The sequence below is a fragment of the Gemmatimonadota bacterium genome (genome assembly GCA_040882465.1).
In the GTDB taxonomy this organism is placed as follows: Bacteria; Gemmatimonadota; Gemmatimonadetes; order Longimicrobiales; family Gaopeijiaceae; genus JBBEBG01.
The window spans coordinates 1-42,966 of sequence record JBBEBG010000004.1; the positions used below are offsets into that span (position 1 = coordinate 1).

Here is a 42,966-nt window from a genome sequence, read left to right on the forward strand (position 1 = left end):
GCATCGCACGGACCGTGACGAGGCGAAGGGTTACAGCGGAGGCGCTTCAGCGCCGCAGCCGGCACACGCGTTGTTATCGGAAGTGCCTCGTCGCTCGTTGAACGGTTGCGTGATCCATCTTAACGGACCGGACGGAGTCGACACTCAGCGCGCGTTTACGCCCGCGATCAACTCCCAATGCCGATACCGGCGGCCAAACTGACGGCTGTCAACGCGATAACGGGCCTCGAGACTGAGATCATGTGTAAGGAAGGCTTCCGGAAACCTCGTGCCGACGCCGACGCCAAGCATGGTCGACATACGAGCGAGATTCACTCCCGCCGTGCCGGCGACATATGGGCGCGCCCCCTGTTCGCCCATCTCAATCCTCATGAGTCCCGATATCGTGGGCCTCACTGCAAGGCCAAGTCCGTCTCCGCAATCGGCGCCCACGGCGGCCACACAGCTTTCCTCTTCGTGAACAAAGGAGGCGGTCGCATCCGCTCCGATCCACACGTGTTGCCAGGGCAAGCCTTCGAGGCGAAGCGCCACCTGCGGTGAGAAGGGGAAGCGTTCCTCAAACTCGTTGGTCCCACCACCAATCCATGCGGAGAAGGCGGTTTCGTCGAAGAGCTGGGCCTGCCCTGCCGTTGGTCCGGCGAGACTGAGCGCGCTAAGAATGAAGACAGCTCGGCGTGGTGCACTCATCGACCCTCCTCAATTGGGGCAGCCGCAGCCGCGAGGCCCCATAAGAACACGCAGAGACCGTGCCTGTTCTGCGACGGTACTGATACAGCGACTTCGGGCTCTTACCTTCCCGATCGTCGATGAAAAACCGTGACTCCTATGACGAAAACGCGAAACGTACGGGGTGTTGGAAAGGAAACGAGGCATTTCCGATAACGACCGAAATCGGCCGCAGGGTTCTGGTATTCTGGTCTCTGGGCGCCGGCGGCCAATGTTACATGGTACGCTTCGGCGCCTACGGGGTCCACAAACGCGTGGCTGGGTTCTGGTATTGGCGGGACTGCCGAAATAGGCCGGACCGGGGTTCGCGAGGGCGCATAGCGACGCTTGTAGCGCGAACGCGAAGACCTGCGGTGGGGTGATGTCCGCGGGCCGCCGAGGGCTGCGGCCGCGCGAACCCTTCAGGGAATGCGCAGCTCGTCCCCGATGTGGATGAGCTCGCCGAGAGCCCGTCCGTTCGCGGCCGCGAGCGCGGGCGTCGAGATGCCGTAGCGTCGCGCGATGGTCCAGAAGCTTTCTCCGGACGAGACCGTATGTACGCTTCCGCTGGCGCCCTGATTCGTGGCGATCTGCGTGGCGACCGGGGATGCCACACGCCCGCCACGGGATCCCACCGGAACCACGATGGTCATCCCGATCCGGAGGCGCCGCTCGTTCACGCTCGCGTTCATTCCCGTAAGCTCCGAGAGCGCCACCCCGTAACGCGCCGCGATATGCGAGAAAGTCTCGCCCGAAGCCACGACATGCTCGACGAATGTGAGCCGCTCTTCGGGTGGAATCAGGGCGAAGTTTCGTTCGAACTCGAAGGCCCGGCCGAAGGGGACACGCACGGTCCGGGTCTCCCCCGCGGGAGTGAAACCGCGCACGTAATGCGCGTTCAGCGCGAGGACCTCCTCCTCGTGGACCCCCGCCGCGAAGGCGACGACGTCAAGCGAGGTGGCGTCGGGGACCAGGACTTCGTCGAAGAGCCAGGGCGTCGAGCGGGAGGCGGGGAACCCGAAAGCTTCGGGATCGCCCGCGAGCGCGGCCGCCGCGAGAAACTTCGGGACGAAATCGCGCGTCTCGGCAGGAAGGTGAGGCCGGATCGCGAGGAATCGAGTTTCACCCTCCAGCGACAGACCTTCCGCATGTTGCTCCAGGAGCCTTCGGATTCTCCCGGGACCGGCGTTGTATGCCGCCAGCGTGAGGAGCCAGCACCCGAACTGGGCATGGAGCTCCTCCATGTAGTCGAGGGCCGCCAGCGTGGAGGCGACCGGATCGCGCCGGTCGTCTACGATCCCGCTGACGGAAAGCCCGAGGCCCCGCGCCGTCGGGGTCATGATCTGCCAGAGACCGGAGGCCCCCACCCGCGAAACCGCACTCGGGAGGTAGCCGCTCTCGACGATCGGGAGGTAACGAAGGCTCGCCGGAAGCCCGCGCCGCTCGAGCTCTTCGTCCACGAGCTCCACGTACCGCCCCATCCGGTCGAGATAACGGGTGAAGAGGTCGGGCTGGTCGTTCCCCCAGAGCTCGATCCAGAAGGCCACGCGGTCACGGATGAAGGGATCCGTGGACGCCGCGGTCGAGAGGATCGGGTCCGCCGGAGTGGCCGGCGCGCGGAGCTCCCCGAGAGAGGCCAGGCCGGCCGGGTCGGGGGCCGCCGTCACGAGCTCGGGATCGGCCAGCGCGCCAAGCGGAGCGGGCGCGCGAGGAAGGTCGGTCGTTCCGGCCCTCGCGCAGGACGATAGGGCCAGGGCGAGGACCGTCACGCCCCAGAAGCGCAAGCCGTCTACCACCCGTCCTCTCCTCATTGGCCCAGGAAAAGTTGGTCCACGGCGGCGAGAAGCCGGTCCACCGACTCGTCGCGGGCGCCGTGCCCCATGAGTCCGACGCGCCAGATCTTTCCCTTCGCCGGTCCGAGCCCACCGCCCACCTCGATTCCGTGCGTCTCGAGTAGCATGGCACGGAGGGGCGCTTCCTCGCGTGCGTCCGGAAGGTAGACCGCCGTGAGCTGGGGGAGCCGATGGCTCGGATCGGTGAATGGACGGAAGCCCCGAGCCCCGAGCTCGGCCTTCAGGCGGTCGCCCACTCGCTGGTGCCGCTCGACGCGGGCCAGCATCCCCTCCTCGTCCAGCTCGCGGAGCGCCTCGTGCAGAGCATAAAAGAGGTTGATGGGCGCTGTGTGGTGATAACGACGCTCGGCGCCGAGATAGTTCTGAATCAGGGAGACGTCGAAGTACCAACTCGTGGACGGGGTCTTCCGTGTGCGGACACGCTCCATCGCACGGGGCGAAAAGGTGATCGGCGCGAGCCCGGAGGGTCCGCCGAGGCACTTCTGCGTCCCCGAATAACAGACGTCCGCCCCGAGCGCGTCCACCTCCACCGGAATCCCGCCGAGCGAGGTGACCGCGTCCACGACGAGGAGAGTCTTCTCGCCCTGGAGGTATGCACCGAGCTCCGTCAGGGGTTGGCGTGCGCCCGTCGAAGTCTCGGCCTGCACGACGGCGAAGAGCCGCGCCTCCGGATGCGCGCGGTGCGTCTCGATCAGCTGCTCCTGATCGAGGACTTGCCCCCACTGCGCCTCGACGGTGACAACCCTGGCCCCCATCCGCTTCGCCATCTCCGCGAGCCGCGCCCCGAAGAAACCACAGATCCCGACGATCGCGGTGTCTCCAGGCTCCAGGAGATTCACGAGAGAAGTCTCCATCCCCGCGGAGCCCGTCCCTGAGATGGCGAAGGTCGTTTCGTTCTGCGTGCCGAAGACTCCCCGAAGCCGGTCGCTCACGTCATCGAGGAGAGCGAGAAACTGCGGGTCGAGGTGACCGAGAGCGGGCCGAGAGAGGGCGTCCGCGACGCGAGGCGAAACGGGGGACGGCCCCGGGCCCAGGAGGAGGCGCGGGGTGAGGGTCGCGACAGTCAGCTCGAGTTGTGAGACGTCCATTCCGGAAATCCAGGTCCAGTTTTGGGTGCGCGTCCGTCCCGCGAAGCGGAAAAGGTAGGCGGAGGAGGCGAGGCAGCAAGGGTGACCGGTTGCGCGGGTCGGGAGTTGCAAGGATCGATCCAGCCGATCGCCGCGCCGTCCGGAGAAACACACCGCCGGGACTACAGGTGGTAGTTGGGCGCCTCGCGGGTGATCGTGACGTCGTGCGGATGGGACTCGCGGAGCCCTACGGTGCTGATCCGGCAAAAACGGGCACGTTCGCGAAGTTCTCGAAGAGTGGCGGCCCCGCAGTACCCCATCCCGCTCTGGATCCCGCCCACGAGCTGAAAGACGGTGTCCGAGAGAGGACCCTTGTAGGGGACGCGCGCCTCGATCCCCTCGGGGACGAGCTTCCGCACGTCGTTCTGCCCTTCCTGGAAGTACCGGTCGGCCGAGCCCTCTTCCATGGCGGAGAGGGATCCCATCCCTCGCACCATCTTGAAGCGCCTTCCTTCGAGGAGGAAGCTCTCCCCCGGCGACTCGTCAGTGCCCGCGAACATCGAGCCCATCATCACGACCTCGGCGCCCGCCGCGAGCGCCTTGACGAGGTCTCCTGAATAACGAACACCGCCATCCGCGATCACGGGCACCTTTCCCTTCGTCCCTTCGACCGCCTCCATGATCGCGGTAAGCTGCGGGACGCCGACCCCGGTCACGATGCGAGTGGTGCAGATGGAACCCGGCCCCACCCCGACCTTCACCGCATCCACGCCGCGCTCCACGAGCGCCTCGGCACCCTCGCGGCTTCCCACGTTTCCCGCGATGAGCTGCACGCCGGGGAGGGCTTCGCGGGTCCGCGTCACGGCGGTCAGCACCCCTTCGGAGTGCCCGTGCGCGGTGTCGATCACGAGGACGTCCACGCCGGCGTCCACCAGGGCCCGCGCCCGGTCGAGGTCCACCTCGGAGGCCCCGATCGCCGCTCCCACGCGGAGACGGCCGCGCTCGTCCTTGCAGGCGTTGGGGTACTGCCGCCGTTTCACGATGTCCTTCACCGTAATGAGCCCGGCGAGCGAGCCCGCCTCATCCACGACGGGGAGCTTTTCGATCCGGTGGCGGTGCAGGACCACCTCGGCTTCCTCCAGCGTCGTCCCGACGGGGGTGGTGACGAGCCTCTCCGAGGTCATGACTTCACGGACTTTCCGATTCAGATCGCCTTCAAACTGGAGATCCCGATTCGTGATGATCCCGATGAGTCTTCCCTTCCCATCCACGACCGGAACCCCGGAGATGGAGAAGCGGGCCATGAGGGCGAGTGCCTCTCGAAGCGACGCGTCCGGGCCCACGGTGATCGGACTCAAGATCATCCCGCTCTCCGACCGCTTCACCCGGTCCACTTCGGCGGCCTGCCGCTCCGCGGGCATGTTCTTGTGGATGATCCCCATCCCCCCTTCCCGGGCCATGGCAATGGCCATCCGGGACTCGGTGACGGTGTCCATCGCGGCGCTGAGGAGCGGAATGGAGAGCCGGATCGCGCTCGTCAGCGCCGTTTCGACCTTCGTGTCCCGGGGATGAACCGTCGAGTGCCCCGGATAGAGGAGCACGTCGTCGAAGGTAAGGGCCTCGGAGATCGAATCGGCGGTGCGGCGGGGAGAGTCCGCCATGGGTCCTCCTCAGCGCGCCGGCGTGAAAACGAGAACGCGCCCGCCGAGAGTCCACCCGCCGAAGCGGGATTCCCTCGAAGGGCGCGCGAGCCGGCGATCTGGGCTGTCGGCTGATTCCATGGAAGAGTTTATCGGGCCCGGGACTTAGGTGTCAACCGGGCCGCCGGCGCTTCCCTCTTTTCCCTTGGTCTCCCGTACTTCCGCAGCTGGTTGGATCTCGGCGAGAAGCCCCTTCCCGGCCTCGGAAATCGAGTGTAGGACCTTGTCCGCGGCGGAGATGATCTGAAAGGCCTCCCGGAGCGTATTGGGGCTCAGCGTGCGCTTCCGAAGTCCGTCCTCCAGGCGTTCCGCGAGGGTCTGGAGCGTGGAGATGTCCTCGGTAACTCCTTTCCCGTAACGGGATTCGAGGAATTCGATGTAATCCAGGACCTGGTAGAGCTGGGGCTCGGGTAGGGTCTCCAGCCGACGTAGGATTCGCCTCCGCAATGTCTCGTGCATGGGTCTCTCTCGCCGCTCCTTCCGCGCACCGCGCGATTGCCTCAGTATAATGGGGCTGATTTTGCGGCCTGCCGCCATGAATCCTTCTGCGAACCCGATACGGTCAGGACCTCATGCCCTTTCTTCCCCTACGGTCCGTGCCCCTGCCGGATTCGACCCGGCGCGCCTACGACTCGTGGCTGAAGGCCCTCGACCGCGAGCTGGACCGTCCCGACTGCGACCGGAACGAATTGTGCCGGAAGGTCCTGACCGAAATCTATTACCCGGGATTGGCAGGCGCCGACCCGTCTTCGCTTCCCGAGGCGTCGCGGATCGCGCTCCTCCAGATGGATCCGAGGAATATCACTCTCGAGCCCGAGTACTACCAGGAAACGGACGCCGAAAAGTATGCGCGAACGAAGCCGTTGATCTGGCTCTGGGAGATGTTCGACAAGAGCGCGCTCGGAGAAAATGTGGACCTGGGCATCCGCTTTCGCCGGATCCTGGCCAAGAGGATTTTCCGAAAGTGCGGGAAGAACTTCAAGGCCTTCCACTTCGTGAAGTTCTCCTTCGGTTACAACATCGAGGTGGGAGACGGGTGCGTCGTGCACCGGCACGTGCTCCTGGACGACCGGGGCGGGATCCGGCTGGGGAACGGAGTGAGCGTCGCGGACTTTGCGAACATCTATTCGCACACGCACGACATCGTGGACCCGCACCTGATCGAGAACCCCACGACGATCATCGGGGACGGAGTGCGGATCACCTATCACGCGACAGTGCTGGCTGGCGTGCATGTGGCCGAACACTCGATGGTCGGCGCACTCGCGGTCGCGACGCGCGACACGGAGCCGTATACCCTCCACCTCGGGATCCCGGCGAAGCCGGTTCGGAAAAAGCCCGAGGGGAAAAGGCAGCCGAGCCCGCCTGACCCGCTCGCGACAGACTAAGCCAATCGGGGAAGGACAGACGGGGGACGGGCAGAGGGTGGGAGCTGGCCGACCGTCCGGGAGCGGGGGAAGAAGGAGGGAAGCCCTCGAAGCAGTACCGCGTACGGCAGGGAGGCCGGCTCCCACCTTCTGCCCGTCGCCCGGGAATGTCGGCCCAGTTCTTCGGTTAGGACGCTCGCCCCGACCGGCGGCCTCCGCCCTCACGAATCTCGGACACTCGATCGTTGCCCGCTTTCCCTTCTTCGGCGTATGTTTTGGATAGGGCCATCCCACACGACGGCGGCCCCCTTCCCCATCGGATCGAGAGCAACGTGATCCCTCGAGCGCTCACCGCGCCCCTCGCCCTCTCGGCGCTCCTCCTGTGCTTGGCTTCCCCGGGCGAGGCCCAGCGATTCCGCGGCAGCGGCGGTTATTCGACTGTTCGGGTCGGATCCGGTCTCCCCGACGTACCGGGCGGGTTCACCCTTTGCCGCCTCGCCTATGATTCGTACCGCAATGACCCGTCCGGCGGAGGCTGGGACACCGACTTTCCCAACGCGGACCGGAATCTCCCGACGCGCCTGGGCGAGTTGACCCCGACGCCGGTCGCGCGTTGGTCCGATGGGCAGCCCGGCCACGCGATCGTCCGCCCTTCGGATCCCGACCTCTTTCGGTGCCCCTTCCTTTACGCCACGGATGTGGGCGAGCTCGGATTCTCCCCCGACGAGGCCGACGCGATGAGGACGTTTTTCCTCAAGGGTGGCACCTTCTGGGCGGATGACTTCTGGGGTTCGCGAGCCTGGGTGGATTTCCAGCGGGAGATGCAGCGGGTCCTCCCCGAGTACGCCTTCGAGGAAATCCCGCGGGACCACCCGCTCTTCCGGATCGTGTACGACATCCTTCGCATTCCGCAGATCCCTTCGATTCAGCACTGGAATCAGTCTGGCGGCGGTACTTCGGAGCAAGGCGCGGACAGCGCGATTCCTTCGATGCGCGCGATTTTCGACGAAGATGGCCGCCTCCTCGTGATCGCCACGCACAATACGGACATCAGCGACGGGTGGGAGCGCGAAGCCGAAGACCCCCGCTTTTTCAGCCTCTTTTCACCGGACGCCTATGCCATCGGCATCAACATCGCCGTCTGGCAGATGACGCATTGAGGCGGGGCCCGAGCGCACTTCTTTCCGCGGCACCTTTTTTCCCCTCCGCCACGAGCCGGCACTTTTTCCGGCGTCCCCTCGAGGAGCGCGAACCCGCCGCTGACGCGGCCATTCAGGGCGAGCCCCCTACCTCGACCCGGGCCTCCGCTCGGATTCCTCCAGGACGGCGCGCGCCGCCGCGAGGCGCTCCGGCGTTCCGACCTCCATCCAGAGGGCGTCTCCGATCGAGGCGGGACGGATGGCGGACCCCATCCTCGCGAGCCGGAAGTACGGATCGAGGATCGAAAAGACCCCCTCCTCCGTGATCAGATCGAGAAGCGCGGGCGACGCGACGTGGATGCCGGTGAATGGCCAACGCTGGACTTCCCCCCTTGGCTCACGAATTCCCGCGCCCCTTCCGGTGGTTTCGTTCACCCATCCGTAAAGTCCGTCGTCGTCGAAGAGGAGCTTTCGTGGACTCGGCCGGCCGCTCACCGCGAGGGTGACGAGCGCACCGGACTCGTAGTGAGCCGCGAGAAGGGCTCGGTAGTCAGGGTCTGCGATCACGTCCACGTTTTGAATGAAAAAAGGTTCTTCGCGCCGGAAGAGATGGCGCGCGTGGACGAGGGCCCCGCCGGTTTCGAGCGGGCGCTCCCTCTCGAAAGAAACCAGAACCTCGACCCCGAGGTCGTGGGAGGCCACGAAACGCTCGATCTGGTCGGCGTGATGGTGCGCGTTCACGATGACGCGATCCACCCCCGCGGCGGCCAGGCGCCGCGCTGCGTGTTCGAGCATCGTGCGCCCCGCGACCTCGAGAAGGGCCTTGGGCGTCTCCTTTCCGATCTCCCCGAGCCGCGTCCCCAGTCCCGCTGCGAGGATCAGGGCTTCCACGGCTTCTCCGGCCAGCGGTCCGCTTCACGGTGCGCGACCTTCGCCGCCACGTCCGGGAAGCGCTCGCGCAGGTGGCGCGCCAGTCGCTCGGCGAAATACACGGAGCGGTGTTGTCCTCCCGTGCATCCGAAGGAGACGGCGAGGTCTGTGAAGCCCCGCCCTCGATAGTTCTCCACATGAGCTTCGACGAGCGGCACGACCCGGGTCCAGAAGTCCTCCACTTCCGGTGCCCGTTCGAAGAAGGCCGCGACCGACGGGTCCAGCCCGGTGACGCCGGCGTATTCGGGGCTTCGTCCCGGATTGGGTAGGGCCCGGCAGTCGAAGACGAATCCCCCGCCGTGCGGGCCTTCGTCGCGCCGCACTCCGGCGCGGTAGCTGAAGCTCGAAATCCGAACGGTGAGGCCGAGCGAATCCGGGGCTACCCCTGCCGGGAGAGGCCACCGCTCGACGATCTGGTGGAAGGCTGCGGTGAGCTCGGGGAGCGCCACGGGAAGCCCCGCGTCGAGGAGACCCTGGAGGTTTCGGGCCGCGTAAGGGATGCTCTCGAGGAAAAGGGGCTTTCGCTCGTAGAGCCCGCGCTGCCCGTACGCGCCCATGGCCTGCATGATCCGGATCAGGACGTACCCCCGAAAGTGCGCATCGAAGGGCTCGCGCTCGATTGGAAGGACGTCGCCCAGGGCCTGAAGGTAGTGATCGAGGAGGTGGCGACGAACCTTGTCGGGAATGGCGGCCTTTCCGTCGTAGAGGAGCGACGCCACGTCGTACTGGAGGGCACCCCGGCGTCCCCCCTGGTAGTCCACGAACCAGGGTGTCTCATCACGGAGGAGGATGTTGCGGGACTGAAAATCCCGGTAAAGGAAGTGTGCGCGATCCGCCTCGAGGAGAAACGCGGTCAGGCGGTCGAAGTCCTCCTCGAGCCGCCCTTCATGAAAGGCGACCCCCGAGAGTCGCAGGAACTGGTACTTGAAGTAGTTGAGGTCCCACCGCATGGCCCTCGCGTCGAACTCCCCCCGGGGGTGGGCCACCGAAAAGTCGATCGACCGCCCGCCTTCGATCTGAAATCGGACGAGCGCCTCCAGGGCCCGCTCGTAGGTGGGAAGGATCGCGGAGGGAAACAAGACACCCTCCGCACTCCGAGCCACCGACAGCGCACCGAGGAGGGTGAGGTTGCCGAGATCCTCGAGGAGCCAGGCCCCGGCGGATTCATCCACGGCATAAAGCTCGGGGACGGGAAGTCCGGTCTCGCGAAATGTCCGCGTATAGGAGAAGAAGGCCCGATTTTCGTCCGGGTCCGGGCCATAGGCGCCGATGACCGAACCGTGCGGACCGCCGCGGAGCCGGTGGTACTCCCGCCGGGACCCGTCGGCCGCGACGCGCTCGATGGATTCGGCCGGCGCCCCGAAGGTGCGCTCGAAGAGCCGGGAGATGGATTCACGCATCTCTCAAGATACCACCGAGATCCCGCGAAGGAGGCGACCCCTACATCCAGGGCTCGTCCCCCGACGGCCCGTAGATGGAGGGCACTTTCCCCTCCGCCATGCGGAGATAAATCGAGAACTGGCCGCGGTGGTGGATCTGATCGTGCAGGAGAAACCAACAGAAGTCGATGCGCGTCCAGTCGTCCATCTTCCCCGGGCCGCTGAAGAACTTGACGGTCTCCGTCATCTTTTCGTCGGGGATGGACTTCACGAGCTCCGCGAACTCGGTGTGAGCCTTTTCCAGCGCACCCAGGATCATATCCCAGGATTCGGGGGCCTCGGGCATCTCGCCGGAGGGCGGTCCGCTTGCGAAGGCGTCACTCATCACCATAGTGCCGAGCCCGCGCTCAAGCACGAAGACCCAGGCGAGCTCGCGGGCCGACTTGCACTTCGGATGGGGACGCAGATCGAGCTTGTTCGTGGGGTACGCGTGAAGCACCCGCATCGTCGTGGCGTGCTCACGCTCGTAGACGTCCAGGAACTGTTCCTTCGAAGTCGGTATTCGCTTGGTCATGACAACCCTCGCTCTCAGGGGATCGGCGGACGAATGGCGACCGGGCCAATGTTGGGAAGATCTGCGGGGGATGCCAGTGGATCTCGATTTCTGAGGCGTCCCGGTCGTGAAACGAGGGAATCGTAGACCCTGTCTCACCCTGTCCTCGATGCCCAGCGACTCACTACATTGGGAATCCCCTCGGAGTTTCCGTTGGGGCACTTCGCACACACCATCCCGCGGCTCCGCACGGAAGCCCGCGGAGGAGGAATGACGATGGCTGGACCTCTCGCGATCGGGAGTGAAGCTCCCGATTTCACCGCTGAAACCACCGAGGGCCCGATTCGCTTTCACGATTGGCTCGGCGGCTCCTGGGGTGTCCTCTTCTCCCACCCGAAGGATTTCACCCCGGTATGCACGACGGAGCTTGGCACCATGGCCCGCATCAAGCCCGAGTTCGACCGGCGTGGTGTGAAAATCATGGGGCTGAGCGTAGACCCGGTGGAGAGCCACAAGGGCTGGTCGAAGGACATCGAGGAGACGCAGGGGACGGCGCCGAACTACCCGATGATCGCGGATACGGACCTGAAGGTCTCGAAGTTGTACGGGATGCTTCCCTCGGAAGCAGGGGATAGTTGCGACGGACGGACCGCCGTGGACAACCAGACCGTCCGAAACGTCTACGTCATCGGGCCCGACAAGAAGATCAAGCTCCTCATCTCTTACCCGATGAGCACGGGGAGGAACTTCGACGAGGTGCTTCGCGTCATCGATTCGATGCAGCTCACCGCGAACCACAAGGTCGCGACCCCCGCGAATTGGAACAACGGCGACGAGGTGATCATTCTCCCCTCAGTGCAGGAAGCCGAGGCCAAGGAGCGCTTTCCCAACGGGTGGCGCGCCCCGAAGCCGTACCTCCGCTACGTCGAGCAACCGCGGTAGTTCTATTTCTCCCCCTGATGGGGGAAAGTGAAAAGTAGGGCGAAGGGTTCGGGGGGGAGGCGAGCTCGGACGACCGTCCAGGAGCGGGGGAAAGAGGAGGATTGCGCCGATCCCCCGCACCGCGGATGGCAGGGAGTCCGAGCTCGCCTTTCCTCCGAACCCTTCGCCCTATCCTTCCCCCTCCTCGTACTTCTCCTTCAGCTGCCGCACCACCTCCGGATCCGCGAGCGTCGTCGTATCCCCGAGCGCTTTCCCTTCAGCGATGTCCCGGAGTAGCCGCCGCATGATCTTCCCGGAGCGTGTCTTCGGAAGATCCGCCGTGAAAAGCACGTCATCCGGCCGCGCGATCGCCCCGATCTTCGTCGCGACGTGGGCGCGGAGCTCCTTGACGAGCTCCTCCGAAGGAGAGCGCCCGTCCTTGAGCGTCACGAAGGCCGCGATCGCCTGACCTTTCAGGTCGTGCGCCTTCCCGACCACGGCCGCCTCCGCAACCGCCGGGTGATCCACCAGCGCGCTCTCCACCTCCATCGTTCCGATGCGGTGCCCCGCGACGTTCAGGACATCGTCCACCCGCCCGAGGACCCAGAAAAACCCGTCCTCTTCGCGCTTCGCGCCGTCACCAGGGAAATAGATGCCGTCCCACTTGGACCAATAGGTGTCCCGGTATCGCTGGTCGTCCCCGTAGATCGTCCGGAGCATCGCGGGCCAGGGACGCGTGATCGCGAGGTAACCGGCGTTCACCTCCTGCCCGGCCTCGTTCAGGATCGAGGCTTCGATACCCGGGAAGGGGAGCGTGGCGCTCCCCGGCCTGGTCTCGGTTACCCCCGGAAGGGGGGTAATCATGATCGCCCCCGTCTCCGTCTGCCACCACGTGTCCACGATCGGGCACCGCTCCGCCCCGATGAACTTGTGGTACCAGATCCAGGCTTCCGGATTGATCGGCTCACCCACGGTGCCGAGAAGGCGGAGCTGCGAGAGGTCGGACCTCTGGGGCCAATCCTCGCCCCATTTCATGAAGGCACGGATGGCGGTCGGCGCCGTGTAGAAGACCGTCACCCCGAACTTCTCGCAGAGACGCCAGAAACGCCCCCGATCGGGGAAGTCGGGCGCGCCTTCGTACATGAGGACGGTCGCGCCATTCGAGAGGGGTCCGTACACGATGTAGGAGTGCCCGGTGACCCAACCGACGTCCGCGGTACACCAGTAGACGTCGTCCTCCTTGAGGTCGAAGACCCACTTCGTGGTCGCGTAGACCTGCGTCAGGTAGCCCCCGGTGGTATGCACGACCCCCTTCGGTTTCCCCGTCGTCCCGGAGGTATAGAGGATGAAGAGGAGATCCTCCGAGTCCATCGGCTCGGGGTCACACCCCCGTTCCACCTCTGCCAGGAGGTCGTGATACCAGAGATCCCGGCCCGGCTTCATCACAGTCTGCGTCGTGCGGGAGATGTCCCACCCGCGCGCGACGACAACCACGTGTTCGATCGAAGGACAGCTCTCGAGCGCCTGGTCGGCATTTCGTTTGAGCGCGACGACGCTCCCTCGCCGGTACCCGCCGTCGGCGGTGATCAGGAGCTTCGCCGTGGCGTCGTTGATCCGGTCCGAGAGCGACTCGGGGGAAAACCCGCCGAAGACCACCGAGTGAGGGGCCCCTATCCGCGCGCAGGCGAGCATCGCGATCGCCGCCTCCGGGATCATCGGCAGGTAGATCGCGACGCGGTCCCCTTTTTGGACGCCGAGGTCCTTCAGCGCCTGCGCGAAGCGCGACACTTCCCGGTGCAGGTCCCAATACGTGTAGGTGCGGACGTCCCCCGGCTCCCCCTCCCAGACGAGGGCGGCTTTGTTGCGACGCGCGCCCACGAGGTGACGGTCGAGGCAGTTGTAGGAGACGTTGAGCTGTCCGCCCTCGAACCAGCGGGCGTGAGGCGGATTCCACTCGAGGACCATATCCCACTTCCGGAACCAGTCGAGCTCTTCGGCCCACGACGCCCAATACGCCTCTGGGTCGGCCTCGGCCCTCTCCCTGACGCCGTCGTCGGAGACGTGAGCCCCCTCCCTGAAGTCGTCCGGGGGTGCAAAGCGGCGGTCTTCGCGAAGGAGGTCGTCCAGCGTGCTGGCCGCGCGGGTCATCCGAAGCTCCTGTCGGGCGGTTTGGTGCGGGGGTGCCGAGGGGGGGAGAGAGTAGGCAACCGAACCGCACGGGGGCAAGTCCGATCGGGTTCCGAGGGGCGGCTTGGCGGGCGGGTGGCCTCCTCCTTCAGGTGCGATTCAATCCACGACGGGTGGAAGGAGCTCCGCGAACTCAGGACGCTCCAGAAGCGATTCGAACGCTCCGACCGTGTACGCTGCGAGCGAAGAGACGGCGTCCGCGCCCGCTTCGACCGCGGCCGGCGGGATGATCAGCTTGATCCTCACTTCCACCCCCGCCTCTTCCAGGGGAGCGCCCCGCCGTTCGTGCGTCAGGCGAAGGGCGACGGGGGTGCGGTACGAGGCGGCGAGCGTCTCACCCGACGCCCGCACGAGTCGCTCGAGGACTGCGGCGGCGGACCCGACCCTTCCCAATGAGGGGCCGTCCAGCACGATCGAGAGGTTTCCCCTGAGCCCCTGGGAAGTCTCGTCGAGGAAGGCTTCAACGCCGACGCTTTCGGGAAGATCGTCGCGATGGAAGAAGAGGTAGGCGCTGCGAGTGGACTCTCCCGCCCAGGCCCCTGAGAATTCGTGGCTCGTCGTCTTCTGAAGGCCCGACAACGTCCACCCGGCCTGCTCCACCCCTTCCCTCACGGCGTCGAGAAGGGGCTCGAGGCTCAGGAGCGACGCACTCCCCTGGGGTGCGCTCACAACCCGGCTCCGTCGGGGCGGCATGGCCGTTGCCACGAAAGGGAAAAACCGTCACGACGTTGACACACTTTTTCGCGATCCCTTAGCTTTTTCAAAGATTCCACATCCTCGGCACGCCAATTTACCGCTGGGTGCGAACGCTTTTGCCGGGAGCTTTCGCACCTATGGCCAGAGCTATGCAGACACCGAGCCTCACCGCCGACGACATCCTCCGCCACGCCCTCGAGGCGAACGGTCAACGCTTCACGGACCAGCGCGCGGCCGTGTACCGATTCCTCGTGTCCACCGACAAGCACCCGACCGCGGACGAGGTGTTCCTCGCGGTACGGGCCGAGATCCCGGTGATCTCTCTCGCGACCGTGTATAAGAGTCTCGAAACGCTCGTGGGATGCGACCTCGCGGTGAAGCTCTCCTTCGGCGACGGATCGGCCCGCTACGACGGCCGCACCGATCCGCATCACCACGCGCGCTGCCTCCGCTGCTCGCGCATGTTCGACCTTCCCGGACGTCCCCCTTCCCAGGACCTCGCGGAGTTCGAAGACCGCCCCGAGGGATTCCGGGTAACGGGGTACCGCCTCGAGCTGACCGGGTATTGCAGCGCCTGTTCTCCGAAGCCCTCACGAGAGTCGCTGGAGCCGGTCTGAACCATCTCTCGCGGCCACTCACCTTTCCGGCCGCCTTCCAGGGAACCGTCTTTCAGGGAGAGGAGGCCGCGCGCCGGGCCTCCCTGGTCTCCGGCCCCTTCTCCGCGAGTCCCGCCGCGTACGTCATCCCGTCCGGAGTGGAGGGGCTCGCGACGCTCGTGCGCTGGAGTTGGAGCGAAGGAATTCCGCTGATCCCGCGCGGCGGCGGAACGGGGATGCCCGGGGGAAATCTCGGGCCCTTCATCGTCGTCGAGATGGACGGCATCGGACGCGCGGCCGCCATGCTTTCGCCGGAGGAAGGGCGGATTCAGGCGGACGCCGGGGCGATCGCCTCGGATGTGGAGCGCCTTGCTCGCACCCACGGGAGGTTTCTCCCCTTCCTCCCGTCGTCCGCGCGGTGGTGCCAGATGGGCGGGATCGTCGCGAACAACGGAGCGGGAGCCCGGAGCTTTCGCTACGGCTCCGTGGCCGCGTCGCTCCTTCGGATCGAAGGATTCTTCGCCTGGGGGGAGCCCTTCCAGGTCGGTGCCGACCTCCCCGTTCCCGACGAATTCCGGAGGATCGAAGACGGCCTGAGGGAAAACCCGGGAGCGGCGCTCCCCGGGTGGCCGAAGCTCCGCAAGAACTCTTCCGGATACGCCCTCGACCGCTACCTCGCGGCGGGGGACCCTGCCCAGCTCCTCGCGGGGAGCGAGGGGACGCTCGCCATCATCACCCGTGTCGAGCTCCGCGCGCTTCCCCTCCCTCCCGCGCGCGGCCTGGCCGTTCTCGCGGCCGGATCCTCCGAAGAGCTGACCCGGATCGCCCTCGGCGCTGAGGCGCTCGGGACGGTCACCTGCGAGTTCCTCGGACGGCGATTCCTGGAGATGGCCGACGTCGGAAGCGATCCCGAGGTCGGCGCTCTGGCGGAGGGAGCTTATGCACTCGTCCTCCTCGAGACCTGTGGGAGTGAAGAGGAGGTAGAAGCGGGACTGGCGGGCGCCCTGAGACTCGGCGAATCCGCCGGACGGGGAGCGGTTGTGGCGAGGGAGCCGGACACCGTCGCACGCCTCTGGGGCCTCCGGCACGCCGCGGGCCCGATGATCGCGCGGGAGGCCGGTCGCGGGCGGATCTCCACCCAATTCATCGAGGACAGCGTCGTCCCGCCCGAGCGGCTCGGCGCCTACCTCGACGGGCTCGACGAGATCCTGGCGGCGCACCGGTTCGACGCCCTGGTCTTCGGCCACGCGGGAGACGGGAACGTCCACGTGAATCCCCTCGTGGATGTTGGGAGCTCGGACTGGGAAGCCCGGGTGCGTGGAACGCTCGACGAGGTCGTGGAGCTCGTCGCGTCGCTCGGGGGGACTCTTTCGGGCGAGCATGGGGACGGCCGGCTCCGTGCGCCCTTCCTGTCCCAGATCTGGGCGCCCCCGCTTGTGGAGGCGTTTCGGCGCGTGAAGGATGCCCTCGACCCACGGGGGATTCTCAACCCGGGAGTCGTGATTCCTCGCGCGGGACAGGATCCGCTGGAGGGGTTGACGCCGAGGCCGCGCTCTTATCCAATTTGAGGGCGGGAATGAATGGCCGCCCCTCGGATCAGGTGCTTCAGTCTGGGGCCCGGATCTTGCAACGTCTTCGATCTCGTAGCTTGCCCAAAGGCCCAGGGTCTCCACATCTTCCGAGCGGCAACGTAGCCGGCAGCTTCCAGAGAACGGACTGAATCCTTGATCCGACTTCAACCCGGACTCGTGCTCGCGCTGGGAGCCGCGCTGACCCTCCAGATCCCGCTGGAGGCCCAGGATACCGCCACTTCTCCGAACCTTTTTCCACTCCAGAACGAGATCGCGCGGCTCGTCGGAAGCCCCGGATGGCGGGGCGCCGAATGGGGAGTCCTCGCGATCTCCCTCGAGCGCGGCGACACGCTCGTGGCGCTCTCCTCCGAGGCCCGGCTGGCCCCGGCCTCGAATCAGAAACTTTTTACGAGTGCGGCGGCCCTTTACCACCTCGGTCCGGAATTTCGTTTCCCTACGTACATGCTGACGGACGGGACGGTTCGGGACGGGATCCTGGACGGAAACCTGATCCTTTACGGCACCGGAGATCCGGCGATCTCGGACCGCATCCTGTCCGGGCCCACCGAGCCGTTCCGCGAGTTTGCGCGGGCCCTGGCCCGGTTGGGGATCCACACGGTAACCGGAGACGTGATCGGCGACGCCTCCTTTTTCGAAGGACCGTCGCGGCACCCCTCCTGGAACGCCCGCGACCTCGACGATTGGTACGCCGCTCCGGTCTCCGCCCTCACCTTCAGCGAAAACGTCGTGACGCTCCAGGTGCGCGGTGGCGAGCCGGGGACGACCCCTCAGCTCGCCACCGATCCGCCGGGTGCCGGCATCCTCGTCACGAACTCGGCAACCACCGTGAGCGGAAGGCCGAGTTCCCCCGTACTCCTGGTTCGCGACGGGCCCGAGGGGGCGATCGAGCTCCGCGGAGAGGTCCGCTCAGGCGCCGGGGAGCTCTGGCGGGTCCTCACGGTCGCGGACCCGGCTGCGTACGCCGCCTCCGTGCTCCGGCACGTTCTCGCCGAGGAAGGGATCCGCATGGAGGGATCGGCCCGCGCGCTTGGACCGGAGGAGACCTCCCCGGTCACCCGCGCCAACGTCGTCGCGCCCGCTTTCGATCGCGGCGGCGCGGCCCCGCTTCGGACCCTCGCGGTGCACTACTCGCCGCCGGTCCGCGAGCTCCTCCAGGTGATGAACAAGGTGAGCCACAACCTCTACTCCGAGCTCTTCCTTTTCGCCGTGGGCCGCATCACCACGGGGACCGGTTCGTTCGCTTCCGGCGCGCAGGCCCTCACGGACTATCTCATCAACGTCGTGGGAGTCGCACCCGGGGACATCTACATCGAAGATGGCTCGGGGCTCTCTAGGTTCAATCGCGCGACCGCGTCATCCTTCATCTCGCTTTTGACGCACGTCTCGGAGACCTCGTACGCCGACGACTTCTGGGCCTCGCTCCCCGAAGCGGGGAACCGGAGGGAGTTGGGGCGAATGTATCAGTCGCTGGCGGCTGGGAATCTTCGGGCGAAGACGGGGACGATCAGTCGCGTCTCCGCGCTCTCCGGTGTCGTCCGTGGCGTGGGGGGAGAGCCGATCCTCTTCAGCATCCTCTCGAACAACGTCCCCTCGACTTCGACGGCGAAGAGCGTGGAGGACCGGATCGGGATCGAGCTGGCTTCGTTTTCGCGAAGTTGGGGACCCTCCGAGGGCGAACTCGCCAGGGTCGAGTACGGGGATTACGGACCGCGTATGAACCCCGTTTCTGAAGTCTCCGAGGCCTTGGACGCCTCGGTGGACGCCGCCCGGCGCTGAGGGCGGGGCTTTCCTACGCCGGGGGGCTCGCCGCCCTGCCTCTGGCGGAGCGGAGCCGACGCCGAAGCTCCACTTCCGACATCGTCTGAAGAGTCCGCCGCGCGCTCAGTTCGCTGTTCCAGCGCACGTCGTGCAGCTCGATCTCTTCTTCGGACTTCGCGCCGACGGGGCGCGCCACGAAGCTGAAGCGCCCCTTGAAGTCGAGCCCCGGCCGCTCCAGGACGCCCGCCGTCCAGCTCCGCCCGTGCTCGTCCTTGAATTCTCGCATGCCTCGGTGCGTCTCCATCATCGAATGCGTTCGAGCTCGATCAGGTCGAGGATCGGGCTTCCGGTAAAGGCCGCCGCGCCGGCGCGCACCCGAGCCAGGACCCGGATGGACTCGAGGGGGGTCAAGCTTCCCACATCGTCCAGGTGCTCCGGAGGCACCGCCACATAGACGAAGCTCCGGTCCTCGTCGAGGGAGCGCGTGAGGAGGAAAGGTTCCCCCTCGCGAAAGTCGGTGCGGACCTGTTCGGCCCTCTCGAGAGAGATATACTGGAGCCGCATCTCGACGAGGCGGCCGCGGAACCGATCGTACTCTCGCGAGAGATCGCCGGCGCGCACGTCGGAGAGGATCGTGGGCTCGCCGCCGAGGGGTTCAGTGCCGGCCTCGACGGAGGGAACCCAAACCCATCCCTCGAGCTGGATGCGGGCCCAGTTCCCTTGTCGGGATACGATGCGGAACTCGGACCCGGGGTGCGCCTGTCCCAGCGTGTCGCCATCCGGAGCCGAGAGAATCGCGGCCCCCTGACTACCTCCCCGGAGCCAGTCGCCGCCGAGAGGTGCGGCGTTCGCCACCGGCGGGCTCGTCCCCGCGGCCGGCGCTGCCGCGACCGCCGGCTGGGCCGCGTCCAGGGAGGCGTTCCAGATCCAACCGGTTCGCCGGACCTCCACCCATCCCGGAATCCGCTCGAGCTCTTCGAGGACGGTGCCGGTGAGGAGCCGGCCGGCGATCCTACCGGCGGGGACATCGCGAAGGTTCTCTCCGTCAGCCACCGAAATGACCAGGCCGTGGGGCCCCGTCGTCTGGCGGTCCTGCACCGAGGGCATCCAGATGAACCCCTGGATCGTCGCGCGCGCCCAGTTTCCATCTCTTTCTTCGACGGAGACGCGCGTGCCTTGAGCGAGCTGTCCGAGGATTGCCCCATTGGGCTCCGCCCGGAAGTTCTCCTCCACACGAACGACGGTTTCCTGCGCGTAGAGGGGGGTAGCATGCGCGACCGTCCCGCCGATCCCGAAGAGGGATACCGCGACGCCGGCGAGGGGAATCGCTCGAAGCGTCGGCGGGCAAGGAACCATCAGCGGAAACGAACCGGGAGCGAACGGGTTAAAGGAACGGCGCCGGAGAACAAAATCTGACGGAGCCCCGGGAACCCGTCAAATTCCGCGGGGCGCGCGCATCGACGGGTTGCAGCCTCGCGGATCGCCTGGGTAGCTTCCCGCGGCCGAGCCGGAAGGGTGCCCCGATGCGGCCGCAACCACCCATTCGACCCCGAGCTGGAGCCGGACCCACTTCGATCGGAGCCCGATGCGCCCTGTCATTCCCTTCGCCCAGCCGGCTGTCTTTGTCTGCGTCCTCGCCGCCATCCTGTGCGGACCGGCCGGCGCCGCCGCCCAGACGGTGCCTTCTCCGTACGAGTTCATCGAAACCCGCCATGAAGTGAGCGTGTTCGGGGGAACGGCCACGGACGACCGGGGCACCCTCCGCCTGGGTCCCGGGGGCGGACCGATGTTCGGCGCGCGTTACGCATTCGATCTCACGGGAGTCTTCGCGATCGAGACGGGCTTCTCTTATCTCATGGCGGACCGGGAAGTCTACGATCCCGAGGTTCAGGCCGTCGAGCCGGAGCTCCTCGGAGTGGCCGACGCGCATGTGGGCATCCTCGACGCCCGCGCCCGCCTCAACGTCACCGGCCCCCGCACCTGGAACCGGCTCGCTCCCTTCCTCTTCACGGGTATCGGCATCGCCTTCGATCTCTCCGGAGAAACCGAGCTCGATGACGGTCTGGATCCGACTGCGCGTTTCGAGTTCGGTCCCTCGTTCGCCGGAACGTTCGGCGGAGGGGTCCGCTGGCTCGCCGGCGACCGATTCGGAGTCCGCCTCGAGAGCACGGTGCACTTCTGGCGCATCGCCCATCCGCTCGGCTTCCGAACGCGCCAGCAAGACCTGCAGGCGGTGCCGGCGGACGAATGGTCACAATCGATCGCAGTGACGATCGGAGCGACCTACCGCTTCTGAGGAGCGGGGCGATGCCAGAATTCGAGACACGAAAGGCGGACTGGGTCCCCTTCAGGGACGCCCTGAGACATGTCCTCGCGTCCGCCTCTCCCCTGCCGTCCCGCCCCATACCACTCAACCAGGCCGCGGGACTCGCCCTTGCGGAGACGATTCGAAGCCCGCTGACCCTCCCCCCCGGACCGACCTCGCATATGGACGGATACGCGGTGCGGGGAAGTGACCTTTCCGCGGAGCGGAGCTCCGGGGATCGTGGGGACTCGAAGGGGGAAGGACCGCGCCTGCGCGTCATCGGGCGGAGCCTCCCCGGGCGGCCCTGGGGTGACCCGTTGGAAGCGGACACGGCGATCCGGATCATGACGGGCGCACCCCTCCCCGAGGGAGGGGACACGGTCGTTCCCGTCGAGCACACGGACCGTGAGGCCGGTGAAGCGGGGTGGGTCCGGGTCGAGCTTCGGGGCGAAGGGGGTCGCCCCCGCATCGAAGTGGGACAACATGTGCGTGGCCCCGGGGAGGAGATGAAAGAGGGCGACGTCCTCGGGAGGCCGGGAGACACGCTCGGATTCGGGCTCCTCGCCCTCCTCGCCGCCGCAGGCGAAACCAGGGTGTCCGCCCATCCGGCGCCACGTGTGGCCCTTCTCGTGACGGGCGACGAGCTGGTCCCCCCAGGGGATCGCGCCGGCCTCGAGGGCGGAATCCGGCGCGCCGACATCCTCTCTCCCTCCCTCCCTCTCCTCCTCGCCCAAGCGGGCGCCGCTCCCCTCACGCCGGTGCGCGTTCGGGACGACATGGAGGCCCTTCTCGACGCGCTCGCTGCCGCATCCGCGGAATCGGACCTCGTCATTACGACGGGAGGCGCCTCGATGGGGGAAGCCGACCTGGTCAAACGGGCGCTCGAGGCTCTGGGAAGCGAGCCCATCTTCTGGCGCATTCGAATGCGCCCCGGGAGCCCCGTCAGCCTGAGTCGCCTCCCACGATCAGCTGGAGGCGGGATGGTCCCGGTGCTCGGCCTCCCCGGAAATCCAGTGTCGGCGATCGTCACCTGCCTGACTCTCGCCCTCCCCGCGATCCGCGCGATGGGTGGGCATCGCGCCCGCCTCCTCAGGCGCATCCGCGCCACGGCCCGCGATTCCTTCTCCGGCCCCGAGCATCTGACCCGGTTTTTCCGCGTGACCCTCTCGCCCGAGGAGGACGGGGGGCTCGGAGCGCGCTCCGCCGGGCCCCAGGGATCCGGAGCGATCCAGAGCATCGCGAACGCGGACGGTCTCGCGGTCCTTCCGGAGGGGGCCCCGTCTCCGGAGCGGGGCGCCCCCGTGGACGTCCTCCTCCTCCCCTCCTCCAGCTGGACGGAGGCCCCATGAGACGCGGAATCCTCCTTTCGATCGTCGCCGCGTCCGGGGCCCTCGCCCCGGGATGCACGATCCCCCGGATCCCGGTCGAGTCCGCCGTGACCTCTCCCTTCGGCGTGAGATGGAGCGGTGTTCTCCCGCGGGTGCATCGGGGCGTGGACCTCCGCGCCGCGCAGGGGACGCCGGTTCACCCGATGGCATCGGGTCGGGTGCGCTTCGCCGGGTGGATGGAGGGATACGGCAACGTCGTCTGGCTCGATCACCCCGGCGGGGTCCTCTCCGCTTATGCCCACCTCTCCGAGATCCACGTCACGCAGGGTGCGCCGGTCGAAGAGGGTGCGCTCCTCGGCCTCAGCGGAAGCACCGGAACCGTGAGCGGCCCGCATCTTCACTTCGAGGTTTGGAAGGGGGGGCGTCCGGTGGATCCGATCGCCTACCTCGGCGCGCGGCCCTGATCGCAGGTCACAGTCCGAGAGGGGGCAGTGGGGGATGTGCGGAGTGCTCCGCGCGGTCTCCGCCGCCGCTCAACTCTCCTTCCGCGCGCGTATCTCGGCCGCGAGTCGGGGTACAACCTCGAAGGCGTCCCCGACGATCCCGTAGTCGGCGACGCGGAAGATCGGGGCGTCCCGGTCGCGATTCACGGCGACGATCGTGCGCGCCGTGCGCATGCCGGCGAGGTGCTGAACCGCGCCGGAAATCCCGATAGCGAAGTAGAGGCGCGGTGCGACGGTTTTCCCCGTCTGTCCGACTTGCTCGGAATGCGACCGCCATCCGGCGTCCACAACGGCGCGGGAGGCGCCCAGGCCCGCCTCGGAGCCGAGCGCGGCCCGGAGCTCCTCGAGCATCGCCCAGTTCGCCGGGTCTCTGAGACCACGCCCCCCGGACACGACGATCGCCGCTTCGGAGACGTCCGGGATGTCACCGCCCTCCGGTTCGAAGGATAACCTTCGCGTCGGCCACCGCTCCGGATCGAGAGCGAGGGACAGGGGCTCGATCTCCGCGTGGGAGATCCCTTCCACGGCGGAAATGGCTCCGGGACGAATCGTCGCGAGGACCGGGGCCGCGTCGTGCTCGATCGTGGCGTTGGCCTTTCCCGCGTAGACCGGGCGGACCATGCGCACCCGCCCGCCCAGCCCCGAGATTCCCGTCACGTCCTGCGCGAGCGGAAGGTCGAGCAGGGCGGCGACGCGGGGCGCGAGGTCCTTCCCGGTCGCGGTCGCCGAAAAGAGCACCGCGGCGGCGGTACCTCCCTCCCGGATCATCCCGGCGAGCGCCTCCGCGTATCCCTCGGGCCGGTAGTGCGCGAGCGCTTCATGCGATCCGACCCGGATCCGGCGCGCACCGAATGCTTGAGCGGCATGCACCGTCTCTTCGATTCCTGGCCCACCGAGCACGATCCCCTCGGCCTCCCCCCCCAGATCGCGGGCCAGGGCGGCCGCGGCCGACACGACCTCCGCGCTCACGCCGCGAAGACGACCATCCCTTTGCTCCAACACGGCGAGAACACGGGTCATGCGCGAGCCTCCCTCACAACGCCCCCGCCTCGTCTCGGAGGAGGCGGACGAGCTCGGGCACGGCGTCGGGACCTTCGCCCACGATCCTTCCCTCCTTCCGCGCCGGCGGCAGCTCCAGAGCGACGACCCGCACGCGGGGGGACACGACTTCGGCTTCGCGCACCTCGAGCGGCTTTTTTTTCGCCGCCATGATCCCCGGTAACGACGGGCGCCGGAGCTCGAAGGGACCTTTCGTGAGCGTGACGACCGCCGGGAGTGTGAGCTGCACACGTTCGCGGCCCCCCTCCACCTCGCGGACCGCGATCAGGACGCCGTCGCCTCCCTCGATCTCCGATACGCAGGTCGCGCAGGCCCACCCGAGGAGGGTCCCGAGCATCGGCCCCACCTGTTCCTGGTCGCCGTCAACACTTCGGACACCGGCGAGAACGAGGTCCGGGCCCTGGGCCTCGACCGCGGAGCGGAGGATCTTGGCGGTCGCGAGGCCGTCCGGGCCCGACACTCCGCGGCACAAAACGCCGCGATCGGCGCCGACCGCAAGCGCCCCCCGAAGTGTCTCCTGGGCGGATTCGTCCCCAAGGGTGACTACGGTCACTTCCGACGCGCGCCCACTCTCCTTCAGCCGCAGGGCGGCTTCCAGGGCAAATTCATCGTACGGATTCATGACGAAGCGGACGCCGGCCGCATCGAAGGTCGTGCCGTCCGCGGAAATTTGGATCCGGGTATCCGTGTCCGGCACCCGTTTCACGCAGACGAGAATCTTCATGCGGCCCCTCCTCCCATCACATCGCCAACCCGGCGAGGGCGAAGCAAAGCGTCGCCACCGCCCCCGCAAGGAGAGCGTACGGAAGCTGGGTCCGCACGTGGTCTATGTGGTCCGTGGCCGCGGCCATCGAAGAGATGATGGTCGTGTCGGAGATTGGCGAGGAGTGGTCCCCGAAGACGCCTCCCGAAAGGGCCGCCGCCACGAAGGGCGAAGCGGGAAGGCCGAGCGTGATCGAAGCCGGCACGACGATGGGAAGCATGATGGCGAAGGTCCCCCAGCTCGTCCCCGTGGAGAAGGCGATTCCGGAAGAGACGAGGAAGATGACGGGGAGAAAGATCACCGGGGGCAGGACCCCGGCCGTCACGCTCGCCACGTAGACTCCGGTCCCGAGCGCGCTTGCGACCGACCCGAGGGCGAGGGCGAGGACCAGGATGAGCGCCAGGGGGAGGAGTCCTCCGCCCCCTTTGAGCCCGGTGCTCACCAATTCGTCCAGGGTCGCGCCCCGCTGGGCGAGGAGAAGGGCCCAGCTCACGGCCAAAGCGGCGAGAACGGCCCAGAGGACGGAGGTGGACCCCGAACCGGCCCGGAAGTCACCCTCGCCGGTGATCCAGAGCCCGAGAGGCATCATGAGGACCATCACTGCGATCGGAAGGAGCATGTTGACGGCTCTGGGCTCGATCCGCTCGTTCGGCGGCGGCGAGAGGATCTCCTCGTCAATCAACGGCCGCGCTTCCGGCCAGTGCAGGAGCCCCTCCTGCGTGCGCCGCTCCGCCGCCCTCATCGGCCCGAAGTCGAGCTTCCAGACGATCGTGGCTCCGGCGAGGAGGACCGCGGCGATCGCGTAAAAGTTCAGGGGGATCGCGCCGATGAAGACCCCGAGCGGATCCTCGACTCCCAGCCCGCTCAGGATCCCGAGATTGTACGCGCCCCAGGCGTTCAGGGGGATCAGGATGCAGATCGGGGCAGAGGTCGAGTCGATGAGGTAGGCCAGCTTCTCGCGCGAGACGCGAAAGCGGTCGAAGAGGGGACGCGAGACGGCCCCCGCCACGAGCACCGTGATGTTCGATTCGATGAAGATGACGAGCCCCGTGACCCAGGCGAGACCCTGCGCCCGCTTGGGCGTGGTCACCCACTCACGGTGTTCCAGGTATCGCACGAAGCCGCGTACCCCGCCCGAGCTTTCGACCGTCGCAATCAGCGCACCGATCACGAGAGTGAAGAGGATGACGTTCGCGTTTCCGGAGTCACCGAAGACACCCACGATCTCCGCGATGGCCCGGGCGAGCCCGGCGAGGGGATTCCACCCCTCCACGATCGTCCATCCGATCCAGACGCCGGCCGCGAGGGAGAGATAGACCTGGCGGGTCCAGATCGCGAGGACGATCGCGAGGACCGGGGGGAGGATCGAAATCCAGCCGGGCTCGATCATATGGCGGTTCGCTCGATCGAAGGTGCCGGCCGCCCCTGAGAGACGTCCGGGTGTCCGGAAAGGAAAAAGCGAAGCGGCCAATCTGCCGCCTCGCGGATCCCGATGCGAGGGGAGACCTTGACCACCTCCCCGGGTCCGGGCGCTCCGTCGAGGAGGAGGAGGGGGGGCGCCGTGAGGGAAAGGTCGTTGTGCTCGCCCTGTATGGCGAGTGCCTCACAGAGTCGTGCCGGACCGTTCGTCAGATCCCCGCGGCGCCCACGCCGCCGAGCCATCGTCTCCCGGCCGATTCCGGCTTCGATGGCGCGAACGAGAACGGCCTGTGGGTCCCCCGCCGCTCCGGTGACGACGTTGAAGCACCAGTGCATCCCGTAGACGAAGTAGACGTAGGATCGCCCTGGCGGGCCGAACATGGGAGCGTTCCGCGCCGTGCGCCCGATGCGGGCCGCCGCATGGCTCGCCGGATCGTCCGGACCGGTGTACGCCTCTACTTCGACGATCCTCCCGCCGGTCGCGACGCCTCCCACCAGAGAGAGAAGGGTGCAGCCGAGAAGGCGTGGGGCGACCTCCTCGGCGGGCCCTTCGAGGCGCCCCGTGGCCAGCGGCTCCAGCCCCAGAACGAGCGAACGCCATGCCCGATCGGACATGGCGTTCGCATGCGAGGGCGCGGGCCGTCGCGCGCGGCGGGGCGAGCTCGGCAACTTACCCGGTCGTCAACGTCCGCCGCGCGTCCGGCGAAGCCGAGGCTGGAGGAGGGAGGGAGGCTCGCCCCCGAAGTCGTCGCCTGGGGACGCGAGAGCCTCGGCGGCCTCAGCCGGGATTCCGGCCGCAACCGGCTCCTCCAGCTCCACTCGTGTGGAACCCTCCCCGGGCGCCCCGGTCTTCGGCGGTTCGAAGGGGGTGGGATGGGCGTGCTCGCCGCGCGGCGCCCCCTGTCCCTCCCCGAATCGCTCGCGCCGCCGCGCGAAATCCGCCGTCCATCCTTCGAACAGCTTCTCGGCCCGGGCGGGGGGAAGAAGCTGCGCGACGCGCGCGGGGTCGGTCTGGAGGACGACGAAGAGACGGTCGCCTAGCGCATCCACGAGCGTTTCAGCCGTTTTTTTGCCGACCCCGCCGTAGGAATTGGTGAGGTACTGAACCACACTGTCCGGCTCAGTCGGGAGACGGAGCGCAACCGGATCCAACGCTTCACCAGGGGGAACGCCCGTCCTCTCGGACGCGGTCACGGCTCCTTCCCTCCGGGGACGAGATACCACCTGGCCCTCGAGGAAGGGCGGGGGTTCGTCGCCGCCCGTTCGGCCGTGGGCCGTTCCTTCGCGTGGCCGGAGCCGGCTCGCGACCGGCACGTCCACTCCGGAGACGGCCAGTTTCGGGCCGGTCATTGCCGCCGCACCGTCGGTCCCCGCTCCCGTCAACTGGAGGCCAGGTCCTTCGGGCGGTGCGGTCTTCGGCCCGAGGGCGACCTCGTAGTTCCCGCCTTCGCCCTTGCGGAGGTCGATCACCTCGTGATCGTGCGCCTGCTTGAGGAAACGCGAAAACTTGGGGAACCCGAGGTCCGCCTCGTCGAATCCGGCCTGCAAGGCGAGCATCCGGCGCTTCACGTCCGAGTCACGGACCGCGTCGGAGTCCTCGTCCGCGAGGAGCTCGGTGATGGCCTGACGGAGAAGTGAGTACGCCGCCGCGAGGGAACCGCGATCGGGCGCCGGGAGCCCGGCTCCCGCCGGCGCCCGTCCTTCACCCTCCCCGGCGCTCGCAGGCGCTTCCCGCATCCCCTCTTCCCTCGCACGACTGGAGTCACTGGACCCGCGCGACTCGCCGGTCCCGCGCCCCCGGTCGCCCCGGCCGCGCTCGGGGCGGCGGCCACCTTCGCCACCTCTCCGATCTTCGCCCTTCTTCACCCCCTTTCCGGGAACGATCTCGTATTGACCGTTCTCCATCTTCTGGAGCTGCACCAGGCCTTTCTTCCCCGCCTCGGAGACGAAGCGCGAGAACTTGTTGAAGCCGATGCTCTTTTCGTCGAAGTTCGGATCGATCTCGAGCATGACCTGCTTCAGGCGATCCGAGCGCATGACGTCGCCGCGGCGTCCCATTTGCTCGACGGCACGCTCCACGAGCGCCCATGGATCCGACGGGCTCGCGCCCCCGATTTCATCCGTCTTCCGGAGACCGGAGAGGGAGGTGTAGGAGTAGTACTCGTCGCAGTTCTGGACGAGGATGTCCGAGGAAGACTCCTGGATCCCCACGCCGATGACGTATTTCCCGTACTCCTTCAGCTTGAGCACTAGGGAGGAAAAGTCGGAGTCCCCGGTGAGGAGGATGAAGGTCCCGATCTCCGGACGGGTGAAGACGAGCTCGATCCCGTCGATCGCCATCCGGATGTCGGTCGCGTTTTTTTTGCTGCTCCCGTACGCCGGGGCGAAGATCAGGTCGATCGAGGCCTCGGAGAGAGGGACGATGTACTGCGGATACCGACGCCAGTCGGCGTAGGCCCTCTGGACCGTGACCTTCCCCCGAATGACATCGGAGGAGAGGAGCGTCTTCAGCTCCTTCGAAAGGTCGCTCCGCATCCCCATCGTGACGTTGTCGAAATCGATGAGGAGGGCGGCGTTCGGCGCGTGGGGAGAATGAAGGGCGACGCCGGTCCCCTCGATGTGGGGGGCCCTCGAAAACGGAATGCTCATAGGATGTGCTCGAACTCTCGCAGCGGAGAGGGGGTTTGGAGTCCCCTCTCGTGAATTATTGCCGCGAAACCTCCCCACCTGCCCCCCCATCCGCCTCGCTCCACACCATGCGGAGAACGAGGTTCTGGATGACCGGGGGACGGGTCAGGGGAAGTCTCTCGGAGACTCATGGCGCCGGATCTTCCCGGTGCGCCTCGAATAGGCGTCCGAGTCCGACTCGACGTACTTCCCCGGTTCCCGTCTTGGGAAGCGACTCGACGAAACGCACGAGATCCGGAGCTTTGTAGCTCGCCAGCGTGCGGCGGCACCACTCCCGAACCTCGTCCGCGGTCACGATCGCACCCTCCACGGGAACTACCAGCGCGCAGACCGCCTCGCCGAGGAACTCGTCCTCGACCCCGATCACGGCCGCGTCTCGAATGGCCGGATGGGCGTGAAGGCGGTCCTCCACTTCCCGTGGATAGACATTGGAACCACTGCGAATGATAACCTCCTTGTGCCGCCCCACCAAATGAATGGAGCCCTCCTCGTCTACCATTCCGAGATCCCCCGTCCTGAAGAAACCCGCGCCGTTGAAGGACTTGGAGGTCTCCTGCGGCTGGCGGTAGTAGCCGCGCATGACCCCGGGACCACGCACGGCCAGCTCACCCAGGCTCTCCGGGGGAAGCTCGGTTCCGCCGGCGTCGAGGACCCGCACCTCGGTCCCGGCGACCGGCCGTCCCAGCGTCAGCCACCGGATCCCCGGGGGATCGTCAACGGAAGTCACGGCGAGGGTCGAAGAGGTCTCCGTCATCGAATAGGCCGCGAGCATATTGGGGCAAAGCTCTCCTTCCACCTGCCGAAAGAGGGCTTCCCCCATCGGCGCCCCCGCGACGAGCCCCGTGCGGAGGGCGGAGAGGTTTCGCGGGAGCCGCCGCTGCTCCCTGAGCTCGGCGGCGAAGACGGTCGGGACACCGTAGTGGACGGTGACCCGGTGCTTGGCGATCAGATCGAGGGCCTTCCCCGCATCGAACTCCAGCTGCATCACGAGCGGCGCCCCGGAAAGGGCGGATCCGAGGAGTCCGGGACCCAGCCCAAAGACATGAAAGAGGGCGGTGACTCCGAAGACGCGGTCCCCGGGGCCCAGGCCGACCGCCTCTGCGGTGACCGCGGCGGCATGCAGGAGGCCACGCGCCGACAGCTCCACACCCTTGGGTTTTCCCGTCGTCCCGGACGTGTAGACGATCGCAAAAGGTTCGTCGGGACTCCGCTCCTCGGCGCGGGCGAAGCTGCGCCCCCGGCCCGCGGATACGAGGTCCTCGAACTGGAAGATGCGGTCGTCGTACCAGAGGTCCTCTTGCCCGACCGTGACTACGTACTGGAGCTCGGGCAGAAGGGGAAAGAAAGTCTCGAAACGCTGGAGAAAGTCCACCCCGTGGAAGCTTTCCACGGTGATCGCGCAAACTGCTTCCGAGTGGCGAAGCATGTAACGCAGCTCCGGCTCCGTGAGTCCGGGATCGAGGGGCACGAGCACGGCGCCGAGCTTCGCGACGGCGAAGAGGGAAACGACGAACTCGGGACACCCCGGGAGGACGATCGCAACGCGATCTCCCACCTCGATCCCCAGGTTCGCCAGGGCCGCGGCGAGGGCCTCCGATTCCTCTTCGATCCGGCCGAAGCTGACCGCGCGGTCCTCGAAGATGAGGTAGGTCCCCAGTGGATCCGACTGCGCGCGTGCCGCAAGGGCGCCGGAGATCGTATGTCCTCGGGAGTGCTCCATCGGCGCCATCTCAGTTCCAGGAGGGGCTCGGAAAGTCGGGGAGCCGCGACGTCCGCGGGAGGCCGGAACCGCCACCCGCGCCGGAGTGGAGAATAGAAACGCCTCGGACCCGCGTCAAAGGGCCTCCGGGGCCGCCTCCAGGAGCACTTCCCGCACGAGCTCGGGGGCGGCCGCATGGCTCCACCCGATCCCCGGATCCACCGTCCCGAGGTCGCGAAGGAGAACGTATCGCGCCACTCCCTCCCGCACCTTCTTGTCTCGAGAGACGAGGGCGAGAAGGCGCTCCGTGTCCACGGCCTCCGCCGGATCTCCCGAGAGTCCGATCCGTCCCACCGCCGCCGCGATCTCATCCGCGACGCCGGCGCGCGTCACCCCCATCCGCTCCCCCAGCCTCGCTTCCAGGACCATCCCGATCGCGACAGCGTTTCCGTGGGGAAGCCGGTACTGCGATGCCGTTTCAAGCGCGTGGCCCAGGGTGTGTCCGAAATTCAGGATCTGGCGAAGCCCCACCTCCTTCTCGTCCCGGCTCACGACGCTCGCCTTGAGCTCCACCGATCGGGTCACGACAGCGGCCGTCGCCAGGGGCGCACCCCCGAGGAGCGCGTCGGCTTCCTCGACGATGCTCCGAAAATATTCCGCGTCCAGGATTGCCCCATGTTTGAGGGCCTCTGCGAGCCCCTGACTCCGTTCCGCGCGCGGCAGCGTCGAGGTGAGGTTGGTGTCCGCGAGGACGAAGCGCGGCGGATGAAAAGCGCCCACGAGATTTTTCCCGGAAGGGAGGTCCACGCCCGTCTTCCCGCCGACCGAGGCATCCGCCATCGCCACGAGCGAGGTGGGGATCTGCACAACCGGGATTCCCCGCATGTAGGTCGCCGCCACGAAGCCGGCGAGATCTCCGGCCACCCCGCCTCCGAGGGCGATCACACAACCGTCGCGCCCGACGCCGGCCGCCACGAGCTCGTCCGTGAGCCTCTCCCACTCGGCGCGCGTCTTCCGCTCTTCTCCCGCGGGAAAGGTGTGAACCGAGAGTGCGACGCCGTCCGCGGTGAGGAGGGAGACGACACGGTCCCCATGGATCGAATGGACGCGCGCATCCGCGATCAGGGCGTACCGGTGTACATGTGCGTGGCGACGGAGAAGGAGGGGGAGATCTTCGAGGACGCCAGGCCCGACCACGACCGGATATCCAGCCTCCTTACCCGCTTCCACGCCGACCTCCCAGCGGGGACCCATGCCGGTCACGCCCCCCACTCCTTCGCCGCGGCCGCCATCCCGGCGAGAGCTTTCCCCGTTCGGGGATCCCTGAGATCGCCCGCCACTTCAGCGAGAAGATCCCGGACGAAGGGACGCCCTTCCCAGCGGGGGTGCGGAAGGGTCAGGGAGGGGGTCTCCAGAACGAGTCCGCCGAAAAAGATGATGTCCACGTCCAGGGTGCGCGGCCCGAAGCGAACGCCCCGGACCCTCCCTGCGGACAGCTCGGCTTCCCGCGCCCAGGCGAGAAGCGCGAATGGATCCGGAGCGCCATGGCCGCGCAACGCGAGATTCAGGAAGTGCGGCTGGGTCACCGGACCCCAAGGTGCCGTCTCGATGGTCCGGGAGATGGCGTCCACGACGATCCGGTCGCCCAGGTAAGCCAGACCGAGTCGCAGGTACCCGGCGCGGTCGCCCTGATTGGATCCCAGGGAAAGGATGAACGGGACGGACTCCATCCCTCCGGCGCTGGGCTCGAGGATCACTCGCTCAGGACCGCCTCATGTGCTTTTTCGGCACGCCCTTTTTCGGCACGTCCTCGTCTGGCACGCCCTCGTCCGGTGCTCGTCCATATCGGTCCCGGACCCGGACTACGTCGTCGAGCTCCGGCGTGCTCACTTCCAAGATCGTGCAGTCGGAAATCGCCTCCATGCGATGTAGCGTTCCCGGAACGATGCGGAACGACTCCCCGACCATCCAGGCGACGGGCCCCAACGTGTTGATCCCGCTTCCAACCTGAAGCCGCACCTCTCCTTCCAAGAGGAAGAGAGTTTCGTCCTTTTCTTCGTGGAGCTGGAGCGAGAGGGCTTCACCGGCACGAACGTGAAGGAGTTTTCCCGCGTAGTCGTCGGTGTGCGCCCAGATGAGCTCGTACCCCCAGGGTTTCTCCACCCGCCGAGGGGCGCGGCTCACCGCATGCGTGTCTCCGCGCGCCGCATCCACGACAGACTCGGGTGTCCCGAGTTGCCCTCCATCCCTTCGCCCCGGTGTCATCGAGAACAAGCTACCCCCTCGCGTCTTTTGCCTCCAGCCCCCGCCGCGTCGAGTTCGGCCGACTCGAGGCGGGCGTCTCATCGAGTTTTCAGCTCCAACCGCCGGAGATCTGCCCGGCGGGACAGGCCTGCCCGGGGCTCAGATTCGGGTTGTTGTCGAGCTCGCGGAGGACGATGGGAAAGGCGATGTCGTCTCCACCCGCAATCCCAGCCCCCTTCACGGGGGGAAAGAGATTGATGGTGACGGCCGGATCGCGCCGGAGGCGGCGTGACGTCGCCTGACGGTCTCCGGTGAGCCAGAGCTCCCGGGCACGTTCGTCCGCGACCCGCTTCACGTCCGCCGTCAGATCGCCGGTAAGCACGAGGGGCTGAAGGGCACTTTGCGGCGAGGGCGGCGCGACTCCCCACCGGAGTGTCGCCCGGAGTGAATAGTCCGATCGCAGATCGTTCAGGAGTCCTTCCGCGGCCCCCGTATTTCCCTGCCGAACCAGAACCTCCGCGCGGATCAACTGGGCTTCGACGCCCGAGGCCATCAAGATCTCCGCTTCGGGCCGGCTGTACAGCGTCTGCAGAAGCACGGGAATGGACCCGTGGAGCGTGGTGAATCCGGGCGGACGATTTCGGATCAGATTGAGACCGATGAACTGCCCGAGGTGCTCCCACGCCTCGTTTCCGCGGATCGAAGAGCTCCCGTCTCCCACCGTCCAACGGAGCCCCTCCGTGTCCCCGTACGTGAGCGTATAGACCTGGTTGTACTGGTCCGGGTTGCGATTGGAATACTCGGAGAGAAAGGCGAACGAGCGGGGGACCAGCACGGCGAGTGCCGCAGCCTCCGCGTAGTTGCCGAGCCAGAGGTGCGCGCGCGCCTGCCCCACGATCGCCGCATGCCGGATGTCCGCGAGCCCGGCGGCCGCCGCGAGTGTCTGGGCCTCCGCGAGAAAGGTGATGGCCTCGTGAACGCGGGCATCCGGCATGACGGGAGCGGTCTCGGGAAAAACGCCGGTGAGAATGCTCCAGCAGAAGAGCTCGGCGAGCCAGAGCCGCGTGTATCCGCCATACAGCGTGCCGAGCGCGATTCCCTCCTCCATCTGGTCCAACACTTCCTCGAAAGCGGGATCGGCGAGGCGGGCCTCTAGAATGACGACTGTCGTGTCGGCCTGGAACCGCGCCGCGTGAAGGGGCGTGTAGAGCTCGTCCGTAACCGAGGCGTTGCTCGACAGAATTCGACGCCGGTCCACGTCGAAACGATCCGGGAAGGTTCCTCCGAGGATCATCTCGTCCGTCAGAAGGGCGGCGTACCGGGCCACGTTGTCCGCCGAGGCGTTGTAGCTCCCCACCATCCCGTTCACGAGCGTGGGAACCCCGGCGGGTCCCGCCGCGTCCAGGTCCCCCGGGACGATGACCCCGGACGTCTCCACATCCAGGATTCCCTCGCACCCGCAGATTCCCACCAACGAAGCCGCGAGCAGGACGAGCCCTCGCCGCGAACCGCACCCCCTCTCCCATACCCTGGTCATCTAGGCTGCTCCCCTGGTCCGGGAATTCGGCTCAAAAGGTGATGGAGACCCACCCGGAAACCCGTCGCGCCGGGGGAAGCGTCAAAAAATCCACGCGGAGGTCCTGCCTCCCCCCGGCTCCGTTGACCTCGGGATCCATCCCCGAATAGTCCGTAAAGAGGGCGAGATTTTCCCCGGCGAGAGTAAAGCTTCCCCGCGTGGCGCCAATGTGTGCCAACCATGCGCCCGGAATCTCGATTCGGGCCGAGACGGTCCGGAGCCGCGCGAAGCTCGCGTCTTCGATCCAGGGTCCGAACTCCACGTCGCTCGCCGCCTGGGCCTTGATCCGCGCCGCGTCCGTCCGCTCGCCCTCGGTGTCCTCCTCGAAGATGGCGTCACACGTCCCCCCGTACGTGCCGCCCCCGAGGAGCCCGCAGCGGAACTCCTCGGTGCTGTTGAGCTGTTGATGCCCGCCCGCAAAGCCCAGCTCCGCGAAGAGGGTCACCCAGTCGAACAGGGTGAGGGAAGTGGAAAGGGATCCGTCGTACTCCGGCGTGGGATGTCCCAAGAACACCGGCTCATCCGTGGAATGGACCTCCCCGTCTCCGCCGATGGAGTAGCTCCGGGAGAAGTAGGCGCCAAAGGGATACCCTTCGGTGTGCCGCTGCGACCGGCTATCCACACCGAAATGGATCGGTTCGTCGAGCCGCGTGATCTCGCCGTCGTTGGTGCCCAGAGTCAACTGCCAATCCCAGCGGGCTCCCGGCACGTCGAGGGCCGACGCGTATGCGCCAATCTCGACTCCACGATTGCGGATCTCTCCGATGTTGGTCGAGACCGGGGCTGGAAATCCCGAAGATGGGGGAACGTCCCGCTGCACGATCGCATCTTTTGTGATCTGGTGGTAAAAGGTGAAGTCCACGCCGAGCCGCCCTCCCAACACGGAAGCCTCCCAACCCAGCTCCACCTCGGTACCGGTCTCGGGTTCGAGATCGGGATTTCCCTGATCAACGAAGACGACGCCGGCCACGTCTTCGCCCCGAAAGGTCGTGCGCTGAAGCGCGAGGAGCTGAAGAGAGGCGAGTGTCCCGGGCTGCTTGGCCGACTGACCCCAGGCGCCCCGAAACCGGAAGGATTCGACGAGGTCGCGCGGAAACCAGTCCTCCTCGCTGATCACGTAAGAGGCCATGATTCGCGGATAGACCTTGCGCCCCAGATTCATCCCAAAGGCGCTGCTTTCATCCACGCGGACCGCCGGCGTCACGAAGAGTCGGTCGCGCCAGGCAATCTGCTCCTGGATGTAGAGGCCGAGGATCCGGTTCTCGGCCACGCCTTCCGTCCCTTCGGTCCGAAGAGCGTTCGCCACTGTCGTCGGCCCGGCCGGAAAGATGCGGCCGAGGGAGCCGGCGACCTCGGTTCGGGTCCGGAAGAACTGGGCCCCCACGGTGGTCGTGGAGCGGAGCTCCGGCGTCAGGTCGAAGGTTCCGGCGACGTACCCTTCGAGGCTGAAGTTCCGGTTGACCAGGTTGTTGATGCTCCGGGCCCCGAGGGAGAGGTCTCCGAAGACGAGACTCGGATCCACCGGATAAAAGGTTCCCGTCTGGTCCGAAAACTGGTCGTACCCGATGGTCCCGCTCGCGCGGAGGAACGATGCGGGGCGGTAGTCCACGGTCACGCTCCCGATGAAGCGCTCGATCTTCTGGTCGTTTTCGATCGAAGCGACATCCTCCCAGGCGTGTCCGGAGAAAAACGGGTTCTCCGCGCATGGCGGGAGGCCGAGAGCGGGACCGAGAAAAGCGATCGGAACCCCGGTGGCGCGGGACACCTCGTAATGGAGGGGACAGGTGGAGACGCCGGGCGCTCCCGTCACCGGATCGTCCCGCGTGATTGGCATTTCCCAGGGAAAGCCCACGAGCGCGGCCGCGATGAATCCGTCGGTCGTGTTGTCGTTCAGAGGAAGGGCGACACGGTTGCTGGAAAAGCTCGTGGACACCGCGATGTCCACATTCTCCGACGGATGCACGTTCAGGTTCCCGCGCACGTTTCGGCGGGCCGCCTCGTTGTTGATCAGCGTCCCCTCCTGGCGAGCCAATTCACCTGAAAAGTAGTAGGTCACTCCCTCGACTCCTCCGCGGAGCGAGGCCCCGTAGCTCTGCTCGAGCCCGGTCCGCCACGGTGTTCCGTACACGCCTTCTCCGGCGGTCCCATCGTTGAGGAGATTCATGCGATAGACCGTGTCCGGGACCGCAGGGCCCAGGAACCCGAGGAGCCCACGCGGATTGAACACGACATCGGGCCAGTCGGTGGCGTCCCAGACCCCCGAGAGCTGGGACCGGAAAGTCCACTCGGCGGCCCCCGAACGCCCCCGCTTCGTGGTGATTCGAATCACGCCGGCCGCGGCCTCGGTCCCATACAGGGTGGCCGCCGACGGGCCACGCACGATCTCGACGGATTCGATGTCGTCGAGCGTGAGGTCGTTCAGGCGGCTCGTGGTTTGACCCCCGATCGGCGGACCCGAGAGCGTCTCGTTCGAGATGCGCGCCCCGTCCACGTAGACGAGCGGCGTGTTGTCCAGGCCGAGTGAGCTGTTTCCGCGGATCTTCAGCATGGACGCGGCGCCGGTCGTGCCGGAATTCTGGAGGACCTGGACGCCGGCCGCGCGCCCCTGAAGGAGGGCGGTCAACGTCCTGGGCGCGGTCCGCTCCAGCTCGCGCCCGACTTGGAGAGTCGTCGTTGCGTTTCCGAGCTCGCGGCGCCGCTGGAGCCCGGTGGCGGTGATAACCAGGGCGTCGAGGGAAACCGGCGTGAGGAGAAGGGCGATGTCTTGGATCGCGGTCACCGCCGCCGCGACCGAGACGAATCGAGTGGCCGGAGAGTAGCCGAGCATGTTCGCCCGGAGCTCGACCTCGCCCGGAGAGATATTTGCGACTCTATACTCCCCTGCGGGGGAAGTGACCGCTCCGAGCGCCGTCCCGACGACCTGGATCAAGACCCCACTCAGCGGAAGCCCGGTGCCGGCATCCGTGACCCGACCGGCGACGGCGCCTTGCTGCGCGGTGAGGGCCCCGGCCGCGAGCGTAAGAAGAGCGAGTGCGAGAACCCAGGCACCCAAGACCCTTCCCAACGGGGTGCGAAACTGCAGATCCATACGGATGCTCCCGGTCGGAGTCGAGGACGAACACTGAGTAAGGGCGGGGAGATGTGCCGAAAGGACTCGGACCATCGAGGGCCCCGCGATGCGGCCGCCCCCGTGTCCCGTGCCTCGTCGGGCGCTCGCAATCACTCTCGCGATGGGAAATTCAAAATCAATAGGCGAGCCCTGAGTGGCTGTCAAGAAAAGCGCGGATCTGTAGGCTTGTGGAATTTATGGCGCCCGGGCGGGAAGGGACCCGGTACCGCAGCGCCGGGGTATCCCTGCCGATGACCCCGCGATTGAGTCGGCCTGGAGGGACGACGTGAACGAACGGTTCAATCGAATTCTCTCCAAGACCTGGGCTACGCTGCGCGGTGCGACCGAGTGGGTCGCCAGCCGCCCCTGGGTTTGGGCGACCCTTCTTTTCGTGTTCGCGGTCGGGGTGGGATTAACCACCGGGGCGTGGCGAAACCTGTGCGCCAATTGCCCATCCGTCGCCCAGATCCACACCTGGGAGCCGCAGGAGACCTCCAAGGTCTTCAGCCACGACGGACGTCTCATCGCCGAGCTCGGAATCGAACGCCGGACGGCGGTCACGATCGACGCCCTTCCCCCGCACCTCCCCCAGGCCTTCATCGCGATCGAGGACGGCCGGTTCTACACCCATGGCGGCTTCGATCCACGTGCGATTTTGCGTGCGGTGGTCTCCCGCGTGATCCCTACGGGGCTGGTCCGGTCGGTCACGGGGTTGTCGCTCCGGACCGGTGGCGCGAGTACGATCACGCAACAACTCGCCCGGAACATTTTCGTGGAGGAAGTCGGCTTCGATACGAGCCTCCAGCGCAAGCTGAGGGAATTGCAGGTCGCGCTCGAGATCGAACGGGCGTACACGAAAGATCAGATCCTAGAAGCCTACATGAACCAGATCTACCTGGGGCCGGGGTGGTACGGTGTTCAGACGGCATCACGGAACTACTTCGGGAAGGACGTAATCAACCTGAACCCCGCCGAAGGCGCCCTATTGGCCGCAGTCGGAAACAATCCGGGCAATTACTCTCCCTTCCGCTATCCCGAGGCAGCCCGCTCCCGGCGAAATCTGGTCCTCGATCGGATGGCCGGAGAGGGATTCCTGACCGAGGCGGAGGTCGACGAATGGAAGCGCTTCCCGCTTCCGACAGAGCGGGGCTACGCATCCGAGGGCTCGGCTCGGTACTTCGTCGAAACGGTCCGGCAGGCGATGCAGGATCTCTTCGGAAGTGACCTCTATACGGCCGGGTATCGGATCTTCACGACCCTCGATGTCGGGATGCAGCGCGCCGCCGAGATTGCCCTGGAACGTGCCCTTGTCGCGGTCGAGGCGCGCCCCGGGTATCCCCGCGCGGCTTACGCGGCATACATGGAGACGACGCCGGAGGGCGAGAAGCTCGCCTCCACGCCCTATCTCCAGGGCGCGATGATCGCCATCGAGCCCCAGACCGGGGCCATCCGCGCCTACGTGGGGGGACGGGATTTCGAGCACTCGGAGTTCGACCGCCTCCGCCTGGCGCGCAGGCAGCCGGGGTCGTCCTTCAAGATGTTCGTGTACGCCTCGGCATTCTCGATCGGGATCCCCGCATCGTTCATCATCGCGGATAACCCCTACTTCTGGGAGCAAGGGCCCGGTCTGGAACCGTGGGCGCCCAGCAACTTCGAGTCCAACGAGTTCCTGGGAGACATGACGTTGCGCGAGGCTTTCCGGCTGTCCATCAATACGATCGCCGCGAAGCTCGGAAACGACGAGGTGGGGCTCGAGACGATCGCACAGACCGCGCGGCGTCTGGGAATTCGGACCGATATTCCACGCTTTCCGGCGATGCCGATCGGATCCCCCGACGTGATTCCCCTCCAGCTCGCCGAGGCGTACGCCGCCATCGCGGCGCTCGGAGTCCGCACGCCCGCATTCACCGTCCTCCGGGTCGAAAACGCGGACGGTGAGGTGGTTTGGGAGCCGAGGATCGAACGTACGCAGGCGCTCGATCGGCTCAGCGCCCGGATGACATTGAGCCTCATGGAGACCGTCGTGGACCGCGGGACGGGTTCGAGCGGTGTGCGGGTGACCGCCGGGCTCCCGTACGAGGTCCCCACGGGTGGAAAGACGGGAACCACCAACGAAGGCACGAACGTCTGGTTCGTCGGTGCCACTCCGACCCTCCAGGCCCTGGTCTGGATCGGGATGGACCAACCCCAGACGATCCACCCCCTCGCGACCGGGGGCGGATTCGCGGCCCCGGCCTTCGGGGAGTTCATGCGCCAGGTCTATGTGGGGGACATCTTCCCGGACGAATCATCCGAGGGGGGGCCGAACCAGGGCCCGATCCTCCCGATTCCCGACCGCTGGCCCCTCGACGGGCTCATCACCCGCGAGGTTGACTCGAAGACCGGCCTCCTGGCGTCGCCCTGGTGCCCGCGCGACCGCGCCTACGTCGAGTACTTCATCCCGGGCACCGAGCCCACCGAAGAGTGCGACGACTCGGTCCGGAGCGCCCCCTCCTCCCTCCGTTGGCCTTGGCGATGAGGCGCCCGAGGGGTCAGGAAAACCGCTTCCGGGCCCCATCCAGGACTTCCTCGACGCGGTCCTTCACATCCTCAGCGACATCGTCCCAGCGGTCGGCGGCCGTTTCCCGAAGGTCCACTGCAGCCTTCTGAAGCCGTTTCCGCGTCTTTCTTCCGGAGTCCGGGGCCATGAGGATCGCGACTCCGGCTCCGATGGCGGCCCCGCAAATCAATCCTGCGACGAATCCGAGGATCTGTGGGTCTTCCTCGTGTGCCATAGGGGAAATCTCCTCTGAATACGTTAGTGCGGTCATCGGGACGAGGACCCTGGGAGCGGCACCAAACGAGGCACCATTCTCCGACCAGCCCTCTCCTCCGCATACCGCCTGGACCCGCCGAAGGTCCCCCGAGCCGGGACCGGAGGCCCGGCGCATCGGCCGCCTGGGCACCTCGTAGTATATTGTGTTCGAGACCCGGACGCCGGCGAAAGGGAGCCCCATGGAGGACGGCGTGACCCGACGTGTGACAATCGAACGGGACCTGACCCTTCCCGCGGCGACTCTTTTTCACCTGCGCCGGGCAATCCAGACAGAGGTCGGCGTGCGCGAAGCGACCCACGCGCTCCACGAAGCGGGATTCGCCGCGGGGGAAGACTTCTTCCAGGGGTTCGCGCGGGAAATCGGTGCCGATCCCGCGGCCCTCACGGAAGCTGTCTTTTGGCAAGAGCTGGATCGGTACTTCGACGCGCGTGGGTGGGGACGCCTGGAACAGGAGAGAATCCATCCGGCGTTCGGGTTTCTGCGAGCCCGCTCCTGGGGCGAAAGCAACCCTACGCTCAATGGTGACGAAGAGCTCGGGTGCGCTTTCTCCGCCGGAGTTTTTGCCTACATCCTCGGACGCGTCGGCGGCGGACCCATCGCGGTCCTGGAAGCGGGATGCCGAAGCCGGGGAGACGACGAGTGCTCCTTTCTCGTTGGCTCGGAAGGCGCGATCCAATCCGCCTATGGCCACCTCCTCAGCGGCGACGCGCTGGATGCGGCCCTCGCCCGGATCTGAGGAACCGGTGCAGGAAGGCGCGCCCTTCCCGCTCCTCCCCGTGCGAGCCCTGGGCGTGGACTTTGGCGAAGCGAGGATCGGACTCGCCCTCTCCGACGAGACGGGAACGCTGGCGACCCCCCTCGCGACCATTCGGCGGCGTCCCGGAAAGCGCCCACCCTTCAAGGCCATGGAAGAGGTGGCGCGCCGCTGCGGCGTCGAGGCGATCGTCTTTGGACTTCCGCTGGAGCTCTCCGGGGAGGATTCCGAATGGAGCCACGAAGTCCGAGCTGTCGCAGCGAAGTTCGGCGAGAGGCTCGGACTCCCCGTCCACCTCGTGGACGAGCGGATGAGCTCGGTCCGGGCCGAACGGATGGTCCGCTCGTCGGGGCTCCCCCTCCACAAGCGCGAAGAAAAGGGACGGGTGGACGGAGCGGCCGCGGCAATCCTTCTCCAGGAGTGGCTCGACCGGCGACGGAGAGTGCCATGACGCCGCGACGAGCGCCACCCGCGCTCCACCTTTTCGCGGTCGCCCTCGCTTCCACGCTCGCGGCCGGATGTTCCGACGGCGAAGCGACCAGTGAGTTAGTGGAGTTCACGATTCCGGCCGGGGCCACCTTCGCCGAGGTCACGGATACCCTCGTGGCCCGGAATCTCGTGGGAAGGCCGCTCATATTCCGCACCTATGCTCGCCTTCGGGGAGACGACCGGGAGGTGCGGGCTGGAAGTTACGAGGTCCCCGGCGACGCCGGATGGGGAGCTCTGCTCGATCAACTCGTGGCGGGACGGATGGTCACCTTCCCACTGACGATTCCCGAGGGCTTCACTCTCCGGCAAATCGCCGCGCGCATCACCGCCTTCGCGGAGCTCGATTCGATCCAGGTGGAAGCGGAGCTCCTGGAGACCGGAGTCGAGGAAGAGTGGGAAGTTCCGGGTCCCGGCCTCGAAGGATACCTCTTCCCCGACACCTATTTCTTCGCCCCGGGGGTGGGTCTCGAGTCCATCGTCGGAACCCTCGTCGAGGCGTACCGCTCCTTCTGGACCCCGGAGCGGAGAGTCGCCGCGGAGGCGCGCGGGCTCAGCGAGCGCGAGGTCGCGACCCTCGCCTCGATCGTGCAGGCGGAAGCTGTCCTCGACGCGGAGATGCCGATGATCTCGGGCGTGTTCCACAATCGCCTTCGTCTCGGAATCCCGCTCCAGGCGGACCCGACGGTTCAATACGCCCTCGGCGAGCGGCGAAGCCGGCTCCTTTACGCGGATATCGACTCCGTCGCCGATCACCCGTACAACACGTACGCGCAGGCCGGGCTCCCTCCGGGGCCGATCGGGGCACCCGGGCGGGCGGCCCTCGAGGCTGTCCTCAACCCGGCGGACGTCCCCTACCTCTATTTCGTCGCCCGTCCCGACGGGACCCACATCTTTTCGTCGACCCTCGACCAGCACAACAACGCGCGAATCCAGGCCCGGAGAGAGTGGGATGAGATCGAGCTGAGGGACGAGGAGGGAAGCTGACCCCCGGGGAAAGGGCGGATCGGGACGGGGTGGTTCCCCCGGGGTCGAGCCGTCGCGGGGGCGGCAGGGAAGGACTCGCCGAACGCCTTCGCCTCATCGTCGTCATGGATGAAGCGCAGGCCGCGCCACGAGGGGTCATCGAGGTCGTACGGCTCGCACTCTCCGCTGGAGCCCCCGCGATCCAGCTCCGCGCGAAGGAACAGAGTGCGCGGGAGCTCGCCGGCCTGGGACGCGAGCTGCGCCGCGAAACGACCGCACACGGCGCTCTTTTGTTCGTGAACGACCGCGTGGACGTGGCGCTCACCGTGAGCGCCGACGGCGTTCACCTCGGACCCGACGACCTTCCGCTGGCCGCAGTGCGCCGATCGACTCCTCCGGGCTTTCTCATCGGGTATTCCACCGACGATCCCGAGGAGGCGCGTGTAGCCGAGCGGGAAGGTGCCGACTACCTCGGAGTGGGAGCGGTTTGGGCAACGCCCTCGAAAGAGGATGCGGGCGAATCGATCGGCCCGGACGGGCTCGCACGCGTTGCGCGGGCCGTTTCGATTCCGGTGGTGGGGATCGGCGGGATCACCGTGGAGCGCGCTCGACTTCTCGCGGGCACCGGTGCGGCCGGGATCGCCGTCATCGGAGCGGTCATGGGAGCGGCGGATCCCCGAGCCGCGGTGAGGCTTCTGCTCGAGCCGTTCACGACTGGCCGTGGAAGGACTTAGTTCTTTCCGGTACGAACACGAACGAAGCGGCCCATCACCCCTGAGGGGGCGTGGGCCGCTAAGTAGACGAAGGC

The 42,966-nt window shown here is 67.0% G+C and carries 38 protein-coding genes; 14 read left to right on the forward strand and 24 right to left on the reverse strand.

Annotated features, from left to right (window positions below):
* Positions 1 to 144: 144 nt before the first annotated feature.
* The 5 genes from WEG36_01275 to WEG36_01295 all read right to left on the reverse strand — a co-directional run bounded on the left by WEG36_01275 (position 145) and on the right by WEG36_01295 (position 5,784).
* Positions 145 to 687: a hypothetical protein gene (locus WEG36_01275; protein MEX1256223.1), complete on the reverse strand. Its 543-nt coding sequence runs from the start codon at positions 685 to 687 to the stop codon at positions 145 to 147.
* A gap of 440 nt (positions 688 to 1,127) precedes the next feature.
* Positions 1,128 to 2,501, reverse strand: a complete 1,374-nt coding sequence (locus tag WEG36_01280) for a transglycosylase SLT domain-containing protein (protein MEX1256224.1) — start codon at positions 2,499 to 2,501, stop codon at positions 1,128 to 1,130.
* Positions 2,502 to 2,512: 11 nt separating this feature from the next.
* Positions 2,513 to 3,646: an alanine--glyoxylate aminotransferase family protein gene (locus WEG36_01285; GenBank protein MEX1256225.1), complete on the reverse strand. Its 1,134-nt coding sequence runs from the start codon at positions 3,644 to 3,646 to the stop codon at positions 2,513 to 2,515.
* Positions 3,647 to 3,807: 161 nt separating this feature from the next.
* On the reverse strand, positions 3,808 to 5,286 hold the full coding sequence (gene guaB, locus WEG36_01290) for an IMP dehydrogenase (protein ID MEX1256226.1): 1,479 nt from the start codon (positions 5,284 to 5,286) through the stop codon (positions 3,808 to 3,810).
* Between the two features lie 144 nt (positions 5,287 to 5,430).
* Entirely contained in the window at positions 5,431 to 5,784 is a 354-nt protein-coding gene (locus WEG36_01295) for a hypothetical protein (GenBank protein ID MEX1256227.1), read from the reverse strand.
* 113 nt (positions 5,785 to 5,897) lie between these two features.
* Here WEG36_01295 and WEG36_01300 point away from each other — a divergent pair, with 113 nt between their 5' ends.
* Positions 5,898 to 6,713, forward strand: a complete 816-nt coding sequence (locus WEG36_01300; GenBank protein MEX1256228.1) for an acyltransferase — start codon at positions 5,898 to 5,900, stop codon at positions 6,711 to 6,713.
* A gap of 311 nt (positions 6,714 to 7,024) precedes the next feature.
* Positions 7,025 to 7,852 (forward strand): DUF4159 domain-containing protein, encoded by an 828-nt coding sequence (locus WEG36_01305; protein ID MEX1256229.1) that lies wholly within the window; start codon positions 7,025 to 7,027, stop codon positions 7,850 to 7,852.
* A gap of 126 nt (positions 7,853 to 7,978) precedes the next feature.
* Here the strand turns inward: WEG36_01305 and WEG36_01310 are convergent, their stop codons facing one another.
* Genes WEG36_01310 through WEG36_01320 form a run of 3 tightly spaced genes read right to left on the reverse strand, consistent with a single transcriptional unit; the run spans position 7,979 to position 10,714 of the window.
* Complete coding sequence (locus tag WEG36_01310; protein MEX1256230.1) at positions 7,979 to 8,722, reverse strand: nucleotidyltransferase family protein; 744 nt, start codon at positions 8,720 to 8,722, stop codon at positions 7,979 to 7,981.
* Entirely contained in the window at positions 8,710 to 10,161 is a 1,452-nt protein-coding gene (locus WEG36_01315) for an RNase adapter RapZ (GenBank protein ID MEX1256231.1), read from the reverse strand. The genes WEG36_01310 and WEG36_01315 overlap by 13 nt, the downstream gene beginning before the upstream one ends.
* A 40-nt stretch (positions 10,162 to 10,201) precedes the next feature.
* The gene (locus WEG36_01320; GenBank protein MEX1256232.1) at positions 10,202 to 10,714 is read right to left on the reverse strand and encodes a DinB family protein; all 513 of its coding nucleotides are present in this window, start codon (positions 10,712 to 10,714) and stop codon (positions 10,202 to 10,204) included.
* A 255-nt stretch (positions 10,715 to 10,969) separates the two neighbouring features.
* Between WEG36_01320 and WEG36_01325 the strand changes: the two genes are divergently transcribed.
* A complete protein-coding gene (locus WEG36_01325) occupies positions 10,970 to 11,635 on the forward strand; it encodes a peroxiredoxin (protein ID MEX1256233.1) in 666 nt (221 codons plus the stop codon).
* 168 nt (positions 11,636 to 11,803) lie between these two features.
* On the opposite strand, the gene acs is transcribed toward WEG36_01325, so the two are convergent.
* Both acs and WEG36_01335 read right to left on the reverse strand, forming a co-directional pair.
* Positions 11,804 to 13,762, reverse strand: a complete 1,959-nt coding sequence (gene acs / locus WEG36_01330; protein MEX1256234.1) for an acetate--CoA ligase — start codon at positions 13,760 to 13,762, stop codon at positions 11,804 to 11,806.
* Positions 13,763 to 13,900: 138 nt separating this feature from the next.
* Entirely contained in the window at positions 13,901 to 14,470 is a 570-nt protein-coding gene (locus tag WEG36_01335) for a hypothetical protein (protein MEX1256235.1), read from the reverse strand.
* 164 nt (positions 14,471 to 14,634) lie between these two features.
* On the opposite strand from WEG36_01335, the gene WEG36_01340 reads away from it, so the two are divergent.
* From WEG36_01340 to dacB, 3 genes are all read left to right on the forward strand, one after another.
* Entirely contained in the window at positions 14,635 to 15,114 is a 480-nt protein-coding gene (locus WEG36_01340; protein MEX1256236.1) for a transcriptional repressor, read from the forward strand.
* Positions 15,063 to 16,661 carry an FAD-binding oxidoreductase gene (locus WEG36_01345; protein MEX1256237.1) on the forward strand — a complete coding sequence of 533 codons (1,599 nt, stop codon included), beginning with the start codon at positions 15,063 to 15,065 and terminating at the stop codon, positions 16,659 to 16,661. The genes WEG36_01340 and WEG36_01345 overlap by 52 nt, the downstream gene beginning before the upstream one ends.
* Positions 16,662 to 16,817: 156 nt before the next feature.
* Positions 16,818 to 18,461 (forward strand): D-alanyl-D-alanine carboxypeptidase/D-alanyl-D-alanine-endopeptidase, encoded by a 1,644-nt coding sequence (dacB, locus tag WEG36_01350; protein ID MEX1256238.1) that lies wholly within the window; start codon positions 16,818 to 16,820, stop codon positions 18,459 to 18,461.
* A 13-nt stretch (positions 18,462 to 18,474) separates the two neighbouring features.
* Here dacB and WEG36_01355 read toward each other — a convergent pair whose 3' ends face one another.
* Positions 18,475 to 18,729, reverse strand: a complete 255-nt coding sequence (locus WEG36_01355) for a hypothetical protein (GenBank protein ID MEX1256239.1) — start codon at positions 18,727 to 18,729, stop codon at positions 18,475 to 18,477.
* Positions 18,730 to 18,746: 17 nt separating this feature from the next.
* Positions 18,747 to 19,799, reverse strand: coding sequence for a hypothetical protein (locus tag WEG36_01360; GenBank protein ID MEX1256240.1), 1,053 nt, complete (start codon positions 19,797 to 19,799; stop codon positions 18,747 to 18,749).
* 229 nt (positions 19,800 to 20,028) lie between these two features.
* Between WEG36_01360 and WEG36_01365 the strand changes: the two genes are divergently transcribed.
* The 3 genes from WEG36_01365 to WEG36_01375 are packed head-to-tail and all read left to right on the forward strand — an operon-like array spanning position 20,029 to position 22,540.
* Positions 20,029 to 20,739 carry a hypothetical protein gene (locus WEG36_01365; protein MEX1256241.1) on the forward strand — a complete coding sequence of 237 codons (711 nt, stop codon included), beginning with the start codon at positions 20,029 to 20,031 and terminating at the stop codon, positions 20,737 to 20,739.
* 11 nt (positions 20,740 to 20,750) lie between these two features.
* Positions 20,751 to 22,097, forward strand: a complete 1,347-nt coding sequence (gene glp, locus WEG36_01370) for a gephyrin-like molybdotransferase Glp (protein MEX1256242.1) — start codon at positions 20,751 to 20,753, stop codon at positions 22,095 to 22,097.
* The gene (locus tag WEG36_01375) at positions 22,094 to 22,540 is read left to right on the forward strand and encodes a M23 family metallopeptidase (protein ID MEX1256243.1); all 447 of its coding nucleotides are present in this window, start codon (positions 22,094 to 22,096) and stop codon (positions 22,538 to 22,540) included. The genes glp and WEG36_01375 overlap by 4 nt, the downstream gene beginning before the upstream one ends.
* A gap of 69 nt (positions 22,541 to 22,609) precedes the next feature.
* On the opposite strand, the gene WEG36_01380 is transcribed toward WEG36_01375, so the two are convergent.
* From WEG36_01380 to WEG36_01430, 11 genes are all read right to left on the reverse strand, one after another.
* Positions 22,610 to 23,599, reverse strand: coding sequence for an electron transfer flavoprotein subunit alpha/FixB family protein (locus WEG36_01380; GenBank protein MEX1256244.1), 990 nt, complete (start codon positions 23,597 to 23,599; stop codon positions 22,610 to 22,612).
* A 13-nt stretch (positions 23,600 to 23,612) separates the two neighbouring features.
* Positions 23,613 to 24,362: an electron transfer flavoprotein subunit beta/FixA family protein gene (locus tag WEG36_01385; protein MEX1256245.1), complete on the reverse strand. Its 750-nt coding sequence runs from the start codon at positions 24,360 to 24,362 to the stop codon at positions 23,613 to 23,615.
* A 16-nt stretch (positions 24,363 to 24,378) separates the two neighbouring features.
* Positions 24,379 to 25,791 carry a Na+/H+ antiporter NhaC family protein gene (locus WEG36_01390; protein ID MEX1256246.1) on the reverse strand — a complete coding sequence of 471 codons (1,413 nt, stop codon included), beginning with the start codon at positions 25,789 to 25,791 and terminating at the stop codon, positions 24,379 to 24,381.
* The gene (locus WEG36_01395) at positions 25,788 to 26,435 is read right to left on the reverse strand and encodes a DNA-3-methyladenine glycosylase (GenBank protein MEX1256247.1); all 648 of its coding nucleotides are present in this window, start codon (positions 26,433 to 26,435) and stop codon (positions 25,788 to 25,790) included. Before WEG36_01395 ends, WEG36_01390 begins: the two co-directional genes overlap by 4 nt.
* A 66-nt stretch (positions 26,436 to 26,501) precedes the next feature.
* The gene (locus WEG36_01400; GenBank protein ID MEX1256248.1) at positions 26,502 to 28,469 is read right to left on the reverse strand and encodes a PIN domain-containing protein; all 1,968 of its coding nucleotides are present in this window, start codon (positions 28,467 to 28,469) and stop codon (positions 26,502 to 26,504) included.
* A 166-nt stretch (positions 28,470 to 28,635) separates the two neighbouring features.
* On the reverse strand, positions 28,636 to 30,228 hold the full coding sequence (locus tag WEG36_01405; GenBank protein ID MEX1256249.1) for a class I adenylate-forming enzyme family protein: 1,593 nt from the start codon (positions 30,226 to 30,228) through the stop codon (positions 28,636 to 28,638).
* 114 nt (positions 30,229 to 30,342) lie between these two features.
* Positions 30,343 to 31,461, reverse strand: a complete 1,119-nt coding sequence (aroB, locus tag WEG36_01410) for a 3-dehydroquinate synthase (GenBank protein ID MEX1256250.1) — start codon at positions 31,459 to 31,461, stop codon at positions 30,343 to 30,345.
* Between the two features lie 5 nt (positions 31,462 to 31,466).
* Positions 31,467 to 31,937 (reverse strand): 2-amino-4-hydroxy-6-hydroxymethyldihydropteridine diphosphokinase, encoded by a 471-nt coding sequence (gene folK, locus WEG36_01415; protein MEX1256251.1) that lies wholly within the window; start codon positions 31,935 to 31,937, stop codon positions 31,467 to 31,469.
* A 31-nt stretch (positions 31,938 to 31,968) separates the two neighbouring features.
* Positions 31,969 to 32,553: a hypothetical protein gene (locus WEG36_01420; protein ID MEX1256252.1), complete on the reverse strand. Its 585-nt coding sequence runs from the start codon at positions 32,551 to 32,553 to the stop codon at positions 31,969 to 31,971.
* Between the two features lie 7 nt (positions 32,554 to 32,560).
* On the reverse strand, positions 32,561 to 33,988 hold the full coding sequence (locus tag WEG36_01425; GenBank protein MEX1256253.1) for a hypothetical protein: 1,428 nt from the start codon (positions 33,986 to 33,988) through the stop codon (positions 32,561 to 32,563).
* 31 nt (positions 33,989 to 34,019) lie between these two features.
* Positions 34,020 to 37,115 carry a SusC/RagA family TonB-linked outer membrane protein gene (locus WEG36_01430; GenBank protein MEX1256254.1) on the reverse strand — a complete coding sequence of 1,032 codons (3,096 nt, stop codon included), beginning with the start codon at positions 37,113 to 37,115 and terminating at the stop codon, positions 34,020 to 34,022.
* Between the two features lie 307 nt (positions 37,116 to 37,422).
* On the opposite strand from WEG36_01430, the gene WEG36_01435 reads away from it, so the two are divergent.
* Positions 37,423 to 39,654 (forward strand): PBP1A family penicillin-binding protein, encoded by a 2,232-nt coding sequence (locus tag WEG36_01435; protein MEX1256255.1) that lies wholly within the window; start codon positions 37,423 to 37,425, stop codon positions 39,652 to 39,654.
* A 13-nt stretch (positions 39,655 to 39,667) separates the two neighbouring features.
* Here WEG36_01435 and WEG36_01440 read toward each other — a convergent pair whose 3' ends face one another.
* A complete protein-coding gene (locus WEG36_01440; protein MEX1256256.1) occupies positions 39,668 to 39,910 on the reverse strand; it encodes a YtxH domain-containing protein in 243 nt (80 codons plus the stop codon).
* A 232-nt stretch (positions 39,911 to 40,142) separates the two neighbouring features.
* Here WEG36_01440 and WEG36_01445 point away from each other — a divergent pair, with 232 nt between their 5' ends.
* From WEG36_01445 to thiE, 4 genes are read left to right on the forward strand one after another with little or no spacing between them, the layout of a single operon-like run.
* Positions 40,143 to 40,688, forward strand: coding sequence for a V4R domain-containing protein (locus WEG36_01445; protein ID MEX1256257.1), 546 nt, complete (start codon positions 40,143 to 40,145; stop codon positions 40,686 to 40,688).
* 7 nt (positions 40,689 to 40,695) lie between these two features.
* Positions 40,696 to 41,157 carry a Holliday junction resolvase RuvX gene (gene ruvX / locus WEG36_01450; protein MEX1256258.1) on the forward strand — a complete coding sequence of 154 codons (462 nt, stop codon included), beginning with the start codon at positions 40,696 to 40,698 and terminating at the stop codon, positions 41,155 to 41,157.
* Positions 41,154 to 42,179 carry an endolytic transglycosylase MltG gene (mltG, locus tag WEG36_01455; GenBank protein ID MEX1256259.1) on the forward strand — a complete coding sequence of 342 codons (1,026 nt, stop codon included), beginning with the start codon at positions 41,154 to 41,156 and terminating at the stop codon, positions 42,177 to 42,179. Before ruvX ends, mltG begins: the two co-directional genes overlap by 4 nt.
* Before the next feature lie 29 nt (positions 42,180 to 42,208).
* Positions 42,209 to 42,892 carry a thiamine phosphate synthase gene (gene thiE / locus WEG36_01460; protein ID MEX1256260.1) on the forward strand — a complete coding sequence of 228 codons (684 nt, stop codon included), beginning with the start codon at positions 42,209 to 42,211 and terminating at the stop codon, positions 42,890 to 42,892.
* Positions 42,893 to 42,966 lie beyond the last annotated feature (74 nt).

Coding starts and splice junctions, on each gene's coding strand:
- WEG36_01425 (MEX1256253.1), bottom strand. CDS start 33,988: ATGACCAGGGTATGGGAGAGGGGGTGCGGTTCGCGGCGAGGGCTCGTC.
- WEG36_01360 (MEX1256240.1), bottom strand. CDS start 19,799: ATGGTTCCTTGCCCGCCGACGCTTCGAGCGATTCCCCTCGCCGGCGTC.
- WEG36_01275 (MEX1256223.1), bottom strand. CDS start 687: ATGAGTGCACCACGCCGAGCTGTCTTCATTCTTAGCGCGCTCAGTCTC.
- WEG36_01395 (MEX1256247.1), bottom strand. CDS start 26,435: ATGTCCGATCGGGCATGGCGTTCGCTCGTTCTGGGGCTGGAGCCGCTG.
- WEG36_01300 (MEX1256228.1), top strand. CDS start 5,898: ATGCCCTTTCTTCCCCTACGGTCCGTGCCCCTGCCGGATTCGACCCGG.
- WEG36_01440 (MEX1256256.1), bottom strand. CDS start 39,910: ATGGCACACGAGGAAGACCCACAGATCCTCGGATTCGTCGCAGGATTG.
- aroB (MEX1256250.1), bottom strand. CDS start 31,461: ATGGGTCCCCGCTGGGAGGTCGGCGTGGAAGCGGGTAAGGAGGCTGGA.
- WEG36_01430 (MEX1256254.1), bottom strand. CDS start 37,115: ATGGATCTGCAGTTTCGCACCCCGTTGGGAAGGGTCTTGGGTGCCTGG.
- WEG36_01380 (MEX1256244.1), bottom strand. CDS start 23,599: ATGACCCGTGTTCTCGCCGTGTTGGAGCAAAGGGATGGTCGTCTTCGC.
- WEG36_01340 (MEX1256236.1), top strand. CDS start 14,635: ATGGCCAGAGCTATGCAGACACCGAGCCTCACCGCCGACGACATCCTC.
- WEG36_01400 (MEX1256248.1), bottom strand. CDS start 28,469: ATGAGCATTCCGTTTTCGAGGGCCCCCCACATCGAGGGGACCGGCGTC.
- WEG36_01325 (MEX1256233.1), top strand. CDS start 10,970: ATGGCTGGACCTCTCGCGATCGGGAGTGAAGCTCCCGATTTCACCGCT.
- acs (MEX1256234.1), bottom strand. CDS start 13,762: ATGACCCGCGCGGCCAGCACGCTGGACGACCTCCTTCGCGAAGACCGC.
- WEG36_01405 (MEX1256249.1), bottom strand. CDS start 30,228: ATGGAGCACTCCCGAGGACATACGATCTCCGGCGCCCTTGCGGCACGC.
- WEG36_01420 (MEX1256252.1), bottom strand. CDS start 32,553: ATGAGACGCCCGCCTCGAGTCGGCCGAACTCGACGCGGCGGGGGCTGG.
- guaB (MEX1256226.1), bottom strand. CDS start 5,286: ATGGCGGACTCTCCCCGCCGCACCGCCGATTCGATCTCCGAGGCCCTT.
- WEG36_01285 (MEX1256225.1), bottom strand. CDS start 3,646: ATGGACGTCTCACAACTCGAGCTGACTGTCGCGACCCTCACCCCGCGC.
- WEG36_01320 (MEX1256232.1), bottom strand. CDS start 10,714: ATGACCAAGCGAATACCGACTTCGAAGGAACAGTTCCTGGACGTCTAC.
- WEG36_01375 (MEX1256243.1), top strand. CDS start 22,094: ATGAGACGCGGAATCCTCCTTTCGATCGTCGCCGCGTCCGGGGCCCTC.
- WEG36_01390 (MEX1256246.1), bottom strand. CDS start 25,791: ATGATCGAGCCCGGCTGGATTTCGATCCTCCCCCCGGTCCTCGCGATC.
- WEG36_01385 (MEX1256245.1), bottom strand. CDS start 24,362: ATGAAGATTCTCGTCTGCGTGAAACGGGTGCCGGACACGGATACCCGG.
- folK (MEX1256251.1), bottom strand. CDS start 31,937: ATGGAGTCCGTCCCGTTCATCCTTTCCCTGGGATCCAATCAGGGCGAC.
- glp (MEX1256242.1), top strand. CDS start 20,751: ATGCCAGAATTCGAGACACGAAAGGCGGACTGGGTCCCCTTCAGGGAC.
- WEG36_01315 (MEX1256231.1), bottom strand. CDS start 10,161: ATGCGTGAATCCATCTCCCGGCTCTTCGAGCGCACCTTCGGGGCGCCG.
- WEG36_01365 (MEX1256241.1), top strand. CDS start 20,029: ATGCGCCCTGTCATTCCCTTCGCCCAGCCGGCTGTCTTTGTCTGCGTC.
- WEG36_01355 (MEX1256239.1), bottom strand. CDS start 18,729: ATGCGAGAATTCAAGGACGAGCACGGGCGGAGCTGGACGGCGGGCGTC.
- WEG36_01295 (MEX1256227.1), bottom strand. CDS start 5,784: ATGCACGAGACATTGCGGAGGCGAATCCTACGTCGGCTGGAGACCCTA.
- mltG (MEX1256259.1), top strand. CDS start 41,154: ATGACGCCGCGACGAGCGCCACCCGCGCTCCACCTTTTCGCGGTCGCC.